The 57,671-nt window shown below is 43.5% G+C and carries 48 protein-coding genes and 1 tRNA gene (2 of these 49 cut by a window edge); 23 read left to right on the top strand and 26 right to left on the bottom strand.

Annotated features, from left to right (window positions below; translation table 11 throughout):
• Positions 1 to 1,082 carry the 3' portion of an MFS transporter gene (locus DDT91_RS00485; protein ID WP_255501982.1) on the top strand. The gene continues 244 nt to the left of window position 1, outside the view, so only the last 1,082 of its 1,326 coding nucleotides appear in the window; its start codon lies beyond the left edge, outside the window; it ends in the stop codon at positions 1,080 to 1,082.
• Between the two features lie 72 nt (positions 1,083 to 1,154).
• Complete coding sequence (locus DDT91_RS00480) at positions 1,155 to 2,027, top strand: ABC transporter substrate-binding protein (RefSeq protein WP_187174153.1); 873 nt, start codon at positions 1,155 to 1,157, stop codon at positions 2,025 to 2,027.
• Here the strand turns inward: DDT91_RS00480 and DDT91_RS00475 are convergent.
• The gene (locus DDT91_RS00475; protein WP_187174152.1) at positions 1,971 to 3,917 is read right to left on the bottom strand and encodes a tetratricopeptide repeat-containing sensor histidine kinase; all 1,947 of its coding nucleotides are present in this window, start codon (positions 3,915 to 3,917) and stop codon (positions 1,971 to 1,973) included. The two genes, DDT91_RS00480 and DDT91_RS00475, sit on opposite strands and share 57 nt — an antisense overlap.
• 322 nt (positions 3,918 to 4,239) lie before the next feature.
• Here DDT91_RS00475 and DDT91_RS00470 point away from each other — a divergent pair, with 322 nt between their 5' ends.
• On the top strand, positions 4,240 to 5,871 hold the full coding sequence (locus DDT91_RS00470) for a peroxiredoxin (RefSeq protein ID WP_187174151.1): 1,632 nt from the start codon (positions 4,240 to 4,242) through the stop codon (positions 5,869 to 5,871).
• Positions 5,872 to 5,943: 72 nt separating this feature from the next.
• On the opposite strand, the gene surE is transcribed toward DDT91_RS00470, so the two are convergent.
• The 4 genes from surE to dnaG all read right to left on the bottom strand — a co-directional run bounded on the left by surE (position 5,944) and on the right by dnaG (position 10,699).
• On the bottom strand, positions 5,944 to 6,729 hold the full coding sequence (gene surE / locus DDT91_RS00465) for a 5'/3'-nucleotidase SurE (RefSeq protein WP_187174150.1): 786 nt from the start codon (positions 6,727 to 6,729) through the stop codon (positions 5,944 to 5,946).
• A 5-nt stretch (positions 6,730 to 6,734) separates the two neighbouring features.
• Positions 6,735 to 7,370: a hypothetical protein gene (locus DDT91_RS00460; RefSeq protein ID WP_187174149.1), complete on the bottom strand. Its 636-nt coding sequence runs from the start codon at positions 7,368 to 7,370 to the stop codon at positions 6,735 to 6,737.
• A gap of 89 nt (positions 7,371 to 7,459) precedes the next feature.
• On the bottom strand, positions 7,460 to 8,677 hold the full coding sequence (locus DDT91_RS00455) for a bifunctional 3,4-dihydroxy-2-butanone-4-phosphate synthase/GTP cyclohydrolase II (RefSeq protein ID WP_187174266.1): 1,218 nt from the start codon (positions 8,675 to 8,677) through the stop codon (positions 7,460 to 7,462).
• Between the two features lie 81 nt (positions 8,678 to 8,758).
• Positions 8,759 to 10,699, bottom strand: a complete 1,941-nt coding sequence (gene dnaG, locus DDT91_RS00450) for a DNA primase (RefSeq protein WP_187174148.1) — start codon at positions 10,697 to 10,699, stop codon at positions 8,759 to 8,761.
• Positions 10,700 to 10,856: 157 nt separating this feature from the next.
• Here dnaG and DDT91_RS00445 point away from each other — a divergent pair, with 157 nt between their 5' ends.
• From DDT91_RS00445 to DDT91_RS00420, 6 genes are all read left to right on the top strand, one after another.
• Positions 10,857 to 11,951: an Mrp/NBP35 family ATP-binding protein gene (locus DDT91_RS00445; protein ID WP_187174147.1), complete on the top strand. Its 1,095-nt coding sequence runs from the start codon at positions 10,857 to 10,859 to the stop codon at positions 11,949 to 11,951.
• An 8-nt stretch (positions 11,952 to 11,959) separates the two neighbouring features.
• The gene (locus tag DDT91_RS00440) at positions 11,960 to 12,208 is read left to right on the top strand and encodes a NifU family protein (protein ID WP_187174146.1); all 249 of its coding nucleotides are present in this window, start codon (positions 11,960 to 11,962) and stop codon (positions 12,206 to 12,208) included.
• A gap of 13 nt (positions 12,209 to 12,221) precedes the next feature.
• The gene (locus DDT91_RS00435) at positions 12,222 to 15,293 is read left to right on the top strand and encodes a M43 family zinc metalloprotease (RefSeq protein WP_187174145.1); all 3,072 of its coding nucleotides are present in this window, start codon (positions 12,222 to 12,224) and stop codon (positions 15,291 to 15,293) included.
• Positions 15,294 to 15,419: 126 nt separating this feature from the next.
• Complete coding sequence (locus tag DDT91_RS00430) at positions 15,420 to 16,178, top strand: PASTA domain-containing protein (protein ID WP_187174144.1); 759 nt, start codon at positions 15,420 to 15,422, stop codon at positions 16,176 to 16,178.
• Between the two features lies 1 nt (position 16,179).
• Positions 16,180 to 18,015 (top strand): T9SS type A sorting domain-containing protein, encoded by a 1,836-nt coding sequence (locus DDT91_RS00425; RefSeq protein WP_187174143.1) that lies wholly within the window; start codon positions 16,180 to 16,182, stop codon positions 18,013 to 18,015.
• Position 18,016: 1 nt separating this feature from the next.
• The gene (locus DDT91_RS00420) at positions 18,017 to 18,313 is read left to right on the top strand and encodes a rhodanese-like domain-containing protein (protein ID WP_187174142.1); all 297 of its coding nucleotides are present in this window, start codon (positions 18,017 to 18,019) and stop codon (positions 18,311 to 18,313) included.
• A 41-nt stretch (positions 18,314 to 18,354) separates the two neighbouring features.
• On the opposite strand, the gene DDT91_RS00415 is transcribed toward DDT91_RS00420, so the two are convergent.
• Positions 18,355 to 19,464, bottom strand: coding sequence for a site-2 protease family protein (locus tag DDT91_RS00415; protein WP_187174141.1), 1,110 nt, complete (start codon positions 19,462 to 19,464; stop codon positions 18,355 to 18,357).
• Entirely contained in the window at positions 19,457 to 20,086 is a 630-nt protein-coding gene (locus DDT91_RS00410) for an HAD family phosphatase (RefSeq protein WP_187174140.1), read from the bottom strand. Before DDT91_RS00410 ends, DDT91_RS00415 begins: the two co-directional genes overlap by 8 nt.
• Positions 20,087 to 20,184: 98 nt before the next feature.
• On the opposite strand from DDT91_RS00410, the gene DDT91_RS00405 reads away from it, so the two are divergent.
• Positions 20,185 to 20,261, top strand: a tRNA-Ile gene (locus DDT91_RS00405).
• A gap of 124 nt (positions 20,262 to 20,385) precedes the next feature.
• Here DDT91_RS00405 and DDT91_RS00400 read toward each other — a convergent pair.
• Positions 20,386 to 21,534, bottom strand: coding sequence for a class I SAM-dependent methyltransferase (locus DDT91_RS00400; protein WP_187174139.1), 1,149 nt, complete (start codon positions 21,532 to 21,534; stop codon positions 20,386 to 20,388).
• Positions 21,535 to 21,828: 294 nt separating this feature from the next.
• On the opposite strand from DDT91_RS00400, the gene DDT91_RS00395 reads away from it, so the two are divergent.
• Positions 21,829 to 23,211 (top strand): serine hydrolase, encoded by a 1,383-nt coding sequence (locus DDT91_RS00395; protein WP_187174138.1) that lies wholly within the window; start codon positions 21,829 to 21,831, stop codon positions 23,209 to 23,211.
• Positions 23,212 to 23,518: 307 nt separating this feature from the next.
• Here DDT91_RS00395 and DDT91_RS00390 read toward each other — a convergent pair whose 3' ends face one another.
• Entirely contained in the window at positions 23,519 to 24,613 is a 1,095-nt protein-coding gene (locus tag DDT91_RS00390; protein WP_187174137.1) for a GAF domain-containing protein, read from the bottom strand.
• A gap of 1,709 nt (positions 24,614 to 26,322) precedes the next feature.
• On the opposite strand from DDT91_RS00390, the gene DDT91_RS00385 reads away from it, so the two are divergent.
• The 3 genes from DDT91_RS00385 to DDT91_RS00380 all read left to right on the top strand — a co-directional run bounded on the left by DDT91_RS00385 (position 26,323) and on the right by DDT91_RS00380 (position 28,859).
• Positions 26,323 to 27,126: an outer membrane protein gene (locus DDT91_RS00385; protein ID WP_187174136.1), complete on the top strand. Its 804-nt coding sequence runs from the start codon at positions 26,323 to 26,325 to the stop codon at positions 27,124 to 27,126.
• Positions 27,127 to 27,792: 666 nt separating this feature from the next.
• Positions 27,793 to 27,915 carry a hypothetical protein gene (locus DDT91_RS20540; protein ID WP_255501981.1) on the top strand — a complete coding sequence of 41 codons (123 nt, stop codon included), beginning with the start codon at positions 27,793 to 27,795 and terminating at the stop codon, positions 27,913 to 27,915.
• A gap of 716 nt (positions 27,916 to 28,631) precedes the next feature.
• Positions 28,632 to 28,859 carry a hypothetical protein gene (locus DDT91_RS00380; RefSeq protein ID WP_187174135.1) on the top strand — a complete coding sequence of 76 codons (228 nt, stop codon included), beginning with the start codon at positions 28,632 to 28,634 and terminating at the stop codon, positions 28,857 to 28,859.
• A 140-nt stretch (positions 28,860 to 28,999) separates the two neighbouring features.
• On the opposite strand, the gene DDT91_RS00375 is transcribed toward DDT91_RS00380, so the two are convergent.
• From DDT91_RS00375 to DDT91_RS00325, 11 genes are all read right to left on the bottom strand, one after another.
• Positions 29,000 to 30,097, bottom strand: coding sequence for a VIT1/CCC1 transporter family protein (locus DDT91_RS00375; RefSeq protein ID WP_187174134.1), 1,098 nt, complete (start codon positions 30,095 to 30,097; stop codon positions 29,000 to 29,002).
• A gap of 89 nt (positions 30,098 to 30,186) precedes the next feature.
• Positions 30,187 to 30,735, bottom strand: a complete 549-nt coding sequence (locus DDT91_RS00370) for a YceI family protein (RefSeq protein ID WP_187174133.1) — start codon at positions 30,733 to 30,735, stop codon at positions 30,187 to 30,189.
• Positions 30,735 to 31,691, bottom strand: coding sequence for a DUF5777 family beta-barrel protein (locus DDT91_RS00365; RefSeq protein ID WP_222718566.1), 957 nt, complete (start codon positions 31,689 to 31,691; stop codon positions 30,735 to 30,737). Before DDT91_RS00365 ends, DDT91_RS00370 begins: the two co-directional genes overlap by 1 nt.
• Before the next feature lie 2 nt (positions 31,692 to 31,693).
• Positions 31,694 to 32,164, bottom strand: coding sequence for a Rieske 2Fe-2S domain-containing protein (locus DDT91_RS00360; RefSeq protein ID WP_255501980.1), 471 nt, complete (start codon positions 32,162 to 32,164; stop codon positions 31,694 to 31,696).
• A 561-nt stretch (positions 32,165 to 32,725) separates the two neighbouring features.
• Complete coding sequence (locus DDT91_RS00355) at positions 32,726 to 34,072, bottom strand: hypothetical protein (RefSeq protein WP_187174132.1); 1,347 nt, start codon at positions 34,070 to 34,072, stop codon at positions 32,726 to 32,728.
• A 76-nt stretch (positions 34,073 to 34,148) separates the two neighbouring features.
• Positions 34,149 to 35,744, bottom strand: a complete 1,596-nt coding sequence (locus DDT91_RS00350) for a SulP family inorganic anion transporter (protein WP_187174131.1) — start codon at positions 35,742 to 35,744, stop codon at positions 34,149 to 34,151.
• A gap of 42 nt (positions 35,745 to 35,786) precedes the next feature.
• Complete coding sequence (locus DDT91_RS00345) at positions 35,787 to 37,709, bottom strand: proton-conducting transporter membrane subunit (RefSeq protein ID WP_187174130.1); 1,923 nt, start codon at positions 37,707 to 37,709, stop codon at positions 35,787 to 35,789.
• Positions 37,709 to 40,204 (bottom strand): YbcC family protein, encoded by a 2,496-nt coding sequence (locus tag DDT91_RS00340; RefSeq protein WP_187174129.1) that lies wholly within the window; start codon positions 40,202 to 40,204, stop codon positions 37,709 to 37,711. The genes DDT91_RS00345 and DDT91_RS00340 overlap by 1 nt, the downstream gene beginning before the upstream one ends.
• Positions 40,205 to 40,295: 91 nt before the next feature.
• The gene (locus DDT91_RS00335; RefSeq protein WP_187174128.1) at positions 40,296 to 40,673 is read right to left on the bottom strand and encodes a hypothetical protein; all 378 of its coding nucleotides are present in this window, start codon (positions 40,671 to 40,673) and stop codon (positions 40,296 to 40,298) included.
• Positions 40,674 to 40,816: 143 nt separating this feature from the next.
• Positions 40,817 to 41,755: a DUF4097 family beta strand repeat-containing protein gene (locus DDT91_RS00330; RefSeq protein WP_187174127.1), complete on the bottom strand. Its 939-nt coding sequence runs from the start codon at positions 41,753 to 41,755 to the stop codon at positions 40,817 to 40,819.
• A gap of 238 nt (positions 41,756 to 41,993) precedes the next feature.
• Positions 41,994 to 42,941 carry a DUF4097 family beta strand repeat-containing protein gene (locus DDT91_RS00325; RefSeq protein WP_187174126.1) on the bottom strand — a complete coding sequence of 316 codons (948 nt, stop codon included), beginning with the start codon at positions 42,939 to 42,941 and terminating at the stop codon, positions 41,994 to 41,996.
• A gap of 159 nt (positions 42,942 to 43,100) precedes the next feature.
• Between DDT91_RS00325 and DDT91_RS00320 the strand changes: the two genes are divergently transcribed.
• Together DDT91_RS00320 and DDT91_RS00315 are read left to right on the top strand one after the other, a co-directional pair.
• Positions 43,101 to 43,694 (top strand): DJ-1/PfpI family protein, encoded by a 594-nt coding sequence (locus tag DDT91_RS00320; protein WP_187174125.1) that lies wholly within the window; start codon positions 43,101 to 43,103, stop codon positions 43,692 to 43,694.
• The gene (locus DDT91_RS00315; RefSeq protein WP_187174124.1) at positions 43,691 to 44,011 is read left to right on the top strand and encodes an antibiotic biosynthesis monooxygenase; all 321 of its coding nucleotides are present in this window, start codon (positions 43,691 to 43,693) and stop codon (positions 44,009 to 44,011) included. Before DDT91_RS00320 ends, DDT91_RS00315 begins: the two co-directional genes overlap by 4 nt.
• Positions 44,012 to 44,258: 247 nt before the next feature.
• Here DDT91_RS00315 and DDT91_RS00310 read toward each other — a convergent pair whose 3' ends face one another.
• The 3 genes from DDT91_RS00310 to DDT91_RS00300 are packed head-to-tail and all read right to left on the bottom strand — an operon-like array spanning position 44,259 to position 46,877.
• Positions 44,259 to 44,771 (bottom strand): thioesterase family protein, encoded by a 513-nt coding sequence (locus DDT91_RS00310; RefSeq protein WP_187174123.1) that lies wholly within the window; start codon positions 44,769 to 44,771, stop codon positions 44,259 to 44,261.
• Between the two features lie 2 nt (positions 44,772 to 44,773).
• A complete protein-coding gene (gene pncA / locus DDT91_RS00305; RefSeq protein ID WP_187174122.1) occupies positions 44,774 to 45,403 on the bottom strand; it encodes a bifunctional nicotinamidase/pyrazinamidase in 630 nt (209 codons plus the stop codon).
• The gene (locus DDT91_RS00300) at positions 45,384 to 46,877 is read right to left on the bottom strand and encodes a nicotinate phosphoribosyltransferase (protein WP_187174121.1); all 1,494 of its coding nucleotides are present in this window, start codon (positions 46,875 to 46,877) and stop codon (positions 45,384 to 45,386) included. The genes pncA and DDT91_RS00300 overlap by 20 nt, the downstream gene beginning before the upstream one ends.
• A 140-nt stretch (positions 46,878 to 47,017) precedes the next feature.
• Here DDT91_RS00300 and DDT91_RS00295 point away from each other — a divergent pair, with 140 nt between their 5' ends.
• The 7 genes from DDT91_RS00295 (at position 47,018) to DDT91_RS00265 (ending at position 53,547) form a co-directional block, all read left to right on the top strand.
• Complete coding sequence (locus tag DDT91_RS00295; protein WP_187174120.1) at positions 47,018 to 47,626, top strand: RNA polymerase sigma factor; 609 nt, start codon at positions 47,018 to 47,020, stop codon at positions 47,624 to 47,626.
• On the top strand, positions 47,619 to 48,389 hold the full coding sequence (locus tag DDT91_RS00290; RefSeq protein ID WP_187174119.1) for an anti-sigma factor: 771 nt from the start codon (positions 47,619 to 47,621) through the stop codon (positions 48,387 to 48,389). Before DDT91_RS00295 ends, DDT91_RS00290 begins: the two co-directional genes overlap by 8 nt.
• 121 nt (positions 48,390 to 48,510) lie before the next feature.
• On the top strand, positions 48,511 to 49,254 hold the full coding sequence (locus DDT91_RS00285; protein ID WP_187174118.1) for a hypothetical protein: 744 nt from the start codon (positions 48,511 to 48,513) through the stop codon (positions 49,252 to 49,254).
• A gap of 129 nt (positions 49,255 to 49,383) precedes the next feature.
• Positions 49,384 to 50,325 carry a hypothetical protein gene (locus DDT91_RS00280; RefSeq protein WP_187174117.1) on the top strand — a complete coding sequence of 314 codons (942 nt, stop codon included), beginning with the start codon at positions 49,384 to 49,386 and terminating at the stop codon, positions 50,323 to 50,325.
• Between the two features lie 217 nt (positions 50,326 to 50,542).
• Positions 50,543 to 51,352 (top strand): DUF2490 domain-containing protein, encoded by an 810-nt coding sequence (locus tag DDT91_RS00275; protein ID WP_187174116.1) that lies wholly within the window; start codon positions 50,543 to 50,545, stop codon positions 51,350 to 51,352.
• Between the two features lie 31 nt (positions 51,353 to 51,383).
• Complete coding sequence (locus tag DDT91_RS00270) at positions 51,384 to 52,451, top strand: DUF1611 domain-containing protein (protein WP_187174115.1); 1,068 nt, start codon at positions 51,384 to 51,386, stop codon at positions 52,449 to 52,451.
• Positions 52,452 to 52,482: 31 nt separating this feature from the next.
• Positions 52,483 to 53,547 carry an ABC transporter ATP-binding protein gene (locus tag DDT91_RS00265; RefSeq protein ID WP_187174114.1) on the top strand — a complete coding sequence of 355 codons (1,065 nt, stop codon included), beginning with the start codon at positions 52,483 to 52,485 and terminating at the stop codon, positions 53,545 to 53,547.
• Here DDT91_RS00265 and DDT91_RS00260 read toward each other — a convergent pair.
• The 3 genes in view from DDT91_RS00260 to DDT91_RS00250 are tightly spaced (at most 58 nt apart) and all read right to left on the bottom strand, a layout consistent with a single transcriptional unit that may run on beyond the window.
• Positions 53,492 to 56,242: a CHAT domain-containing protein gene (locus DDT91_RS00260; RefSeq protein ID WP_187174113.1), complete on the bottom strand. Its 2,751-nt coding sequence runs from the start codon at positions 56,240 to 56,242 to the stop codon at positions 53,492 to 53,494. The genes DDT91_RS00265 and DDT91_RS00260 overlap by 56 nt on opposite strands.
• A gap of 31 nt (positions 56,243 to 56,273) precedes the next feature.
• A complete protein-coding gene (locus tag DDT91_RS00255) occupies positions 56,274 to 57,149 on the bottom strand; it encodes a hypothetical protein (RefSeq protein WP_187174112.1) in 876 nt (291 codons plus the stop codon).
• A 58-nt stretch (positions 57,150 to 57,207) separates the two neighbouring features.
• Positions 57,208 to 57,671, bottom strand: the 3' portion of a protein-coding gene (locus tag DDT91_RS00250; RefSeq protein WP_187174263.1) for a DMT family transporter. It continues 340 nt past the right edge of the window; only the last 464 of its 804 coding nucleotides appear in the window; its start codon lies beyond the right edge, outside the window — the gene reads right to left on this strand; its stop codon occupies positions 57,208 to 57,210.

Below are 57,671 nucleotides of genomic sequence, written 5' to 3'. Positions count from 1 at the left end.
AGCCATTTTTCTTCATCGGGGCGGTATTGAGCACCATTGCCCTGTTTTTTGCACCTTACTCTTCCGCACTTTGGATGGCTGCCGGCGCACTCTGGATTTTGGATGCTTCGATCAACATTTCCATGGAACCCTTCCGGGCTTTGGTAGCAGACAAACTTCCGGATTCCCAACGGTCCTATGGATTTGTAGTGCAGACACTCATCATCGGAATCGGTACCTGGGTCGCTTCCAACCTTCCTTGGCTGATGACACAGCTCGGGGTGCCCAATACCGCACCTGAGGGAGTTGTGCCAGACTCCGTCAAATATGCTTTTGGAATAGGTGCTTTGGTTTTGTTTACTTCCATCCTCTACACGATCCTGACCACGGATGAATATCCTCCGGAAGACATGGAAGAATTTGAGCGGGAAAAAGCTGCCAAAAAAGGCTTTTTCAGTGGATTTGAAGAAATCGTAAAAAACATCTCCTCCATGCCCAAGGTGATGATGCAGCTGGGTTTGGTGCAGTTTTTTTCCTGGTTTGCCTTTTTCACCATGTGGAGCTTTGCCACGCCTGCCATCACAGAGCATATCTTTGGAGCAACAGACACTACCTCGGAAGCATACAATAATGCAGCGGACAGTGTGGGCAGTTACCTAGGTACCTACGGTTTGATTTCGATGTTTTATGCTTTGATTTTAGCTTTTGTAGCTTCCAAAATCAAAATCAACCGAAGGCTGGTGCACCTGGTCAGCCTCATCGCAGGAGGACTGGGATTTATCTTGATCTACTTTATTTCTGAGCCATGGATGCTCCACCTGTGTTTTGCCCTGGTAGGAATCGCTTGGGCCAGTATCCTTTCCATGCCTTATGCCATGCTTTCCAGCTCTGTGGAGCCAAAGAAAATGGGCGTTTACATGGGGATTTTCAATATGTTTATTGTCATTCCCCAAATCGTAGCCTCTCTAGGCGGGGTAAATTTCCTTTACAAATTGCTTTTCGGAGAAGCCGTGATCAATACCATGCTCTTGGCCGGTACCCTGTTGATCTTGGCAGGTTTCTCCAACCTGCTGGTGACAGACCGGAAAGCCACTCACGATTGATTTTATCCACTTCCTACCAAAAGCCGGGGCAATTCAGCTTCGGCTTTTTACTTTTACCCGAAATCTCTAACCATGAAAACTCTTCGAATCACCGGAGTACCCGAGCATTTCAATTATCCATTCCGCCTACTGAGTCAACAGCAGCCTTTTCTGGACCAAGGAATCCAAATCGAATGGAAAGAGGAATCCAGAGGCTCCGGACAGATGAATCTGGATCTTAGAAATGGGGATACAGATATGGCGTTATTGCTCACAGAGAGTTTTCTGAAAGATGCAGAGGCAGGAAATCCTTCCAAAATGATCGGGTACCATGTGATTTCACCCTTAGTCTGGGGAATCCATGTGGGCTCCAATACCAGCATTCAATCCCTTTCGGATCTGAAGGAGAAAAAAATCTTGGTAAGCCGCATGGGTTCAGGTTCTCATTTGATGGCTTTGGTATTGGCTAAAAGAGAAAATTGGAATCCGGCTGACTTAAGTTTTGACCTGGTGGGAAATATGGAGGGGGCCGAAAAAGCGATGGCTGAAGGAAGTAAGGGGATTTTTCTATGGGAAAAATACACTACCGCACCGATGGTGAAAAAAGGAAGGATGAGACGAATAGGAGAAATTCCAAGTCCTTGGCCATGTTTCGTGATGGTTGCCTCAGACAAAGCGATTGCAGATTTTGGGCAGGTGATTTTTGACCTGAGAGATTACCTCTATTCACTTTCAAAAAAAATGGTGACTCAAAAAAACCTTTCCGAACTGATTGGAAAAGAATACGATCTTCCGCCTGCTGAAATAGAAAAATGGCTTAGCCAAACCGAGTGGTGTACAGAACCTGAAGTTTCAAAAAGTCAACTGATAGACTCCATGAAAAAAATGATGGAATTGGGTATTCTAAATTCAGGACTTGACCTTCAACAGTTCATTGCTTTGGACAGAGTCGCTCTGAAAGACTGAAGCAGTCCTGGGAAGTTGAATACAGAATTTGGTGCCATGTCCGGGATTGCTTTCAATACTGATATCGCCTTTGTTTTTTCGAATAAATTCTTTGGACAACTGCAGTCCTAATCCCGAACCCTTTTCTTTTTGGGTACCGGGCCTCGACTTAGTTAAAGAATAAGAGCTGGAGAGGATCGCATCAATTTGTTCCTTTGCCATTCCTACTCCTTGGTCAAGGATACACAGTCGCACCCAATCTTCCCCTGTTTCTGAATAAATCGTAACGGCGTCCCCGAAATTGGAAAATTTAGTGGCATTGTTCAGTACATTTCTGATGACCACTTCGATCAAATTTGGATCTGCAAATACCTCCACTTTAGATTCCATCTGATTAAAAATGGTCAGATTTTTTTCCTTGAAGGAGGAATCTAACAAGGATAGCGAATGCTCTACGACCATCCTCAGATCAAAAATTGATGGATTGATGGTGAAGCCCTCCATTTGGGACATGGACCACTGTAGGGTATTATTCAGCGTGAAATTGACCGAATCGATATCTTTCTTGAGTGCAAAAAGAAGTTCGTCAAAATCGCTTTGATCCAATTGACCTGCCAACAGCATATCAATTACCGATTTGACCTGGCCCACTGGCCCTCTCAAATCGTGGCCAAGAATTGAAAACAACTTATTCTTGGTTTCATTGATCAGCAACAGCTCTTTGGACTGCTTCTCCAACACCTGGTTTTGTTCCTCTATTCTTTTCTGATGATCCAGGAGATCTTGATTGGTCTTTCGAACACTTCTGTTTAGAAAATACAATCTAACGCCCAAAATGGTGATCAAGGCAAAACCCAGCGCAAAAAGCAGCATGTATCTCCTTGATGTAGTCAGCCGATAAGCTTGATTCTCATTTTGGGTTTTCAAAAGTTCCAATTCGGACATCTGTAGATTCTCTTCAAACATCCCTTGAAGCAGACTTAGTCTGTCCCGACTTGTTTTATTTACCAGGGAGTCATTCAGAAACTGATAATTCTTCAAGTGAAAAAAAGCCTGATTGATATTGCCTTCTTGCTCATACACCTGACTCAGGTATTTATGGCTTTTTGACAATTCATCCAGAAAGCTATTCTCCTCACAAAAATCAACCGAATATTGAAGGATTTCCTTCGCCTCCTTGAGCTTGCCTCCCAGGAGATAGGCATGCCCCAGCCTGTGCAATACACCTGCTTCAAAGGATTTGACACCCTGTGCCCTTGACATTTCAAGGGATTGGTTAAAAATATATTGTGCAGTATCATAGCTACCCTTTGCCAAAAACACATCACCGATGACCCGATGTGCAAAGGAAGTAAGGTAAGGCGATCCTGCTTCCTCATTAAGCCTCAGTGAAATCTTGGCATAGTACAGCGCTGAATCCTGCTGACCGGATTGGGTAAAGTTTAGCGCCACATTATTCAAACTTCGGATTCTCGTGGCTAAATCATTCACTTCAGTGGCCAATTCATACCCTTTCTTGAATTGCTCAATGGCTTTTGGAAAGTTGGTTTGCTCGTAATACAGCGCCCCCATATTATTCATCAAGCGAGCAGCCTGCAATTTATCCCCTATTTCAAAAGCTAAGCGGTAGGCTTCGCTGGAATATTCAAAGGATTTCTGCCATTGACCCTGTCGGTAAAAAATCCAGCCGATATTTTCCAAGGCCCGGCTTCTTGCAGAAGTATCCTTAAGAAGAATCGCCAATGAATCAGCCTCTTTGGAATATTGAAATGCCGCCTTTTGATCACTCTCACGCAAGGCGGTAGCCAATTGGTTCAATACCTCAATTCGCTGCTTCCCTTTTTGCTCAGGCAATAAAGTCCGCAGACTATCGACAGCTGTTCCCTGTGGATACGCAGGAAACAAACTCATTAGAAAACAAAAAGCAAAAAGAAAGTTGAAAATCGGGCGATCCACTGAAATGCTTTTTTTGGCAGACTATCTGCAAAATAAAAAGAATAAAATTACTGAACACCTTTTCCTAAAATCATTTTCCCTAACAAATCAGTATGGTGAAATGATGGGAAACTATTGATCAATTTTTACAAAATAGAATCAAAGTCAGAAAAAGATTAAAAAGCTCTAATTGAAGGGAAAAATCAAGCAGATGCCAAAAAGAAAGGTTTTTTTGAGGGGTGAATTTTATAAAAAGAAAAAATAGGCTTATTTAGTTTAGAAATATTATTTAAGTACCATGAAACATTATCTAGCTGTTTTTGGATTTCAACTTTTGATTTCTCATTCGCTTTTTGCCCAAAACCCACTACCCGAACAACTGACCATTGAACTTTCAATGGAAAAAGGAATTGGTCCATTTCGAGAAACAGGGGCCACTCTCCAACCCCTAACCAATAATCAAAGCAGCTTACTTACGGAGGCATTCCCGGATTCTATCCCTTTACCAGAGGGATTTAAGCAATTCATTGATATTCCCAATCGTTTTGCATTCACTAAGAAAGGTATCTTGGAAGAGAAGCTGGAGGAGCAGATTTTGGAACGAATGGGATCCTCCCCCTCACTTATAAATATTGATATCCAGAAGTTTATCCCAAATGAAAATATCACCGAGTACAATTGGTATGTACGATTTGCCACCAAGAAAAATGCCGACGGATCCATCGCCATTTGGGCTGATCAAAATGGAAATGAGATTTTTGAAGATGCTGAAGTTTTCACCATCAGTGCAGAAGCAACAAAAAATCCTGCCCAACTTGACCAATTCATCAGCCCGATTGCGGTGAGCTACCCCGAGGTCATTGAAGGAAAAATTCAGCCCTCCACCCTCTATTACATTCTTGATCCTATCCGATACCCGTTAGGGACTATTTACCGATACGACCAGCACATGTCCGGACAATTTGAAGCAAACGGCAAATCGTATCGGATTTATTTGGGCAATGGGTTTAACAACGTCTATTTCTCTGATTTAACAACCGATGCTTACCTTCTCCCAGAAGGCGAATTCATGGATTCCATCCCATTGTTCAGTCGGGTGTATCAACAAATCGGAGAAGTAGTTTTTATTGGAGACACGAAGTATACTTTAGCCAAGGTTGACCCTTGGGGAAGATCCATCACCTTGGAAAAATTTCCCGAAGGCCAAGAGTGGATCAGTACACAGATCGGTTCCAAGGCTATTCCGATAGAAAGTAAAACCCTTTCCGGAGAACCCTTTTCGCTCTACAACGGGAAAGTCACAATGCTTGATTTCTGGGGAACTTGGTGTGGCCCTTGTATCGGTGAAATCCCCTTCCTGAGAGATGTGGTTGATTTCTTCGGACCAGACCAGTTTGAAATGGTCGGATTGGCTTATGATGATCCTGAAAAACTTAAAAAATTCATCGAAGAAAACGAGATCAAGTGGAAGCAAGTGATGCATCATTACCCTGATTCGGACCAGGAAGATGTCACCAAATCTTATCGGATCAATGCCTATCCAACCACTTTTCTTTTGGATAGAGACAGTAAAATCATCTACAAAAACGATGGATTGAGAGGCTTCGAGCTTTATCGAACTATATCCAAGGTCCTTGGAAAAGATGAACGTGAGTTTTTGGAATTCATTTCAAAAGGAGATGTTTTACTCAAATTCCGATCTTCCACTGAAATCGGTATTTCATCCGTTTCCCTGAAAAATCACCAGGGACATAAAGTGTATGCTTATACCAAGGAGAAAGAAATGGTCAGGGGAATCGTATGGGAGGATGGAAAAGAGCAAATGGAATTGGAAATCACGGTTTCCAAAAGAGGAATGCAAGCAGAGAAAAAGATGGTTACTCTGAATAAATCAGATATCAAAGACGGAGCGCTAATCCTCGAACTGTAAAATAGTTTTCTCCAAAATCAGCTTTAGCTTTAAGAAAAGAGGCTGTCCCTATATAAGAGACAGCCTCCTGCTTTATTGGCTCAGCTTTTCCCAATCCCAGTCCTTGTTGATCTGAGAAATGGCGTGATAGGCTGTTAGATCATACTGGCAAGGCACGATGGAGATGTAATTGTTTGCTATAGCCCATTCGTCATTGTCTTCTCCTTTGTCGAAGTTGACAAAGTTGCCAGCCATCCAGAAGTATTTCCTGCCAGTAGGATCATAGCGCTCTGCAAACTCCTCCTGCCACTTGGCATCGGCCTGACGGCAAATTTTGATTCCCTTGATGGGTTCATTTCGCTTGGGAGGAAAGTTGACATTCAGAGCCACTCCCTTGGCTATGCCGTTCTCCAATACTTGGCGAGCGATCTTTTCCACCCATTCTTCCACATGGGAAAAATCTGCTTTGGAAGAAAAGTCGCAAAGGCTAAAACCAATTGAAGGATACCCTTCCAAAGCTCCTTCAATCGCAGCCGACATAGTACCTGAGTATAATACTGAGATGGATGTATTGGAACCATGGTTGATCCCACTGACGACTAAATCAGGAGTGCGATCTTTCAGGACATAATGCTTGGCTAGCTTGACACAATCCGCCGGAGTTCCACTGGATTTGTAGGCCAATACATCCTCAAAAATATCCTCCTCATAGAGGCGTAAAGTTTCCCCGATCGTGATGGCATGCCCCATACCGGACTGAGGACTATCTGGCGCGACGACGACTACATCGCCTAGCTTTTTCATAACGGAAACCAGTACACGGATTCCCTTGGAAGTAATTCCATCGTCGTTAGAGACGAGGATCAATGGTTTGGACATGGAGTTTAATTCTGCAATTCGTTGTAATAGGCAGTAATTCTAAGTAAATCCCCCCGCTTATCGTGCTCGAGGCGATTCTTTCTCATAAAAAGTTCGATTTCGTCATCATGCCCTGGAAGCATGGCAAAAAGGTCTTTTTTCTTCAGGCTGTATTTTTCCAATCTGCCGTTTTTCAGGAAATAATAGTTAAAAGCCAATCTGTAGCCCGTGAAATTCGGTGGACCCCAAAATGGATTCATTCCCATGGTTCCCCAATTATTCATTCCCCGGGTATCTGTTGCGATATATTCTCTGCAAAGCAAAGCGATATTATCTCCCTGGGTCAAAACCTCGAAAAAGATAGGAGTCTCATAGTTGCCGTTTAAGGCGTAAGGCAGACTGTAAAACTTCCGAATGCCACCATAGGTTTCGTCGTAGATTTCAAAGCTGCTCACATTGGAAGCGGTAAAGGTAATTACGGTTTCTGCCTGAAGCTGGACCAAATTATTATCCATATCATACTTGACTTGACCGCTGACAGCTGACCCATCCACCATAAAAATATTTCCCTTATGCCAAACTTGGGAGGGAAATTGATTTTGGGCCAAAACGGTCATCATGCTCAAAAAAACGAGGCTGATTAGTAGTGAGGCTTTTTTCATGGGTGTCAAACTTTGCTTTGGTATACGAACCTAACGCCGTAGAGTTGGCTTATGCTACGCTTCGGAACAGATAATTTACCATTTATTCCTTATTTGAGAATGTTATGGCCCATTTTATCACGTTTCGTTTTTAGATACTTTTCATTGTGTGGGTTGGGCTGAATTTCGATAGGAACTTGTTCCACGATTTCCAATCCATAGCCCAACAAACCAACCCTCTTTTGCGGATTGTTGGAAATCAGACGGATTTTAGATACTCCTAAGTCTCTCAGAATTTGTGCACCTACTCCATAATCTCTACCGTCCATCGGAAGGCCTAACGCGAGATTCGCCTGAACGGTATCCATTCCTTCTTCCTGAAGCTTGTATGCTTTCAGTTTATTGATCAGACCGATTCCTCTTCCTTCCTGATTCATATAAAGGACTATTCCTTTTCCTTCCTTTTCCACCATTTCCATGGCAGCATGCAGCTGAGGACCGCAGTCACAGCGACACGAACCGAAAATGTCTCCCGTGGCACAGGAGGAATGCACTCTTACCAGCACAGGTTCGTCCTTTTCCCAGGCACCCTTGATCAGGGCCATATGAATTTCCTGGGTATTGGTCTGCCTGAAAGCGATTAGGCCAAAATCACCCCAAGTGGTGGGCATTTCCACTCCGATTTCCCTTTTGATCAGGGATTCATTTTTCAGACGATAAGCAATTAAATCCTTGATGGATACCAACTTGAGATTGAACCGTTCTCTTACTTTGAACAGATCATCCAATCGTGCCATGGTGCCGTCTTCATTCATGATTTCCACCAAAACACCGGCTGGCTGAAGACCCGCCAAGCGGGCAAAATCAATGGCAGCCTCGGTATGACCGGCTCTCCGGATCACTCCTCCCCTTTTTGCTTTTAGCGGAAAAATATGTCCCGGCTTACCCAATTCACTTGGGTGAATCGAATCATCGATAAGGGCTTTGATGGTCTTGGCCCGGTCTGATGCAGAGATCCCGGTGGTACAACCATGACCGATCAAATCAACGGAAACGGTGAAGGGAGTCTCAAATGCGGCGGTATTATTTCCCACCATCAGTTCCAATCCTAGCTGATCACATCGGTCCTCGATCAATGGGGCACAAATCAATCCCCTACCATGTGTGGCCATGAAATTGATGATTTCGGGTGTCACCTTTTCAGCAGCACAAATAAAATCACCCTCATTCTCTCGGTCTTCATCATCGACCACGATGATTACTTCTCCGTTTTTGATGGCTTCAATAGCGTCTTCTATTGGATCTAGCTGAAAGTTTTCCACTGGAATTGAATTTGAAAGGATAATTGCGAAAACAAAGGTAGCTTCTTTCCCTCTTAAAACAGGGACTGACCAAAGAAAGTTTGGTTTTTATCCGATGACTATGCCCAGTTCTTTATCTATATCCACCTGAACTTTTTTCAGTTCAAAATAAATCTGCTGAAGCTCAAGGACTTTCTCCACCTCCAATTTATCGAGTTCGGCTGATTTGATCTTCTGCTTGGCTTCCTCCATCATTTTTTGAACCAATCTCCGTTTCAGTCTGAGAATTGATTTGTAAGCTGTCTGGGCAAGATCATCCGACTCAGTATTGATAAATATCTGATGGCGTTCATGCCAATGGGTGGATATTTCATGCCTGGGTGTGATCAGATCTATGACCTCCTGCTTTACTTCCGCATCCCTTTGGGAAACAAAATAGTCATGTGTGGGAATCTCTCCCTGATTAAGCCGGGTACGATAGAGTTCCAAAATTTTGCGGTATATCGGAGTCTGGAACTCGATTCCCTCCGTTTCTGACAATAAATATTGACAGAGATGTAAATTCTCGTGATCCAATTTTTGCCAACCGTAATTGATCAACAACCGAACCGTCTCTTTCTCTTGAAGCTTTAAGGTTTCGGCAGCAGAAATCTCCACCTGCTGCGTCGGAATCAATTCCTCCAGCTGATCTTCTGCTTCTTTTTCCTCTTTCGCTTTTTGAAACTGGTCTTTTTGGGTCTTAATCAGGGTTTTGTTGAGCTCAGAGAGCAGAATTCCTTCCTCGATTTCAAGTAGCCCGGAAGCTTCTTTCGTGTAGACTGAGCGAATGATCGGATCGGGAATTTTACCGATACTTTGAACCACCTCCCGAATCACTTCTGCTTTTCGGATGGGATCTTTGGCTATTTCCTCCTGGTACAGACCAATCTTGAATCCTATGAAATCCCTACTGTTTTCTTTGAGATAATCCTGAAAGGCCTGAGAACCAACTTTTCTGGAAAAACTATCCGGATCCTCCCCATCGGGAAAAACCACTGCTTTCACATTCAAACCGCCTTCCAACAGTAGGTCAATCCCTCTCAGCGAAGCTTTGATTCCTGCATTATCTCCATCGTACAGGACCGTCACCTGATTGGTAAAGCGCTTGATCAGCTTGATCTGTCCGTCCGTGAGCGAGGTACCAGAGGAAGCAACCACATTCTCGATCCCGGAAAGATGCATAGAGATCACATCGGTATACCCTTCCACCAAAAAGCAATTGTCCAAGTCCCTGATGGCCTTTTTGGCTTGGAACATGCCATACAAGACATCACTTTTATGATAGATCGGCGTTTCGGGCGAATTGATGTACTTGGGTTGATTTTTGTCCTTGGTCAGGATACGGGCGCCAAATCCGATGGGCTTTCCGCTGATGTTGTGAATGGTAAACGTCACCCGATTTCGGAATCGGTCATACATTCTTTCCGGATCTCCCTCTTTTTGAAGGATCAATCCTGCTTTGAGTAAAATTTCCTCTTTGTATCCAGCCGCTTTGGCCGCTTTTAGCAAATAGTCCCAACCATCAAGCGCATATCCCAAATCAAACTTTTGAATGATCTGTGGAGTAAAGCCCCTTTCTCTGAAATAGCTTAATCCAATCGATTTGCCTTCTTCACTTTCCAGATTTTTGACAAAAAAATCCTTTGCAAAATTGAGTGCGATAAAAAGGCTCTCCCTTTCACTTTGCTCCAGGTTTTGTTCCGGAGTACGGGATTCCTCCTCCTCTACTTCGATTCCATACTTACCTGCCAAATGTCGGATAGCTTCCTGAAAGCCAATTCCCTCAATATCCATGACAAACTGGATCGGGTCACCAGCTTTGCCACATCCAAAGCACTTGTAAATCTGCTTTGCAGGAGAGATGGAAAAGGAAGGCGTTTTTTCTCCGTGAAATGGACAGCAAGCCCACATGTTCTGCCCCTTTTTTTTCAGCTGAACATAATCGCCCACTACCTCCACGATATCCGCGCGTTCTTTTACTTTATCACTGGTCAGCTTACTTATACTCATAGGAAAAGGAAAGAAACAAAGTTAATCGCTCAGTTGGGAAAAGGAAGTGAATGAGTTTTCAGAACCATTTCCATTGTTGGGAAGTTTACATTTGACTGAAGTGCGAACTTTCCAAAGCGGTATTCTTGACCTAACTTGCGAAAAATTTAATCTATCCATGCAACTGACTGTTGAATCCATAAAAAAATCACTCTCCAGAGTTCAAGATCCTGATATAAAAAGGGATTTGGTCTCCTTGGGAATGATTCAAGGAATACATATTGAAGGAAAAAAAGTAAGCTTTAAAGTGGTTTTGACCACACCTGCCTGTCCGCTTAAGGAAGTAATCAAAAACAATTGCATCGAAGCATTGGAAGAAGATTATGGGACAGATTGGGAATGGGATATTTTTATGACTTCCCAAGTGACTACAGTCCGGGATGCCGCTCCTATTTTGCCTGAGGTAAAAAATATCGTCGCCATTGCTTCCGGAAAAGGCGGAGTAGGAAAATCAACCACCTCCGTCAATCTAGCCGTCGCTTTGGCACAGCTTGGCGCAAAAGTGGGACTGATCGATGCAGATATTTCAGGTCCTTCTATTCCGACGATGTTCAATGTAGAGGGTGAGCAACCCGCCGTGAAAAAAATCGGAGAAAAGAATGTCATTATCCCGATTACGCAGTATGGGGTGAAGATGATGTCAATTGGTTTTTTGACTCCAACAGACAGCGCTGTGGTGTGGAGAGGACCTATGGCAAGTTCTGCACTCCGACAATTTATTTCCGACGTGGAATGGGGTGAGCTTGATTATTTATTGATCGATCTGCCTCCTGGCACCTCTGACATTCACCTCACCATGGTTCAGACCGTACCCGTCACCGGTGCAGTGATCGTGACCACTCCTCAAAAAGTGGCTCTGGCAGATGCAAATAAAGGTTTGTCCATGTTTAGACAACCTCAAATTAATGTTCCTGTCTTAGGTGTTGTAGAAAATATGGCTTATTTTACGCCGGAGGAATTGCCTGAGAATAAATATTATTTGTTTGGCAAGGAAGGCGGAAGAAAGTTGGCCGAAAAGTATCAAGTTCCGTTTTTGGGAGAAATACCGATTGTCCAGAGTATTCGCGAAAGCGGTGACACCGGGTATCCGGCAGTTCTTAAAAACGGATTGACCAAAGATGCCTACATGCAGCTTGCAGAAGAGGTAGCCAGACAGATCGCGATCAGAAACGCCTCTGTGGCAAAAACAGAAGTAGTAGAAATAAAAGCATAATTGAACTAATGGAACCAGGATTAAGAGAGAAAATAGAATTTGCGCTAGACACCATCAGACCTTATTTGGAAGCTGATGGGGGAAATGTGAGAATTGTAGAGCTTACCGATGACTTTGTTCTGAAAATAGAAATGATGGGCAATTGTGGTTCTTGTCCCATGTCTTCCATGACACTGAAAGCCGGAGTCGAGGAAGCCATAAAAAGAGCCATACCCGAAATCACCCGGGTTGAAGCCGTGAACCTTACCATGGCCTGATTAAGTCGACTAAATGAAAATAACTTCCTTGCTTTTTAGAATTTTCCCCCTGCTCATAGGGGGACTGTTTGTTTTAAATACCAATGTTGTTGGGCAAAAGATAGAGCTCAAGGACTTTGGTTCGTCTTTTACCTCTTCAAATGGTCATGCACATTCTGAAAAATGTGCCCATACCGTTTTGGAAGCGCAGCTTGAAAAAGAACTTGGGGTCTTTGGATCGAAAGATTTTTTTGAAGATTGGATGAACAGGAAAATAGAGGCTCAAAAAAGCCGGCCTCAAATAGCAAGAATCCTGGAAGGACCTCGGAAAATCCCGGTTGTAGTGCATGTAATTCACAATGGCTCGGCAGTGGGTGTAGGACCAAATATTCCGGATTCACAGATTTTCGAACAGATTCGCATCCTCAATGAGGATTTTAGACGATTAAATGCGGACGCAGATCGGACGCCTGCCGAATTTTTGCCCGTAGCCGCAGATGCCAATATTGAATTTGTACTTGCCAAGCAGGATCCCAACGGTCTACCCACTACAGGGATTGTCAGACTTCAGGGCACAAAGACCACCTACACCCCTGATGATGCAACCCTGATAGGTCAGCTTTCCCAATGGAATCCAGAAGAGTATCTCAACTTATGGGTAGTCCCTTTGGTATCCCCATTCATTGGATATGCCTCTTTTCCCATTTCAGATCTTCCCGGACTTAATTTTTCTCCGTTTCCTGCGATCGCAGACGGAGTGACCATCGATTATCGCTTTCTAGGTATTGGAGGGAGCGCTACCTCAGCCTCAAGAGGACGTACAGCCACACACGAGGTCGGCCATTACCTTGGTCTTCGACACATTTGGGGAGATGGAGGATGCGGTGTGGATGATTTTGTGACTGACACACCTGACCAAGACAACTCCAACAACATCTGTAATGCAAACCCCAGTAGGTTTTCCTGTGGCACCAACAACATGATCCAAAACTACATGGATTACACGCCGGACCCATGTATGAACCTATTCACAAAAGGTCAAGTCGAACGATTTGACGTGGTCTTGGCCAACAGCCCCAGAAGAGTGACCCTAGTCAACAACAGAGCGACCAAAGAACCCGTGCTTCCTGACAGAGACCTTTCTCTTACCAGAATCCTTCAACCAGCAGATGCGATTTGTGATCTTACCATCACGCCTGAAGTTGAAATTCTCAATTCAGGAAACATCACCATTACTTCGGCAAGAATCGAATTCAGGAGAAACGGACAATTGGTAGAAAGCAGAAGGTTTAATCTCAACCTTCAAACCGGACAAAGTCAAAACGTGGCTTTTTCTACCATCACAACTTCAGGTGAGGCTAATCAATTTCAATTTACCGTGGTTGAGGTCAATGATGACACCGACCTAAAACCTGAAAACAATACCAGAACCTCCACCCCAGTTTTACAGGGACAGATTGCTCTGCCCTATAATCTGAATCTCTCGAATTTCCCGGCCCAGTGGGTGATCAGCAATCCAGATCAATCGCTCACCTGGGAAAGAACTAATATTACGGTGGATGGAGTCTCCCAGCCTGCTGTATATATCCGACATTACGAATACGAAGCACCAGGCCAATTGGACTATTTCATTTCGCCTCAAATTGATTTGACCCAAAATCCAAATGCGCAGTTAGTATTTGAATTGGCACATGGCCCTTACAATCAAAATGGTTTCCAGGACGAGGTCATCGTTACGGTTGCTCCGGATTGTTCCTTTGATTTCGACTTAATCAATGCCGCCTACCAAAAAAGTGGTACCAGACTTCAAACTTCGGAACCTACCTTAGACGAGTTTATCCCGACTAGTTCTTCTCAATTCAGGACAGAACTCGTCAACCTTAGTAAATACAAAGACCTTGGAAAAGTAAGGGTGGCCATCATTTCCAAAAACTCGTACGGGAACAATATCTACCTGAGAAATATCCGAATTCTTCCCACTGAAGAATTTAAATATGAATTGAAAGTAGACCGAATCATTACCCCATCGCCTATTAGCAGTGGGAACCATCAGGAGGAAGTAGTGAGGGTTTCCAATACAGGAAATTTAACTGTTTCCAGATTCTTGTTTACCCGAAACACCAACAATTCAGGAAACAGAGTATTTGTTGCCTCGGGTGCTAACATCCGACCGGGAGAAACGGTGGATTTGAGTATTAACAATTCCACATCTGATGGAAAAAACAATTTGAGCTTTGGAGTTTCTGAGCCCAACTTTGATCAAAATTTCCCTGCTGCACCACTGTTCAGGAGATTCAATATTGAAAATCCAAGCGTGACAGAGGTGCCTTGGAGGCAAAATTTCAACTCCAGCTCTGATCTCAATCCTTGGCTTACGATCAACCCTGAGGCGGACCAAACGGCCTGGCAAGTAATTCCCGTAACCTCAGGAACAGGAACCAATAACGTAGCAAGACTACAAAGCGGTGTAAACGGAAACTCGTATTGGTTAGGCACACCAGTTTTTGACCTTTCTGTGAGTAGACAGGCCAGTGTTTTCTTCGATGTAGCGGCTGGAGCAGTAAATCCTTCCACTACTCTCAGACTGTTGGCTAGTGTTAATGGTGGGGAAGAATATAGCGTAATATGGTCTGCAACCGGCAGCGAATTATCCACTGTGAATACGGGAGAAGCCAATCCTAACTCAGCGGGAGATTACGAAAGAAAGTATGTAAACCTTACCGAGTTTGCAGGGCAAGGTAAAAACTTGGTCAGATTAGCGTTTGAATTAAATGTCGTAGGAACTCAAAATTCTCCGGTTTACCTGGATAATCTCGAACTCTTCCTCAGCGCAAATCCAGACCCAGTCATCCCTGCCGAAGGAAACACGATTCTCTTCCCCAATCCGGCAGTTGACTACTTCAACATCGCATTTAACCTTCCTCGAAGAGAATCTGTAACCCTGCAGATCATTTCTTCCACAGGTGCCTTGGTTCAGGAATTGGTTTTCCCTAATACCTTGAACCAAACCTATACCTTCACCCGGGAAATGTTCAGTCCGGGCTTGTACATCATAAAAATAACCAGCCCTACCCTTCAGGAAATCAAGCGCTTGGTCATTAATTAACCTTAAAAATAGCCGAAGCCTTCAGCTTCGGCTTATTTTTTGCCAAGGCAATTAGTCTGTTTTTGCCAAATTTGTACGTTGATAGATAAAATTTACGGCTTATCTTAGTCAGAATCATTTCACTCGATGAATCCATTTAGCTATAGTCTGAAAAAAGTCCTGATCAATCTTGCCATCATCTTCGGCATTTCGGTTTTTTTGGGTTTTTTGTTTTTGAAAGTCTACCTACCACTCTATACCAACCATGGAGAAACCGTTTCGGTACCTGATATGGCTGGATATACTTTCGAGGAAGCCTCAGATCTACTGGAATCTTCCGGGCTTCAATATGAAGTGTCCCCGGATTCAGGATTCAGCACCGAACAGCCTGCCTTAGCTATTCTCAAGCAGATTCCTACCGCCAATTCACAGGTGAAAAGTGGAAGAAAAATTTACCTTACCCTCAATGCACGCAACGCTCCAATAATTAAAATGCCTAATCTGGAGAATATGCCGCTGAAAAATGCCCAAGAAATGCTAAGTAATCTGGGGCTAGAGCGTGGGGACATCATCTATGTGCCAGATATCGGTATCAACGTTGTCTTGGAACAGCGATATAGAGGTGTCACCATAAGAGAAGGGTTTGAAGTACCCAAAGGATCCAAGATAGACTTGGTAGTAGGTGACGGAATGGGGAATCAGATTTTGATGGTTCCAAGTCTTATCGGCATGGAAGAAGAAGATGCTGAGTTTCTGATTTTAGGCTCAGGATTACGAGTGGGAAGAAAAACGTTCAATGCCACGGATTCAGTAGCTCCAGGAAAAGTTTATCTCCAATCTCCTCCTTCGGGAACAGAAGTACGTACTGGCGAAATGATAGACCTTTGGATATCTAAAAACCAATAAGTTGAAAACCAATTTCCCTTTCAAAACCATCCTTTTTTTCACTTTGCTGTTGCAAAGCAGTTTTGGTTTTGCCCAATTTGTGGAATTTGGACCCGTACATCGGACAAAAAATGTAGCAAGGGGAAATTCAACCGAAAATTCAAGAACAGTTGAATCCAATGTACTTCCCTTTTGGGATGATTTTTCCAGAGGCATCGACACGCTCAAATGGAAAGTGGAAGGAGTGTCTTACACCGAGACTATTGGAATCAACGCGCCTTCTGTAGGAATGGCCCTATTCAATGGAGTTAACGAATCAGGTGTTCCGTATTCCTTACAGATCAGAGATCAAGGAGAAAGCGACTACCTTACCAGTCGACCCTTTGATTTATCCGGAATTGATCCCAGCCAAAGACAAAGCCTGTATTTAAGTTTTTTTTGGCAAGCCGGAGGTAAAGCAGAAGCACCGGATGAAAGCGATCGACTTTCGCTTCAAATACTCAATCCAGAAGGCTCTTGGCAAACCGTCTGGTTCCAACGAGGAGGAGAGGAAGTAAACAGAACCCGCTTTTTTCAGGAAATCATTCAGATTAGACCTGAATGGCAGCATAGCGCTTTTCAGTTTAGATTCTTTTCCAATGGAAGACAAAGCGGCCCTTTCGATTCCTGGTTGCTGGATTATATCTACCTGAATGTTAAGCGGTCACCCTCGAATTTGACTTACCCCGACCGCGCGTTAACGCAATCCAATCAGGTACGATTGGATGGATTTGGGGCTTACCCTTGGGAATTGATGGAAAAACACCAAGGCAAAAAGTGGACTGCCGTCAAAAATGAATTTCTGAACCTTGACTCCAGATTCAGGGCTATGGAATATTCCATCCTTGCCGCAGATACGACAGGAAGAATCCTTTCTAGCATCAACGCAAATACTCCATTCAACCCGGTACCAAACAGTCTGGAGAGAAGATCTTTTTTAAGCAGGACTTTTGATGAAATACCCCTTCTTAGTCAGCCCGGAGATCTCATTTTCAAAACCTATCTCACTACCGGAGATGGATTTCTATTTGAAATCAATCAAGGAGACACCATCCGATATCCAGGCCTGGACTACCGAGTGAATGATACCATTCAAACCCGGTTTCCGGTACGGGATTATTTTGCTTATGACCATGGGGATGCCGATTATGCTGCAGGAATCAACCAACGGTCCGGGCAATTGGCAGTGCAATATGAAAGTCCTGAACCTGTTTTTATAAAAGGTATTTCGATCTATTTTACCGATCCTACCCAAGCCAATCAAGCAATTGATTTAGTGATCTGGGAGGACCTGAGCCTTAAGCCGATATACTCCAAAGAATTTGTCATACCGGTGAGAGAGCCCGGACAAAAATTGGTTTACTTCCCCATTGAGGAAAGGATAGAAGTATCCAGTGAATTTTTTGTGGGATTCACTCAGTTTACCAACAGTTTCATCCAGGTGGGACTTGATAAATTGAATGACCAAGGGGATAAGATTTTCTATAACGTCGGAGGAGGTTGGGCTCAGAATACAGAAGTTCTGGGTTCTTTGATGATTCGTCCCCATGTCAGCAAATTTTCGGAGGACGGGGGTAATAATCTTCCTGATGCAGGATTCCGAATATTCCCCAATCCGGTAGTCGATGAACTGATGATCGAAGGCGAATTCATCGATCTGAAAATCGTAGATTCCTTTGGAAGAGAGATTTTATTACCAAGAGAACAATTGGTTCAAGGGGAAATGATTAATTTTAGAGGACAAAGACCCGGGATATATGTCCTAAACCTTATCACCACCACCGGGCCCAAATCATTTCGAATCCTAGTGAAAAAATAACATGGAAGATATCACCGTCAGTGAACTTAAAGAAAGACTCGAGAAGGGAGAAAAATTCCACTTCCTCGATGTCCGCGAAGAATGGGAATATGAAGAGGATAACCTAGGGGCAGACAATATTCCTTTGGGAGAACTTCCCCACCGTCTTGCTGAATTGGAGCAGTTCAAAGATGAAGAAATCATCATCCACTGCAGATCAGGAGCGAGAAGCGGCAATGCTAAAAAGTTTATGGAGACCAAGGGATTCTCCAAAGTGAGAAATGTCCTCGGCGGAATTTTAGCCTACCGGGCTCTCTAAAAAAAAGTAGAACCGGGCTTCTGTGATCAGAGCCCGGTTTTTTATTTGAAAATGAACGGTTGTGGAGAAAAACAAAGGATAAAAATCACAATGGCGATCCATCCCAAAATTTTCCGTTTACCATCCAGTTCATTCCCCTCACTTACTTCAGGATGTCTTAGTCCCATTACTCTTCCGAGCAAAAATCCGAAAAACAACCACCCTTGATAACCTTCCCATTCAGGTTTGAGGAAGGCCAATGCATACTGGGCGGCTGCCAAGGTAAGGGCCAAGGTGATTTTGTTTTGACTGGACAGGCCAGACTTGGTGTAGCAGATAAACAGAAAACCCACGTAAAGAGGAATCCGGATGATTAATTCTTCTACCGGTTGATTTGGACTGATCACTCCTAATCCTGCATAAGCCAAAAACGCGGTAAATGCCACTAGAGAAATCCATTGATTACCCTTGGGAAACAACCCAAAAATCACATGACCACCGTCCAGCTGCCCTATAGGCAACAGGTTGAGTGCGGTAAAAAACAAGGCTAAATACCCGGCAAAAAGAAAGGGATAATGAATCACTTCCGACATCACCGGTAATCTTTCCGGATCAGCCAGGAGTTCTCCCAAACCCCAAAACAGAAGATTTCCTCCCAGCTCAAAATCCAACACATCCTCGCCATATCCTTGAAAATTGGGGTCAGCGTATTCGGGATGGACTTGATAGATGTAATCTGCCTCGGGCAAATGGGTAAATCCATAAATCAATACCCCCAAAGCCACGACAAAACCTGCCAAGGGTCCTGCAATGCCAATGTCAAAAAATTTAACCCGACTGTTGACAAAGCCCCTCATCTGGATAATCGCTCCAAATGTACCAATGGACGGGGCCCCAATAAAACCCAACCAAGCAGGGATGAAGAAAGGCAGCGTGCACCTGACTTTATGATAAAGGGAAGTAAAAAAATGACCAAGCTCATGAATCAGAAGAATCCCAATAAATGGGATGGAAAAAGCCATGGACTTGAAAAAATACTCCCAAGTCAATGCAGAGTCACCGGAAACCATGATCGACTTTCCATAGACCCACTCTCCTCCTGCCAAAGTGGTCGTAACCAGCGTGAGTACAAAAAGGATACTATGTCTTAAATACTCCTTGAAACTAAACATCTCCAAAAAAATCAAATAACACCCTAGGCCCTGTAACATGAATTGCCTGAATTCCTACAGCGGCAGCCCCCTCCACATTCGCCTTTAAATCATCAAAAAATAGAACTCGATTGGCAGTCGTTCCCAAATCCCCCAGCATCTGTTCATAGATCTCGGCAGAAGGTTTGGCAAGCCCCATCTCGTGACTATAAAATATCCTGTCAAACAAAGAATCAAAATTTTCTAATTGATGATCCTCTTTGAGCATTTTATAAACTCCCTCAATATGGATCTCATTGGTATTGCTCAGGACACCGACCTGATAGTTTTCTTTCAGTTTTCGGACTAAATCCAATCTTTCTGAAGGAATTTTTCCCAGAAGACTGTTCCAGAGATCATCAACTTCATCATCAGTCCAAAGCTGCTCAAAATAGTTTCGGACCTCATCTCGGAACCTAGGCGAATCAATCAATCCTTTCTCATAAGCTTTATGAAAATCAGTCAGATAAAACTGACCTACCCGGTCATGGAGGGCTTCGGGAACCATGGATTTGATCAGGCGAAAAGTCCTGTCGTAGTCAATATCAATAATCACATTGCCCAGATCAAAGATTAAAAAGTCAACATCAGGAGTATTTTTCATTCGAAATACGAGTTGTGTAATTGGACTCAAATATGTAACATTGCACACCCAAAACCAAGGTTTGAGGCTTTCAGAAGCTGAAAATTGAGGCTAAAAAAGGGCCCATAGCTCAGCAGGTTAGAGCATTTGACTCATAATCAAAGGGTCGCTGGTTCGAGCCCAGCTGGGCCCACCATTTCACTCTATACAGCCAGTGAAGAGGCATTATATAGTATTTTTGAAGATTTCGAGTCAAGGTCCCTTCTTGATCCAGTTTACCGGCTTATTTCCCTCGATTAACTCAGTTACCTCGATTGATTTCAGTGCAGCTGTAGGACTACCCGGTAAGCCTGCAACTTTCCTGTATAAAATCCTTCTGCACTTCCCCAGAGGTACAGTTGAAAGGTTCGATGAAGCGCCCTTCCCCATCGCTGCTCGATTTTTTCCCGATTTTCATCCAGGCGTTTTGCCCATTCCCTACAGGTGAGGTAATAATTATGACGGTCATCCCACACTCCCTTGAGCAAAAAAGAGGTTTTAGCCACTTCTGCAAGGTACTCATGCAAAACCATCAGATGCCCATTTCCCTCAAAAACATACTTGTTCATAAAAGTCCCGTGGGAATGACGTGTCCGGTCTGCACTGGCATCCAAGTAAAGAACTCCTCCTTTCTTCAGTAATCTTTGGTAGTGAATCAAAGAACCGGCATAATCCGGCAAGTGCTCCGTTACACCGCAATTGACAATGGCATCGTATTGAAATCCGGGCTGATGTTGAAAAAAATGCTCCAACAATACCTGACAGGGTAGATGTTGAGAATCGATGATTCCTTGAACAAATTTTCTGGAGGCTTCCGAAATAGTCAAAGAGGTGACTTTAATCCCTCTTTGCCCGGCAAATTCTACAAATGAACCCCAACCTGCCCCAATTTCCAGAATATGATCACCTGGCTTAGCCTTAATGGCCTCCAGTACAAACTCAAACTTCCTGGTTTCAGCATCTTCCAAAGATTCCTCATCTGAGGCAAATACCGCTTGTGAATAAGCTCTATGCCTGGAATCCAAGAAAAGCTTAAAAAACTCCGCATCCAGATCATAATGCTGTGCGATCCACTTCTTGTCACTTTTGACCTGACCAAAAAGAACCGGCTGGATTAATCTCCAGGCAAAATTGATCCACTTATTGTCTGTGAACAAGTCTCTAAGCGAAAGCACATCCAGGATCGCTCCCTCTATCTCCAAATCTCCATCGAGGTAGGCTTTGGCAATTTTCTCCTGATCCAAGGTGCTCAAGGCAGCGACTGCCTGATTATTGGTAAGGTGGATGGAGAATTGGGGAGTACCGATTCCAAAAATCCGCTCTAATCCTTGCTCATTTTTTAATGAAAATGGAAACTTTCTCGAGGAATCCGGGATCTGATTCCATTTGGACTCCAAAAGGTCTGCCAATCGGTCGAATTTGTTTTTCATAGCGTTGGAAAAAGTAAAAGGGTTTAAAAATAGAATTGAGAAAAAACCACTGATTCTCAACAGAATAAGTTATGGATTTTTTGACTGCCGACAAAAGGTCGGAATGGGCTAAAGTGATTTCCCTGTCCAAGGGGTTTATACCCAAAAAATCGTCTTCCAATTACTTGGAATTACAAACGATTAAAGCCTTTCATTTCCGGGAGATAGCCTATTTCTTGAAAATAATTATCACCTCACTTTTTCCTATCTTTCCATAGAAGGACTCCTTCTTTCACCCCTGAATTCAATCACTTTATGAAACAAAAGTTCCGCTTAGTTGCCTTGATTATTTTATCCATCGGATTGATGTATGGAATTTCTTACGTCTGGAAATCTTTCCCTTTGATCAGTTCCTATGGGGCAAAAATCATGTGCAGCTGCGTATTTGTGGCAGGTAGAACCGAAAATTCGGTAAACGATCAAGAATTGAGATCCTTCCCCATTAGTATGGGGGATTTTGAAGTGGATCGGGAAGGGCAAAAAGTAACCGGGAGTGTGTTTCATTTGGCAAAACGGGTTGCCATTTATCGAGAAGGACAAGGATGCACTTTACTATCCGGAGAAAGTGAATCAGATGTTAGAAATCAAACCTATTATCCAGCCTCAAAACCAACTTGGTCACAGGATACAGTCAGATGGCCAAATGGCAACGTACTCAATGATTCCATTCTCCAGCTCGCTCCCTACAGGAAAATTCAGGAGATGATCCACTATGAATTAGAAAGCGAGGAACAAAAGGCCAAACTTACTCACATGATTTTGGTGGTGCACAAGGGGGAATTGGTAGCCGAAGGATATGGAAATGATCACGACATCACTACTAAACACACGTTTTGGTCAATGGGAAAGAGTGTCATCAGTTCATTAGTAGGGCTGCAAGTCGATAAAGGAATCATGACTTTGGATCAGCAAAACCTCCTCCCCGACTGGACAGACGAAAGACGCAAAATCACCCTGACAAATATGCTGCAAGCCACCAATGGCCTGGATTGGGTGGAAGATTATAGCGGTGTATCTGATGCTACCAACATGCTCTTTTTAAAGCCGGATGCAGCGGCCATAGCGGCTTCCAAACCTTTGAAATATGAACCTGGCTCCTACTTTTATTACTCCTCCGGGACCACCAATATTCTTTCCAAGATTTTGAGAAACCAACTCGGTGAGGAAAAATACCAACGCCTTCCTTACGAGGACTTTTTCTACAAAATCGGTATGCACAACACCATCATGGAGAAAGACGCCTCAGGTACTTTCGTCGGATCATCCTTTGCCTTTGCCCCGGGAAGAGATTTTGCCAGGTTTGGCTTGTTGATGTTGAACAGGGGAAATTGGGAAGGAACACAGGTCCTATCCGAGGATTGGGTTGAGTTTGCTACCCGGCCAACTCCCGCAGCACCCCTTGGTCAATATGGCGCCCAATGGTGGCTGAATGCAGGAAAAAAAGAAAAACCATCCGATAAGCTGTTACCCGATTTACCCAACGATGCATTTTACGCAGGGGGATTTGAAGGGCAGTGGATTTTGGTGATACCTTCCGAGGATCTGGTAATCGTGAGACTTGGATACACACCCAAAAAGGATTTCAGCATCAATGATTTTGCAAAAGGAGTAATTCAAGTGCTCAAGGATGAAGTTTAAGCTTTGAAAACAGCCTCAACATTGGTAAAATCTTGGCTTTCGCTACCTCACTTCTAATCGGGATTTTTGGAAAAGCACTATTCAATCCCAGCTCTTTAGGAATGGGATAAAGCCAAATTTCTATTCAATTGAATCCAAACCTACCTAGCATGGGTGTGATGTTTAAAAAAATATATGACGATTTGAAAGGTAGGACCCCTATAAAGGGGTCGAATGGATTTTTATCATCATTTAATCCCTTTGGGATTAAGAAAGGAATACCCTAGCCAATCCAGCTTAAAAAATCGGATTCTATTGACTTCATTTTTCAATTATCATCTTCAACAAAGTTGATCAATTCGGAATACTCGTGATTCAATTGATGTAAAATTTGATCCAATTCATCTATGCTCCGGTATAGAATTGGAGTCATTTCCATGGTAGTTTCAGGGCTATTTTCATCTTGGATAAGATGTATTACACCTTTGACTTTAGCTACGGGGGCGCGTAGCTTATGAGAGATATCAAATAGGAATTTTTTTAGTGAATTGATATGAGCAATTTTTTGACTTATGTCCTGTAAGGTGCCGTAATAATTGATTTCACCGTCTTCAAACTCAGGTCGAGCTTTAATCCATAGCCAAATTTTACTCTTACCATCCAGACTGACTGGGATGTCCATTTCAAAAGAGCTGTTGCATTTTGCAGAATGGATAAATTGACGCAAAAATGAAAATCTTAAATTTGGACTAATCCAATCTAAAAAGACCGTAGGATGAGTAAGAATTGCTTCTCGATCGGCCTCCGGAATTAATCTGGAAATTCCAGAACTTAAAAAATCCAACTTTATATTCTTAGCCGATGGGTCAGTTTTTAACTTAAACAAAGCACCAGGCGACAGTTCAGTTAGCTTTTGAAGTTTATGGCCAAAAAGCTCGATTTTTTGATTTTGATCTTTAAGGATTTTTCTCGTTTCCAGAGAAATAGCTACTCGTTTAGCTAATAACTTTAACGCCTCTAATTGGGCGTCCTTTACCTCATGCTTCTTGTGGTCCCATGCACAAACTGTTCCCAGCACATTGCCCTGAAAAGAAACAATAGGAGCACTCACATAAAATCGAATACCATCAGCTGCAGTCACAAAAGGATTTTCATGTACTCTTTTGTCGGATAAAGGGTCAAGAATTACAAGTGTTTCATCGGGTGTGCCCAGAGTAAAACGACAAAATGTATCCTCCAAAGGTACCTCTGACCATTTGACTCCAATCTTGGCTTTATACCACTGTCTATGGTCATCCATGAATGAAACCACAGAAATGGGAGTGTTAAAAATTGCTTTTGCCATTTCTGCAATCTCATCCATTTCAATTTCCGGATCGGTATCTAAAATATCGAAAGAGCGAAGTTCTGCTAGCCGATTCATTCTATTTATAAAAGATCTGTAATTCAAATTAAAAAATTCAGAAGTAAAATGAAACCTTAAGATGTTATAAACTTCAATCAAAGGCTATTTTTTGCATATAGGTAGTGTTCAAAAAACTGATTGAATGTAATTCCTAACTAATTCTCAGGACCTCTGAACTTGGTTTTAATGCCACCTTTTGAACAGAGCTAATACTCTTTTTTAGCTAAAAAAAACACCAAATGGAGGACAAGACTGGTTAAGATCGCTTTCCAGAAAAAATCGGGAAAGGCAGTCGCAGCTTGCCTTAAAAAATGTCAAAATACCCATTTGCTTCTTGCGATAAAGGCCTCCTAAAGGGCCTGCCTACCGGAAGGCAGGGTCGAATAGATCTTTATCATTATTTATAAATCCCTTCGGGATTAGGATGGAAATGTAATGGAAAGCTTTTCAGAGGACCAGAAAATTGAAAGATTGACCCGGAACGGGTCTGATATTGGTAGGAAACAATGTTAGGTATACAGGTACGACCCCCGAAGGGAGATCCAAAACAGACTCAGAACGCGTTCAATGCTTATAGAAATTGGTCACAAAAAAATATACGACCCCTATGGAGGTCGAGCGGAGGACGCTGAGAATTTAGTGCTACCAATATATCATCCCTAAGGGATGAAGGATCGAACGGTCAAGGGTAAAAGGAATTAAAAATTCCAGAAAATACAAAACCAGGATAAGGCGAAATAAAAATGACCCTAAACGGGTCATTTTAGCCTTGGTCCGGGATGCAGGGGAAGTTGGTGGGCAAATAGAGAAAAAATCTAATAAAGGATAGTTATTAGATTTTTTCAAAAAGATCGACCGTCCCTACGGGACTCTAGAAATAGCTGTCAGCAATTTTTTCCAGCCGTTAAAACGGCTGGCAAGACAATCAGTCGTCCCTATGGGACTTTAAAGTGAAGAAATACGGTAAAACCGATTATTAATTAATGCCGTAGGCATGACCGATTCTTTTGCCAGCCAATTCATTGGCTGGATTAGATGGTTAAATTTGGATTGGAAAATGCCGTAGGCATGGACGACATGGAAATAAAAAAGTTCGACCCTTACAGGGTCGGGAAAACCATTACAAATTGATCGTTATTTCCACGGGTTGGGGGTTCGACTTCGCTCACCCACCAACCCACTGCTATTCAGAGGTTTGACCCTCCCGATATCCTTTCAGTCATCGGGACAGGCTCTATCAGGGGTCGGAAAACTAATTTTAGATGATTTGGAATGATGACCACGTAGTGGTCAAACTTTTGAATAGCCCTAGGTGAAACCTAGGAAAAAAAGAACATTGTTTTTTGGTTTTGGCAACCCTGTAAGGGTTGAACCCCTCTAGGCGTAGTATCTTCTAGGCATCTCTGAAGTTCAATTGGGTTCTGGGTGAAGTTTACCCGCCCTGCATGCTGGCCCAAGGTTAAAATCTTCCAAAGGGAAGATCTCTTAATACCTTGTCCTACCCTCATATTCTTTCCATCCCGATAATTACCGGGATGAAATTGGTTCACTTTGATTTTATCTTGAATCCTAAGCAAATTACAAATTTGTAGTTATATAAAGGTGTAGATGCTCCCGTACAGTTGTCGGGACTACACCTAGTCCCTACCATGATTCTACTCCTAGACGGGAGTCAGATTATTCGGGTCTATGCTATATTTGAGCAATAGTTTCAAAAACAATCCTCGATGAAAAAATATTTATTTCCTCTGTTTTTGATTTCGGCAACAGCCTTCGGTCAAATAAACCCCATACCAACCGTAAAGCCAAAAATTGAAAACGATCAAGCACTAAACTTTAAACCCATTAAAGGATTTTACTTAACTGCTAGTGTTGGAGATTCCTGGGAGTCTCCAATTACAAATAATCGTAAGGATGAGACTGTGAGCCCAACCTTGGGCCCCATTACCTATGAAAGAGTTTCAGAAAAGCGAGTGTCCGGGGCTGGCTCAATAGAGGCAGGTTTAGGATACAACTTTGAGAAAAATCTACGCGTAGAATTGACCTACCTTTACAAGGCTAAATCAGCTAACTCAGAAATCTCAAGTGGTACAGTATTTTATTCTGGAGGAGAAATAACTTTCAACGGAACAACTGAAATTACTGGAAAATTAAATAAACATTCTGTCCTAGCTAATTTGTATTATGATATACCTACCAAGTCACGCTGGGTTCCGTTCATTGGAGCAGGCCTTGGATTGGCAAGAATTAACTCCACTGACATGCTTTACGATTATGATATAGTATATAGCAATGGGAATCGTGTGGTTGGGAGCAGGACTGAGCCAGGCGGCATCGGCAATGCCTTAGCTTATCAGACAAAACTTGGGATAAATTATATGATAAGTAAAAAGACATCTGTATTGCTCACGGGAAATTATTTTCACATAAATCGTATCAACTTGGGTGGTGGAACAGTTTATGAAGGTTTTAATGTATTTGGAGCTAAAGTAGGTTTTATTTATCGGTTTTCGAAAAACACCCCCATCTAGGCGTAGTATCTTCTAGGCATCGCCTAAGTTCAATTGGGTGCTGGGTGAAGTTTACCCTCCCTGCATACTGGCCCAAGGTTAAAATCTTCCTAAGGGAAGATTTCTTAACCCCTTGTCCTACCCTCCTATCCTTACCATCCCGATAATTATCGGAATGAAATTGGTTCACTTTGATTTAATCTTGAATCATAAGCAAATCGCAAATTTGTAGTTATATAAAGGTGTATAGGCTCCTGTACAGTTGTCGGGACTACACCTAGTCCCAACTATGATTCTACTCCTAGACAGGGGGGACTACACCTAGTCCCAGCCATGATTCTACTCCTAGAGGAGAAAATAATTGAGGCCCAACAAAATACGATCAAATCCCAACAGGAGACCATCAAGGCTTTGAAAATGCTACTCGATCGGAAATAGGCATTTGGTAAATAAAAATCATCAGTAGGCACAATTCAAAAAGTAATCGCTACTGGAAGAAAATATGCCCCGTCCCGATGGGACTCACAAAATAGGTTTTATCCTTTTTTTCCAGCCGTTAAAACGGCTGGCAAGACAATCAGTCGTCCCTATGGGACTTTAAAGTGAAGAAATACGGTAAAACCGATTATTAATTAATTCCGGAGGCATGACCGATCCTTTTGCCAGCCAATTCATTGGCTGGAATAGATGGCTAGATTTGGATTGGAAAATGCCGTAGGCATGGCCGATAATAAAGGTTGGACCATGCCTACCGGACAAGCTAACCTGAAGCGACAGTCCCGATTAGCGCTGCGATTTCGAGAGGATTGAACTTTTTGGAAACGGAATTAAAAATTCCAGAAAATACAAAAGCAGAATAAAGCGAAATAAAAATGACCCTAAACGGGTCATTTTAGCCATAGGCCGGGATGCAGGGGAAGTTGGTGGGCAAATAGAGAAAAATTCTAATAAAGGATAGTTATTAGATTTTTTCAAAAAGATCGACCGTCCATACGGGACTCTAGAAATAGCTGTAAGCAATTTTTTCCAGCCGTTAAAACGGCTGGCAAGACAATCAGTCGTCCCTATGGGACTTTAAAGTGAAGAAATACGGTAAAACCGATTATTAATTAATGCCGTAGGCATGACCGATCCTTTTGCCAGCCAATTCATTGGCTGGATTAGATGGCTAGATTTGGATTGGAAAATGCCGTAGGCATGGCCGATAGGAAAAAAAGTTCAACCCGCTTCGGGGAATTGTTATTTCGATCAAATTTCTAGGGACAAATAAAAATCAGGTAAAATAATAGACCCCTGTTTTGGAAATACCAAAAACTCTCCTTTGCTGTTTCACCAACCAACTTAATTTTTGTCTACTGAATATAAGTCGCTTACTACTATTTAATCTACTTCACAAAACCTCTAACCCAAGCTTCCGTCTCTAGAATTAAAAACTAAAGATGAGACGCATTTACCTTTTCCTTTTTATAGCCCTTTTAGTCTCGTCTTGCTCGCTCGGCATTTTTCCTGGATTCAATAACAGAAATATGAATCGTCTCGAACTTGGGATATCCAAGGAAGAATTGATCCGTAATTTGGGTAGAAACTTTACCATAGCCGAAAAACGCATGGAAGCCGGGGAACTGATTGAAGTTCTTTCCTATCGAAATTATCCTTATGAAAATGAATTGTACAAATTTGTCTTCATCAATGGACGCTTAGAGGAATGGTACCAAGAATTAGTCCCGATCTATCGAGTCGAAGAAAAACAATAAATTCCCGGCGCATCAAAAAATTCCAGCCGATTTCTAGTCATTTCAAATCCCGAGGTGCTTCCCCAAGAATCTTAAAATCCTGAATCAAATCAAATCCTAAAAATATTACCTGAAATTACCCATTATTTCATTTTTTCGATTTACCCTGCTATCGACACCCCAATCCATTTCCCTATCCCGAAGGTGATAGCCGCAGCCATTAGTCCAAACAAAACCTGACGAAAACCGGAATACCAAACCGATTTGCCTGTAAATAAGGTGATAGCCGAACCAATGCCAAAAAGCCCGATGGCACTAAGCAAGGCGCTGAACAATACCGCTTTCAATCCTCCCAAAAAGAAGAAGGGTATCACCGGTATAATGGCTCCTATCGCAAAGAGGATAAATGAAGTGATGGCTGCCTCCATGGCTGAGCCTTTGAGGTCTTCGCTGTTGATGCCGAGTTCTTCCTTGACCAGGATTTCATGGGCATGCCCCTTGTTTTCAATTACTTCCTTGGCCATTTGTGCGGCTTGGGCCTCCGGAATTCCTTTCGATAGGTAAATCAACGCCAGTTCCTTCTCCTCTCCTGCCGGACTGGCTTCCAATTCTTCCATTTCGAGGTTCATTTGGTTTTCGTAGAGCTCCTGGGAACTCCTGACGGAAATCCATTCGCCCAAGGCCATGGACAAGGCTCCTGCCAAAAGTCCCGCGAGTCCGGTCAAAAGCACTTCATCCTGACCACTTGTGGCCCCTGCTATCCCCATGACCAAGCTGAAGTTGGAAACTAAGCCATCATTGCCTCCAAGCACTGCAGCACGCAGGGCATTGCCTCCTACAGAACGGTGACGCTTTTCGAATCTGGCCAGATTAGAGCCTGAGACCTTTTTGGAGCTATTCAGGATGTTTTTGAGAATGGTGACATGGGCCGTGTCCGAGATGGAAGAAGAAGATTTTGTCCTATGACGGGCTCCTGCGATGGCAGTGGAGATGCTCTTTTCTGTATCCAACAACACGCCCAAGACATAATCGTATCCTAGGATTCTTCCGATCAAGGCCAAGGTTTTCGCTCTTCCCGACGGCTTGGGAAGATTCCCTGGGTCCAGATTGAATTTTTTGGCAAAAGCCAGGGCATGGCCCTGCTCGATTTCACTCATCTCACGAAAGACGGCTGCGACATTTTTGTCCTCTTCATGATCAGCCAAAATTCCATACAGGAAAGATGCGTCGATTTCAGTCTGGATAGTTTTCAGGTTCATGATTTTGAGATCTAAGTATCTGATGGCTTATCATAAAAAAAGGGAAGTTAAAAGCTTTCCCTTTTATTCAAAATCAACCCAATCCATCTTTACTTCTTGACCAAAGTCATCTTTCCGGACACATCGATCAACTCGGCAATCTTGGTAATGACAAGCGAGGGCACTTCGATCTTGTATTCCTCCGGCTTGACCTGGAATTTGAAATCCAATTTGAGGTCATTTCCGCTAGAAATGATCGTTCCCTTTACAGTCACCGGTTTGGTGACACCATGGATGGACAGGCTACCCTCAGCCGTTACGGGATAAGTTCCCGCTTTGCTGAGATCTACCTGCTCCTTGATCTTGCCTTTGAAACTGGCAGTCGGGTACTTTTCGCTTTCCATGTAGTTCTCATTAAAATGCTCCTGCATGAGTTTGTTGGGAAACACGAAATCAGTGATCTTCATCTGGACTGCGATTTCTTGGGAAGTGGTATTGATAATGGCCCCACTTTTCTTATTCACTGCCTCTATGGTCTCCAAGGGAGTGTCCGAAAAGAAAGAAACCTCCCCGGAAGAGGTACCATAAAGCGTCTGTGCTCCTGCTTCTCCCACATGAAGGAAGAAGAGTAAGGCGGATAGAGTTAGGATGCTTTTCATTAGTCTTTGTGTTTTCCGCCTTTGTCAAAGCTGAATGTCCGTGCAATATTGAATCCGTAGTAAATGTCTCCGTCCTCCCAAGAACCGACCGTTTGCCCGATGAAATGCTTTTCAATCATTCCTCGAGAGTTGGTAAAGTGAAGTTGAAAGACGTGCCCGCCTGTCTCGATATCTACCCCGATGGAAATTGCATCGTGGTAAGGATAGGCTTTGCCAGTACTTGCCTGATAACCATCGGGATCCGAGAAGGCGTGGTAATACTCTCCGGAAAGGGTAAAACGTTTGGTCAGCTTGTACCTACCGCCAAACCCGAGAGCCCATAGGTCATTGGGGATGGAAGGATCCTCGACCTTGTTGTAATGCAGGAAAGTAGGCATGACTTGTAGGGAAAGCTTCTCATTGAATTTCCTGGCAATCAAAGCCTGGCCCCAGTAGGAATAGCGCTCCAGATTGTCATTGAAGCGCATTTCGGCTCTGGACTCCATGACATATCCTGTCTCCATCGTATTGATCCCCCATCCTGCCAAGCCGGTGACTGTGACCGGAAACCTGTTGGATTGCCTCAGTACCTTGTACTTGGTGTAAAGGTCATAGGTCTTTTCCAGCGAACTCCTCCCCGCTCCGATGAGCCAATTGTCTGTTAGACCATACTCCAAACCCAGTCGGATTTTGGCTTCATCCAAGCCAAAGAAATTGGCAATGAAGCCACTATTGACTGCCCCAAAACGGTGGGAAATCCAGAAGTTGAGGTGATTTTTGGAGACTGTTTCAATTGTCTGTCCGTTGATCAATCGGGAAGCTTTAAAGGTAGCTATGGTGTAGGTGGGCTCTTTGGATTGCTCCTCTTCCAGCATTTTTAGCAAATCATCCTGGGCTTTTGCTTCGGGTAATCCAATCATTCCCATTACGAATGCCACAAGTAATGCCAGACACCTCAAATGAAGGTTAGAGTTCATGATTATAAGAAAAGGGTAAGGCTAGTTCCTTTGAGTTCAGTTCGGTAAGTTTTCAATCCTTTCGAACCATTGGCATTCAGTCCTTTTCCGGATGTATCAAACCTTGCTCCATGTTCAGGACAGTAGAATTCGTTGGTCCGGTAATACACTTTCTTTTTCCCTTCATGAGAGCATACTTGAGTCACTGCTGCAAAAGCCGTGTTGGATACTCTGGCGACCACAATACTGTTTACGATCACATAATTCCCCACAGTATTCAATTTGGAATAGGTCGAACTCGTCAGGTCAAGAACCAGCTCATTGGTGTTCGCTGGAGGGTTTGTTCCTCCTGAGGAAGGAGGAGGCAAAGTAGGATCCATACTCTCGTTGACACAGCTGCTTAATCCAGAGGCTGCGCAATACACGGCAAATAGGGATGCACCTCTCAAACCCAAGGATTTGAGAAACTCCATCCGGTTCATTTTTTCTTCCATGATTTTAGTAATTAGGGTGATAAGTAAATTTGGATCCGGATCCCTTCAATTTTCCTTAGTCCCGCCTTAAGATTGGCTTAAAAGAAAACTGAAGAGATTCGGATTATTATTTGGTACCATCAAATGGTATTTTTGTAATCAGCAAATCAAAATTCATTTACATTTTTTTTAGAAAGCAGAAGGCAATTTCTGAATAATAGCATCCACATCCTTAGGGAGACTATCCCTGCTTTTCAGACAAGCATGAAGCTATTTTTTGAGGTTAGAGGTTAGCTCTGGGCTAAAGCCCCGAGGCATTTGGGATTCTTTTTTTGAATGGGCTAAAGCCACATTCCTATTCAAGCGTGGATTTTGCCAAATTCCAAATTGCCTCCAGCTTTAGCTGGAGGATTTAAAACCTATTTGAGCGGCTGGCCTTTCACCCAACCCATTGGAGCGATTTTTACTAAAGGGAATTTCAAAAGCGAGCCAATCTTTCCTCCCATTTTCATCCTTTTTCTCCCCTTTAAATACCCCCGAAGGAATCCTCCGGGGTTATCATTAACACTAAGAAAACCTCAATCAAAAGGAAAATTGGTATTGCATGACAAGCATTCCCTTTCTTGGATCTGCTTCATTCTTGATCAGCCGCTCTCCTTGTCCTTTGGCTAAGATGGGGCGACTTTGATAATCCAAGGAAAGCTTTGACCGATGTCCCGCTTGAAGCCAATTGATACCGATATCGTAGGTAGTGATGGGTGTTTCTACTCGTTGATAATCCGAGACCGTGAATTGCCCATAAGGCTGAAGGGTGCCCAATTTGCCTAAGAGGTCTTTTTTCATCAGGTATCCCACTTGGGTATAATACACTTGCCCGGTCCCTATCAGCGGGATATTGTTGCCCGGTCCATTAAAGGTGCCTTGCCCATTGACTCCATTGGCTGGGTTCATGGCTCCGGCATTTCTTAGGTAATTGGGACCAAAGTCATATTCAATCAGGGCTACATAGGCGGTCAGGGCAGTTCCCATTTCCTGATTAATGGGCGCATCATAGAATACATCCAAGCCAAGCTGTCGGGAAGCCTTTTGTCGCACCTGACTTCCTGTGGTTTCCCGGTATTCAACCGCATGATCCTGAGTAGAAAATCCAGCCCCGATATTCAGGACATTCTTTTTTCCCAAATAGGTACCAGTCATGTAGGGAATCTGATTGGCTTCTTTGTCCCGAAACTGCCAGAAGAAATAGCCTTGGTAGTTCATCGCCGGGGCTGATGTGCTGTAATAAGCAATGTTGGTCACATTCTCCGGCAATGTAGGTACCGGATTCAGAGCAGTCTGGATCGGAAAAGGATTGGAGACCGAAACCCGATAATCCAAGCCTCCCAGTTGGCCTTTGGCAAAGATTCCGAGTTTGCGGACAAACTGGTCCGTCACATCATTGGTAGACTCCTCGATGTAAGGCAAATCCAAGCCAAGAATCGAACCTACCGAGGAGGAAGAATACCTTACGGTACCATTCCAACCATGCAATCCTGCGCCTAAGCTGAGTTTGGACTTGACCACTGCATATTCAGCAGTTACATCATGAAGAAACATACTAGGTTTTCTTCCCGAAAGCGAACCGAAACTATTGATCCCAAACTGGGTATAGACAAATACCTGATCGGTAAGTTGTCCCATGATTTGGTAGCGAACCCTACGAAGTCCGACATCAAATACTTGGTCTTTTGGAGTGCCATAGATGGTCGATCCCGGATTCAAATCCGTGTACCTGACCCAGATTTGACCGAGTCCTGTTCCTTTGACCCAATGCGTCTGTGAATCATTGAGAAACAGCTTGACTTCCTTAGCTCCTTGGCCATAGACCGACAGGATGATGGCAAAAAAGAGAAGGAAGGCCATGAGCAATATTAATACTACTTTTTTCATGGTTAGGGAAATAAAACTCCAGGGTACCACACTTATGGCACCCTAGGTTTAGTCTAACAGGTAGTTGTAAATTGGATTAGCTCTGTACCAGCTTTCTGGCAGCCAAATGGTGATCCGATACCGGCTTGTGATTATCCAGCCCGACGATCTTCACATAACCTCCGTGCTCTTCGTACTCATGCTGGAATCGGTGGAGATTTTCCATGACCGAGTGATCTACCAGTTTGGTGTTTTTAAGATCAATAGTGAGGTTAAATCCTGCAGGGATTTCTTCCAGTTTCTTTTTGATCGTCAGAAAATTGGAAAACACCGCCGCTTGTTCGATTTCGATTAGGTAGTCATTTCCATTGGATGATACCAAAACCGGCGCTTTAAACAGCGTTTTCAACGAAGCTCCATTGATCAGGTGCAAAATCACTTTGAGTAAAATACCGGCAGCGATACCGATCAGCAAGTCCTCCACCAGAGTAAAGACTATAGTGACCAGGAAAATAGCCAACTGATCTTTACCGATTTTGAAGGTATTGACAAACTCCTTGGGATGCGCCAGCTTGATCCCTACCGTGATCAGCATCGCAGCAAGGGCAGCATTTGGAATCATTTCGATCACTGGAGTAGCGACCAACACGAAAACCAAGATGAAGAACCCGTGGAAAAAGTTAGCCCAACGGGTTTTGGCACCTTGGTTGACATTGGCCGAGCTACGGGCCACTTCGGAGATCATCGGCAAGCCACCCAAGAAAGCACTCAGTGTATTTCCGATACCCACTGCGATCAGATCTTTATTGTTGTCGGATTTCCTGCGAAAAGGATCCGCGAGGTCAATGGCTTTGACTGTAAGCAGAGATTCCAAGGACCCCACCAAGGCAAACATGATCACATATTTGATGAATACAGCCGGTAGAGAAATTCCGGAGAAATCCGCATTGAAATTCAGATTATCGGTCAGACTGCCAATATGAAGCAAGGCATATGGAGGCTCCGTATGTGCAAAGTCCATGGCCAATTCGGAAGGAATAGCCACGATCAGGACCATCAAGGGAGCCGGGATTTTACCGAGTTTGAAATCCTTCAGGTAAGGCCACCCCATCATAATCGCCAAGCTGTAGACCCCGATAAGGGTCGCGCGGGGATCAAAATTGGCAAAAAACGTGGGGATAGACGTAATCATGGAAACGATGCTCATTCCCCGGTACATTTCCGGATTGACATCCAAAAGCACAGGGATCTGCTTGACAATGATGATGATCCCGATTGCCGCAAGCATGCCGTGAATGGCAGAAAGGGGAAAGATATCCGCCAGTTTGCCCAGTTTGAGAAAACCAAAACCGATCTGAACTATCCCTGCCACCACCATGGCACCAAGGGCTAGCTTCCAGCCGATTTCTCCACCGCCAAAGTCTGCAACCGAACCTGCTACTACCACAATCAGACCTGCCGCAGGTCCTTTGATCGTCAACTTGGAACCGGAAAACAAACTCACGACCATACCGCCTATGATGGCAGTGATCAAGCCCATGATAGGTGGAAAATCAGATGCCTTGGCTATACCCAAACTCAGAGGCATGGCAAGCAAAAACACCACAAAGCCTGCCGTAGCATCAGCAGAGAAGTTTTCTTTTAGGCCGGCCCAACCGTCTTTGGGCAACTGGATTTTTGAAATTGTTTTCATTGGATGAATATTTTTAGGGCACAGGGTGCCCATCAGATCTAATTAGGGTTGAAAGGAGGAACTTTTTACAGAAAGCAAAGAGGAAGAAGTTTCAGGAAGTCCTGACTGATTTTTACCGTCTAATTTGGGTTTGGCGCCCAAAAAGAGCCTGGCAAAAATCCGGACAGCTGCTATTCCCTCCATGACGAAAGCCAAGGCAGCAAACAAAGCCAACAAAACCTGATCTTCGTGAATGTGGCTGAAGAGCAAATCCACCCCAATGAAGGTCGGCGAGATCGGAAACCCCATTAATCCCAACACACTCAGAAGGAACAGGACGGCCAATACTGGATAGCTTTTGACATATCCCTGGTACTCAAAAAGACCGGACTGACCGAGGTGACTTTTCATCCAGGAAATGATCAACAGTCCAGAAAGGCCAAACACCACCACTCCGCTGAGGTAAGTGCCGATCTCGAGACCGGAGAAATTCTCATTTTCGGCTATGGCCAAGACCATCCAGAAGTGATTCATCAGCAGCATCGTCCACGCCAAGCGGGCAGATCTTCGCTCCGTAAACGACTTCAGCACCATCAGAAGGGCTATGAAGGCAAAGACAGTTGGCAAAATTTCCTGAACTCTTGTTGGAAGTTGGTACCCCGTCACCAATAAATAGAATCCCAACAAATAGCTGGGTATGAAATAGAATAACACGGTTCGGTAACTGAGAAAATCCAGCTTATGCCCAAGTTTCTTCAGCGGATTGAAAACCACTTTATTGATCACCCGGTCCAGATTCCATTCTTTCAGACTCCACACATAAAAGGAAATCCTTAGGCGATTCATCCAGCTGCTTTCTGTCTTTCTTGCCTTTGGCTCAAAGCCATAAAACTGCTCCCGAATCAGGTAAGCGACTACAGAAGGCGAAACCAACAGCTGATACGTTCGAAGGAAGGCATTCCCCATAAAATGAATCAGAGCCAGCACTTCCAATCCTGCTGCTACCTCGATAAACATGATCCCGATCTGGGTAAGAGAAGCGTAACCGATTTGGGTTTTCACCGAGGTCTGTACCCTAGCGATCATCGTGGACACGATGGCCGTCATCAATCCCATCATGCCGATTAGGATCCGGACGGTGAGTTGGTTTTCCCAGAAAGGAAAAGTCCTTAAGAGCAAGAATACACCCAAGTGCACGGAAAGCGAGCCATAGAAAATCGCCGAAGAGGGAGTCGGACCTTCCATCGCTCTGGGAAGCCAAGAGGAGAACGGAAACTGCGCCGACTTGGCAGCTGCAGCGAGCAAAAGCATCAGGGCGATAAACATTCCGATTCCTGTATGCCCTGCCAAATGCTCAGAGACCAACTCTGCGTTGCTCAGCTTGAGAAAGGTGATGTTTTCATGCCAGAGGTGATGACTGGCCCACATCGCCAAGATCAAGCCCACATCCCCGATTCGATAGATCGAAAAGACTTTGATCGAATTCCGGGTAGGGAGCAGATTTTGCCGGTAAAAGGCCACCAACAGGAAAGATGACAATCCCAATATTTCCCATCCTACAAAGAGCGTTTCAAAATTTCCCGCCAAAACGGTGATATTGAAGCCCAAGTAGAAAAAGAGAACTGTATTGAAAAAGCGCTTGTAACCACTTTCCCTGTGCAAATAATAGCGGCTGTAAAAGGTAATCAGGAAGGTCAAAACCGCTCCGACTACCACATATACAGCCCCTACCCGATCAAAGAAAAAGTCCACCAAAAACTCGAAATGATCGGTTTTGAACAGGACAAATTCCTTGAGATTGAGCGCTTGAAAACCTATCCCAGCCCAAAAGACCAAGAAGACCAGCACACTGCCCAAGTTGATGCCCGCAGTGTAAAAAGCCACTCGGGAAAGCAGCTTTTCTTCTCGCTCCGGAATAATCAAGCTGATCAAAAAGCCCATGAGAGGTATCCCTATCATGAACTGAATCCAAATTGCCAATTCCATCAGAGTGAGTCGATTACGAAAACGGGAAGATTTTCTTTCGTACTCAAGAGTTTATCCTGAAGATGATCCAAGTGCTCGGTCTTGGCTTTGGGGGAATAAGGAACAAAGCCCTCATCCTTGAATCGCAAAAATTCCCGACTGACCGGATCGATCACCACGAAATGCACCCAATGATTCTTCACCCACTCGTAAGTGGCCGGATTGGATTGCAAGACCTCCAGCACCAACTCAGGATGCTGCTCCACAATCATCATCAGACGAATGGGATCATGTATTTCGACCATTTGGTAAGGAAGACCGGTTCTTAGGTCCCCGTCTGCACCATTGGCCACGCCGATGAGCCCCATCACATTGTGGGGAAGTTTGGTACCTGCTCCTAGTTTGTCAGGATCCATTCGGGAGAAGTAATATTCCAGATTGATCCCTCCACAGACAGGTGCAGCGGCTCCCAGGATTTTGGCAAGTGCTTTTCCTTGGGGATCCTTGCGGTAATCGTAGGAATTCAGGAAAGCACGACGATCGAAAAACAGGCCTTTGATGGTGGATTTGCGGGAAACAATGCAAAGCGCATTGGTCGCATGGTTGTACTCCGGTCTGGGCTCAAATAGCGAAAAAGCACGTTTTTTCACCGCTTCGTGCAAACCTGAAAGCGGTCTGTTTTTCTTGAGGGTGTCAAATCTCCTAGACCTTTCCAATGAGTTGATATCCAGAGTTTTGCTGAATTTATATTGGTTCTCTTGGTGAAGTCGAAGGTTTTCAGGGCTTAACACCTCTACATCATAGAATTCGATCTCATCCTTGGTGGTATCATGCAATCCTCCCAAAAATTGGGTCGTTTCCGGAATGACGATTCCTCTAGACTCCAGCACTTTTCTGACCTCCGGGTGATTGCCCATATGTGCAGCCACTCGCGCATTGACTGAACCAGGTCGACCACAGCAAGCTCCGCAGTCATAGCCGGCATAGTGGGTATTATTGATACTGGAAGCCCCATGACCGATCAAATAAACCAAAGGAGAAAATTTTTCCAAGAGACCGATGCTTCGGAGCAAACCCTCCACACGATCAGCCATTTCTTCTATTTTAAAACCTACCTGCAGTCCAGCTTCCTCCAGTCCTTGGTACTCGATGGTCAGAGTTCCTTTTGGATCCATGTGCTTGAAACTGGACACTTCCAAAGCAGAAGAACTGGGACGAAGGACATTGCCCACCAGCTTCAGGGCCGACCAGAAACCCAAGGTTTGTGCGCTTAGCCAGCCTCTTAAGAGCGAGTGACTGTTCTGATGAAAATGTGCATCCTTGGCCAGCTTTTTATGATCTGCTTTTTCTTTGATCAGGTATTTGGGCGTGACCGGTGCGGGACAGGATTTGGTATGAAACTTTCCAAACTCAGGCTGGAAGTAAAATTCCACATTGAAGAAGCCGGGAGTACCATAGGTAGCACAATTGGGATCGATAAACTCCAAATGCCGACGAGTACTACACTCCCGGTCATCGATGCAAAACAAGGCCTGAAAACTTGGCACTTCAGGAGTAGCTACCGGAGGATTGACCGCTGAGATTCCTGCCAAAACCTCATCATAATAGCTCCATTCAAAGGCTTCCTGCCAGCACTGAAGTACCAGATCTAGTTCATCAAATAGGGCAGTTTCAAAGAGTTCTTTGGTATGGTAAGGAACTCGGACTCCCAGAGGGCTCCAGGATTCTCCAAATTTCTGATCCAAAGCATCGATCTCTAGGAGACATTCAAACATGATGACATCTTTCAGACAGATGACCTTGGAATCTAGAAGAGAACCCGGCTGTGATTCCAAGACAGACACCATTCCAGACCAGCCTGGATGGGCAAATTGCTGATCAAACAGGTACCAACCATAAGCCTCCGGCCTTCCGACAAGGATATCCAGAAGCTCTTCCAGGGTTAGGTCTTTTTTAGCCAAAAGTCCCCTGGCCCTTTCTGTCCTCAGCAAAGAAGAAAAACTCTCTTGCTGAATGAACCGAACGGCCTCCAGAAAGCCCTTGGAGTCAGCAGGAAATGACCAAATGGAAATCCCCTGATCCAAATAGGCAGAAAGCAAACGGAACAGAAAAGGATGGGTGATTTTGTCGAGATTGAAGTGGTAATCATTTCTCCAATGGGCTCGAAACTGACCGATTTTAGGAGAAAGGGTATTTTCTGTGGCCTGATCGAGCATCTTCACCAGCCAATGATTGGCTTGAGATCCGAAATGCTCCTCCAGGACATGCTGAAGAATTTCGCCCTTGATTTTACCATCTCTGTAAAGTTGACGGTATTCTTCAAGTGCCAAATATCCCTTGTATCCAAATTGGGAATTGGCCTGCTTCAGTGCCTGGAAAAAGGGCAAGTGCTGAAAAGCATGCAGGGTATTGTGATGGACAAAGTCCTTGAGCGGGGCTTGAGCAGGAAGAAAATGCTTAAGTTCATGCACGATCTCCTCCACTCCAAAAGCCTGACGCTCTGAGTGATGTTTCATTTGATGAATTCTGAGTGAGTGATTTTGAATTGGCCAAAAAGCCAAAAACATCAGCGAAATGCCGATCAATCATTGCCTTATAGGCAAAAAATCAACTCAGATGGATTTTCCAAGAATGGTAAAAATCATACAATGGAGGTAGACTTCCTCGAATAGCCTTGTTTCCATAAGCAGGGTGCCCCGCCAAGCCGGACCCTAATTCTAAGAATCCGGGAGAACATGAACATGAAACCCCAAAAGAAACTTCACCTTCTACTTCTACCCGCTCCTCTTTTTCAAGTTTACGCGTTAGGGTAACATTTCCAGAAAACCAGTCCGAATCTGCATAAAGCACTTCTTCATGACTAGTCTTATTGGCACAATGAAGAGTATCTTCCGAACCTACAAAATCCGATACAACACCAGCCTGACCTTGGATGACCAAGGAGAGCTTTAAGAAGAGGGTGATCAGATTAAGAATGGAAACCATTTGCCGAGAAAAACTTCGAAATATAAAAGTATTTTTTTGATTCCATAAGTGACTTTTATCTCTTTTAACAAAAATTCAATAAAACAGCCACTTCTTCATCAATGCTGTAATTCCAGCTTCAATCAAAAAACAAAATCACTGATTTAAAATGAGCTTTTCACCGAAACTGAACCGCTGTAAATGCTCCCGAAAAGTAAAGGTTGCCCATCCGTAAAATCAGAAACGGATGAATTGAAAGTCTTCTCCCCAATGCTTACGGAACCTGGACTTAAATTGAAAAGGTAGCCATATCCGGAAATATCAGTAGAAGTACTTAGGTCTACTTTTCCTCCCGCAGCATTCAACTCCACCCTATTTGCCAAACCCACATTTTCTCCTCTTACCTCTCCCCTTCCTGCAGAAGCGGCTCTTAGTAGTTCCACATTTTGAAGGGAAACCAATCCTCCGGGACTGTTGGCAGCTGCCAAACTCATGGTGCCGACATTCTGAACAGTGATTCTTCCTCCCTCTGTAAATACTCCTGTAGTGCCTATGCAATTTTGAATCGTTCCGGAACCACCCAGCAGATTGAGGAAAAAATTTGCGCTTTCCAGCTTGCTTCCAGTAAAGATCCCTGCATCCTGCCTGATCAAAAGTTCTTCAGCCTTGATATTCTCCAAGGCAATCTCACCGGATTTTTGCTCTACCTGAATTCGCTTTGCATCCAAGTTTAGAATAGAAATCTTATTGCTGCCTCCCACAACTTTCCACTCAAAATTTTCCGAGCTTCTGATCTCGATATAGCCCGAGGTGGGATTGACATTGTTTCTGATATTATCCAAATCAAGTACGATTCGTCCAAACTGCCTGTTTACTCGTAGCAAAGGACTGAATTCATTATCTCTACTGATCATGGATTCGATCACTGTCCCGTTCAGAGACTGATCTCCAATGATTCTCACTTCCAATCCCCCGGGGTTGATTTCCAAATAGGTTAGGTAATCCACTTCCAGATACACTTGCTGATCTCTGACCTGGTCAAGATTACAGGAGAAAATGAAAAGGGGAACGAAAAGTAAAAGCCAAACAATCCTAATTTTCATTTGGGAAAATAGCGAATTAACTAGAGAATTAAAATAAAATTCCCGATATCGCTACCGGGAATTTTGATTTGATCGAATTTAGTAATGCATATTCGGAACTTTGCCAGTAACATATCTTAAAGGCCAGAAGACCAAGTTAACGCAAAGTTTTTGGCATCTTCGGTCTTTGGTCATCTTTCTTCCGGCCCAAAATCAGAGTAAAATTCGTCGACTGGCAGAATAGCGTATAATCAGAATTTTAGTTTCTTATCTCTATGCTTCCGCTAGATACTGATCCTCTGACGGTATGTGGAGCGCCATTGTTGATCTGAATGGATCCAGTGGACGAACTTTGTCCCACCACAATTCTTCCACTTCCTGCCTGAAAATCAAAGTTGAAAGCTCGTAGATTAGAAAAGGTCTGAATCGAAATTTTACCGGAAGAACTTACCAGATTGGTTTTTGGTCCAAGTCCTACGACTGTTCCCGTAATATTCCCTGAACTTACTTTTAGCGATTCGATTTCGGTGACATTTGCCATTTCCAGATTACCTGAACTTAGCTCTGCATTCAGCTTTCCGGTTAATCTTTTCACCCCAACATTCCCACTGGAGGCAAAAATTTTCAAATTACCGGCCATTTGATCAATTTCCACTCGGCCCGAAGAAACTTCGATATCGACATTTCCCACCAAATTATACCCCTCAACAGTACCCGAGCCTGCCTTAAGCTGAATAGATGGTGCTTTTACATTAGTAACCAGAATACCTCCAGAACCGGAAGTGATATCGAGATTGGGGAATTCGATCCCGAAAACCTGGGTTTTGCCTGATCCTGAATTAACATTCAAATCAAGATTTCTAGGTCCGCTGATGTTGATAGTACCTCGGTGATTTCCTCCACTGAAGCGGCTTTTTTTATCCAATTTGATCAGAAGGGTATTCCCGGTCACAGAATAGTCGATTTGGTAAGCACCTGATTTGGAAGATTCTAATATACCATCCAAGGAAACGAGAGTCTGACCCGTTTTAGCTTCATAGTTCACCTCGAGAAATCCGGATTCAATATCGATTCGTTGGATTCCGGAAAAGTCTTCATCGATGGTCTGTACCAATTCCATCTCTCGCTCACAGGAGCTAAACAGCAATGCGGATGAAACCAATAGGCTTAAAACGCCTGTTGAATTTGGAAATCGTAATTTTTTCATAGTTGGATGAGTTTTGACGGCACACATATTTGCAATTTTCAGGCCTTCCTTATTTCCCTCCTTTTGTTTTCTGATTTTGATTTAAAAATCAAGGACTTATTTTTCACAGTAAGAGAGTCTGTCCAGAAAAACTAACTTTAAACTCCAAATTGATCAATCATGAAGCATGTAGACATCTTTCTTTTTGAAGAAGTAGAAGTATTGGACTTTGCAGGACCATTTGAGGTCTTCTCGGTGGCCTCTCAGTTGTCCGACTATCAACTGCTTAAGGTGTCCACTTTTGGAGCAACATCTTCCCCAATTCGGACAAAAAACGGGCTTCAAGTGATTCCTGACTTTAGTTTGGATCAGGCGGGGGAGGTTGATTTTATGGTAATTCCCGGCGGAGATGGCACCAAGAAAGTCATCCAAAACCCACTCCTTTTGGAAAGACTAACCTCCAAAATCAAGCAATCCGACTGGACCATGAGTGTATGCTCGGGTTCAAGAATTCTTGGAAAAACAGGGTTTTTGGCTCATAAACCCTATTGTACACACCACGAGGTTTTTGAAAGCATGCAGGAAATCGAACCCTCCGGAATACCTCAACCCGAACTTCGGTTTGTGCAAAGTGATCTGAAAATCTGGACTGCGGCGGGAATTTCTGCTGGGATCGACTTGGCGTTGCATCTGACCGAACTCACTTTTGGAAAGGAATTGGCTACGCTCACTGCCAACTACATGGAATACTATCCTTATCTCGACAAAAAATGATCGCGAACACCCCAGAACCGCCATACTATGCGGTGATTTTTTCCAATCTCAGAACTGAAGTGGACGAAGGCTATGGTGAAATGGCAGAAGAAATGGTAAGACTTGCCGAGCAGCAGCCTGGCTATCTGGGACACGAAAGTGTAAGAAATGGCTTGGGAATAACCATTTCCTATTGGGAAAGCCTGGAATCCATCAAAAACTGGAAAGCCAATACCGAGCACCTCCTCGCGCAGAAGTATGGGAAAGAAAAATGGTATTCCGCTTATAAAACCCGGATTGCTTTGGTCGAACGGGATTATGGATTTGAGAAAAAATAGGAATCCAATTTTGGTGGCTTTGATTGGGATTTAAAGAAATTTGGATATAGAGAAATTTGCCAGTGGCCAAGTTATAAGTTCAAATGAACTAGTAAATGCCAATTCTTGGACTTCTTGGGTCTTCTGTTTACGGTCTCCCAGCCCCAAATCAAAGAATATTCGTCTACTGGCCGAATAGCGTATAGATTAAGAAAAAGACCTGTCCGATTTTCAAAAACCTGAAAGGTCTTGCTTTCCAAACCAAATCTTACTTTTCCAGCTCTTCTTTCAGCTGCTTTACACGCTGACGAATATCCAAAGTGGCCAAATCCAAATCCAACGAAGTGGCCTTTAGAAAGTCCTGAACCGCTCCGGAGTGATCCGTGGACTTGCCTTCGGCTAGAGTCACATAGCGCATGGTAGACCAAAGAACTGTTTTTAACTGAGTTTTGGAATCATCGGTCATGAAGTATTCTACCAGGATGGTGTTGTGATTGTACCAAAGAATTCGGCTCATGATACGAACCCACTCTCCTACCATGGCAGGCTTTACATAACTGATGTTGTGATTATATACTACCCATGCCGCCTTGTAAACTCGAATCAGATCGATGATTTCCAAGCCATACAGTTTGGGAACCTGATCTTCACGGGCGTTGAAGAAGTAATCGAAATACTTCGCATTGTTAAGATGGCGAAGTGGATCGCAATCCTGAAAGCGGATGACCACTCGGCTTTCGGTCTCTTTGGGGTAGTGTTTCTCCGGATCGTATTGAAACATGCTTAAAGATCTTTACTGGTTATACTATGAATTCCTGCTTGGTTCATTTCCTGGATGGCTTGATTCCCATCTTCGGGCTTCAGGTTGACGGCACGGGTAGCATCTGTGATCAAATAAGTCTCAAAACCCAAACTTTTGGCGTCCATGGCTGTAAATTTCACACAATAATCCAAGGCTAAACCGCAGACAAACACCCGCTCGATTCCTTTTGATTTTAAGTAATCGCCCAATCCTGTATCTCCACGTCTGGCATTGTCAAAAAAGCCTGAGTAAGAATCCACCTCTGGATTTTTCCCCTTTTGGAAAATCGCTTCCCAGTTTTCACGATGCAAATCAGCGTGAAAATCAGCGCCGCTTGTCCCCTGTACACAATGGATCGGCCATAAAATCTGATTCAATCCCGCCAAATCAATCCATTCCCCAGGCACTTTTCCAGGATGATTGGCCGCAAAACTTCCATGATCGGCAGGGTGAAAATCCTGGGTAGCGACAATGTGATCGAATTTTTCCTGGATCGCATTGATGACCGGTACTACCCTATCTCCTTCGCTTACCGCCAGGGCACCACCGGGAATAAAATCATTCTGAACATCCACGATGATCAGTGCCGAATTAGCTTTTTTCCACTCCATTGTCCAATTCTTTTGCTTTCAAAACCAAATCCATCCTCAAATGGTGCAAGTGTTCTTCCAATCCTACCGGATAAATATGAGGGTTGATCAATCGCTTGTGGGTTTTGTCAAAAGCCTCGAGTTGCTTGATCCCCCGATCCCTGATCTGATCCAGAGTCGGCAGTGAATAGATTAACTCTCCTTTTTTGAAAATAGGTTTGAGAAGAATTTCCTCTTTGTAAAAAATCGGCATCAGGCGCTTTCGATGCGTCGGGTCAGTGGGATCAATAATCATGGCACTTTTAGGATCGATGACTTGATCCTCCAAATAAATCATATCTGCCACTGCCTTTCCATTGGAATAATACCGCTTCACATTATGAATACCGGGGATATTGATTTTGATGGATTGCTGAGAAAGTTTGATTTTGGGTTCCCAGGTTCCTGACTCGGATTGGATGGCAGAAAGCTTATACACTGCACCCAAGGCCGGTTGGTCAAAAGCTGTAACCAGCTTAGTCCCCACTCCCCATACGTTGATGGAAGCTTCCTGAGATTTAAGGGAGCTGATGATATGCTCGTCCAGATCGTTGGAACCGACAATTTTTGCATTGGGAAAACCGGCCTCATCCAACATTTCCCGAGCCTTATTGCTGAAATAGGCCAAGTCGCCCGAATCGATTCTTACTCCTAGCAATTCTTTTCCCTTGCTTCTGAGAATCTGCCCCACTTTGATGGCGTTTTTCACTCCGTTAAGCGTGTCATAGGTATCCACCAAAAAGATGCAGTTATCCGGAAAAGCTTCTGCATAAGCTTCAAAAGCCTCCAATTCGGTCTCGAAAGACATGATCCAACTGTGAGCATGGGTTCCTGAAACAGGGATGCCAAATAGCTTTCCTGCCAGGACATTACTGGTAGAAGTACAGCCCCCGATATAGGCTGCTCTAGACGCAGCAAGGGCACCGTCAATTCCCTGGGCCCTCCTCAATCCAAACTCCATGATGGGTTCACCCAAAGTGGCCAGATTGATTCGGGCTGCTTTGGTAGCGATGAGCGTTTGAAAATTGATGATGTTCAAAAGTGGAGTTTCCAAAAGCTGGCACTGAAGCAAAGGCCCCCTCACTCTCACCAGTGGGGTGTTAGGAAATACCACGGTCCCCTCCTCGACAGCATCGATGTCGCAGGTAAACTTCATCTTGCCCAAGTACCTCAAAAATTCAGGCTCAAACATGGGACTTCCATCCTTTTGTTTCATTTCGCCCAGGTATGCCAGATCTTCTTTTTTGAAGGTGAAATTTTGGCAAAAATCAATGAGGTATTCGAGACCCGCAGCCATGGTGAATCCGCCCTGAAAGGGGTGCTTTCTGAAAAAAAGATTGAACACTGCCTCCTGATCCGCCTTTCCGGACTTCCAATAGCCATAAGCCATGGTAAGTTGATAGAAATCAGTCAATAAAGCCAGTGAGCTTTGGTAAAGGTCTTTGGTGATTTTCATAAATCTCGGAAAAACTAAACTAAAGGTAAGCCTTACGGCTTATCTGACCAAGAAAACCTCATTTTGGAAAGGCATGGTAAATTTTCTGATATTGAGGTTACATTTTGAACAGCAACTACGACAAAGAACCGAGGAAGCAGATGAAGCTTAGCCGAAACCTAACTGATCAGGAGATTTTGAACCAAATCAAGTCCAAAACCAACCCGAATCAGGCCATCAGTCAACTGTACAGTCAGCACTATGGGATGCTTGAGCATTACATCCTGCAAAACTCAGGCTCAGAAGATGACGCGGCAGATTGGATCCAAGAAGTGATGCTCGTATTTGTAAAAATGGTCAGAGAAGAAAAGTTCAGAGGTGAATCCTCCATCAAATCCTTCCTTTACAGCATTTGCAAAAATGTCTGGATCACCGAATTAAGAAGAAGAAAAAGTACCCTGGCAAGACATGAGCGATATGAAGGAGAGAAAGATCAGATTGACCTCGGCATCACTGAGCAAATCAGCCGTAACGAGAATCTGAAATTTGTAATGGGACTTTTCGAAAAGCTTGGTGAAAAGTGTAAGCAGGTGCTGACCCTCTTTTACTTTGAAGAATTGCCCATGAAAGAAATCTGTGAACGGCTGGATTTCAGTTCCGAACAAGTGCTCAGAAATAAAAAATACAAATGCCTACAATCTCTGACCGAACAGGTAAAATCATCCGAAACCCTATCCCAAAACCTCTTAAAAGCCTTGCGTCATGAATGAGAACTATACTTTGGAAGAATTGGAAGCCTTTCTATACGGCGAGCTTCCAGCGGATAAGGCCAAGAAACTGGAGGAGGATATCAAAACAGATCTCGCACTCCGTTCTGAATTGGAAGCACTAAAAATCAGTAGAGAAGCCATAGATATGGCCGGATGGAAGGAAATGATCCAACAGTCGCAGGCGGAATTTCTGCTAAACAGAACTGAGGACAAAAAAGTAAAACCTCTGAATAGTGGATCAGCCGACTTTTTCTTATGGAGCAAAAGAATTGCTGCCTCCATGGCTTTTGTGCTAGTGGCCATGGCAGGGTATTTACTCTTTTCAGTTTCCCCAGAAAGTATCACTTCCGGTCAGGTAGATTACAGGATACCGGTGATGAGATCCTCCGAAAATCTGCAAACAGAACTTCAGGAAGCTTTTGCTGAAAAAGAATTTCAAAAAGTGATTGACTTGGGTTCTCAACTGGATGCTCCATCCATAGAGGCATCATTTCTCGTGGGAATGGCGCACTTGCAATTGAATCAGTTTGCTGCAGCCGAAGAAGCTTTTCTGGCTATCGAACAGACCAATCAACAAAATCAATCTCTGGAATTTGCAGACCAGGTGGACTATTACTTGGTCAAAGCTTACCTCTCCACGGGTCAGCTTGAGGAGGCCGAGGTCAGAATGAGGAAAATAATAGATGATCCAAAGCATACCTATCATCAAAATTTCGGGAAGAGCGATCTTTTCAAGATTTTTATTCTAAAGCTAAAAAATTGATTTTAAAGCATTTACTTATACAAAACCTTCTTTACAGAAGGTTTTTTTATTTTTTTTCAAACAGGTGGTTACATTTTTGACGTTGGTTTCTACAAAGGGAAAACAAATCCAAACAACACTAATGAAAACTACTCACCGATTTTATGCTCTTGCATTCGCTGCTTTAGGAATGGCTTTTTCTTCCTGTACTGATGAAAACAATCCCGATGTTTTGGGTTCGGGAGAAGTCAAAATTGGCATGGGGGTAAAGCTCAAATCCTCTGGAAATGCCGGCGCAAGACTTGCCAACACCGGCTTGAATATCAATACCGGTTTCCTTCAGGTAAAAAAGATCGAATTGGAAACCGAGGGTGTAGATGAGGCTGGAAGAGAATTTGAAAAGGAAATGGAATTCAAATTTCCGGAAATCAAAAAAATCAATTTTGATGAGTTGAACTCGAATGCAGACTTTTTCATCGCCATCCCTGCGGGAAATTATGAAGAAATCGAAGTAGAAATCGACTTGATTGATAACAAAAACCAACCCTCCATTCAGTTGGAAGGTACGTTCACTTACACCGATGGCCGTTCAGTTCCTTTCCGTTTTGAAGTATTTGGAGATGATGACGATGACATTGACTTCGAAGTAGAACTGGAAGGAGAAGATGACGATGATCTGTTCTTCTTGGACAATGTAAATAATCCACTTGCCCTGCTTCAGATCGATGCTCAGAGATGGTTTTCCACCATTAGTACCTCAGCCTTAGAATCTGCTGAACTTACCAGTGGAGTACTTCTGATCAACCGAAATACCAATAGAACCATTTACAGAACTGTGGAGGATCGCATAAAAGCATCCAGTGACATTGAACTGAAAATGAGATAAATAAACTCATTCACTTCACCGTAAAAAGACGCCCAATTGGCGTCTTTTTTTATTTATCCTAATCTCTCGAGTTGAGCTTTAAATTATTTAACCGAACTTAAATTCCGGATTCAGCACTGTTTTTTGGTCATGACAAATTGGGAAGGTTCTACATTAGGAAAATGGATGTACCAAGTGATCTTTCTGATGATCATCGGCTGTGCACCAGAGGAGAACGCAAAAATTCCCGATTACTCATCACGGCAAACCATTTCTAAAATTGAATCCTTGGAAGCTGTCTTGGAGTTGGGTAAATCAGAATCTACTTCCTCATCCTTTGACTATTTCGTATTCAAGTCAAGGACTGAGGTCGGTCAGGAAGTCAAACTTTTTCCTTTTGACAGCACCTTACTCAAGGCATTTATTATTGAAAACAGTCGGGCAAACGATGGCCAACCTCAAGGGCACTCTGCTCTGAAAATCCTGAGCCTTTATTCATCCAATCAGAAGGAGTGGAAGGTAAAAATCAGCGGACAACTCAAAAAAAACTATCCTAATGACACTATTTCTGAAATACCTTTTCTTCTGGAAAAAATAGAACCCCTTGAATCCTGCCCTTTGGTAAATCAAGTGAAAGATGAAAAAATCCCCATCCAAGAAATCCTATGGAAATGGAAAGGATTTTTAAATGAAAAGGGAGAAATCTATTCTTTCCCTTCCTGTGAAAATCCTGAAGCAACTTTAAAACTGACTACCAAAAGAATGCCTGAAGGTGGGCCTGGCTATTACAACCCCCAACACCCTGAAGCATTTTACTTAGAACTTTTCCCCGGATATTTTTTCAAATCAAAGCCATTCCTGCTTTATGAATTGGGTACTTCTTTAGTCGATATTTATTCTTCCACTTGGCTGGGCCCCAATCAGCAAGATGTAGTACCCAAAATGTACACCTCCAAACAAACTGCAGAGAAGGCAGACAGTTTGTTTACCCTACTATCCCCCAACTCAAAAATCAACTTCGATCTAGCGGGTAATCAATTGATTCTCGAGAATAAAGAGAAAAAAATCAAGGCACTTTTTACCCACGATTGACTTTAATTTTCTTCCAAATCTTCAGGATTGAGATCAATCTTCGAAGTCTTTTTTTTCAGTGTTCTACCTCTGGATAATTCAAAAACACCATGATTCTCGGGGCGCTTTTTGGGAAATCAACCTAGAATCGAAGGATTGAGATCACAGAAAGAATTTTTTCAAAAACCGATTACATCCGAGCGGTTGGCTTCGACCTAGAAGTACAAAAGCCACCGATATGAAAAACACAAGTAGCAGGATTTTTCTCCTTTTCTTCTTTCTGACCCTATTTCCTCTTTTCGCAGTCGCCCAATACAAAACCAGACTTTGGAACAGCTACAGCTTGGGAATGCCTCTCACCAAAGAGCTAAGTCTAAGAGGAAGTTACATGAAGTCTTTGGGAATGGACGATTCTCAGGTGGAAACTGCCTTCAATTGGTATTCTTTGCGACTGAACTATAAGTATAACAAGGATTGGAATTTTGGGATGGGCACAGCGTGGATGCATGTGCCAAGCCTCGATCGGACCACATTCCGATTTATTCTGGAAGGAACACACCGGATTGTTTTGGACAGAAGGTATGTGCTGAGAAACAGCCTGCAATTTGAAGCTCACAACGACCAGGAATACCGCTTTGACCAAAGAGTCATCCTTTCCTCCAGAATTGGGCTGAGAAAAAGACTGGATTTCCTAAAAGTGGCGCCTTCGCTCAGCTATTTCCTTTTTTACAATATCGGTGGGGCACCTATCCGATATTTCAATGAACAAGGAGAAGAGATCGCCAGGAAGCCATCCAACGGACTTCACAGAGGAAGGATCATGGCCAATTTCAACTTTAAAATTTCTGATCCCCTCCGTCTTTCCATTTACTACATGAATCAGCATGAATTCAATCTGGTCCTTTCGGAGACCAATAAAATCAATGTCTTAAACCCAAATACCGGTCGAATTCAACGGCCTTTTAACAACCAACACATCATCGGAATCTCGCTTTCCTATCAGCTCAAAGGTCTCAACACCGATGGCGTATTACCCTTCAACTTCTAAATCAACTTCCCCCACTCAATCTTTTATAGCCATGAAAAACAGAATCAAGAAAGGAATGACATGTGCACAGGTATCCATGGATTACTTCATTCCAACCCATGAACTTCCTGAGGATCTTCGTCTTAGCGCAGGTGATGTAGCCTTGTTTGAAGTGACTCATCTTGGAAAGCATACACAAATCCAAAGTGCAGGAAGAAACCTAACTCTTGCCTTAGGTGATCAAATTATGGCAGTATTTGGCGCCCGTTATGCGACAAATCAGTTTGAAGGATATGTACCGGAAACGCTTCAGGAACATTACCATATCCTCGGAGGAGGAGGTGTGGTAGGAATCTTGGAATCAAGCCACTCCAAATTTGAAACAGAAGGGCCTACCCAACTCAAAATGTTGGGAATGGTAACTGATTCATCCGGCCAAATCCTGAATACCATTCAAGTCGGTCAACCTCATCTTTCAAAATTTGACGGAACAGCCGCATCCAAAACGAAAGTGATCCTTTCCCTAGGATCATCCATGGATAGCGGAAAAACCACTACCGCTGCATTCCTTTGCCATGGATTTGCCCAGCAGGGAATCAATGCTGCCTATATCAAGCTGACCGGCACAGCCTATCCCAAAGACCGAAATCTTGCTTATGACCTTGGCGCAATCACGGCCGTTGACTTTACCAAATATGGCTACCCTTCCACTTATCTGATTTCAGAACAGGAGCTGTTGAATCTTTACGAATCTCTGCTTGCCGAGGTCCTTCCTTTTCAGCCAGAATATGTGGTGATTGAAATCGCTGACGGAATTTTCCAACGGGAAACCCGAATGCTCCTCAGAAATCCGGTGTTCATGAGTACTGTTCACCAGGTCGTTTTTTCAGCGGGTGATAGTCTTTCTGCCGTGCAGGGTGTCCAAACTCTCAACCAATGGGGAATCATGCCCTCTGCCCTATCCGGCCTGTTTACCGCAAGTCCTCTTTTGATCAAAGAGGTCAAAGAATTCCTCTATGAAAGACAGGAATTGCTTTTTCTTCCTATCCTCAATTTGGAAGATCTTTCCGCAGGAAAATGGCCCATGGTAAAAGAGAATTTTTCCCAGCTCCAAGCTTGAGCGATTAACTTCTCCCCTGAACTTTCTTGACATGAATAATCCGATAAAGAACAGAACCTTAAGAAAGTATTGGTTTGGGAAATTTCCCTTATCTGGACTTTACTTGGCGCTGGGATGGATAGCCAGCCTCAGCACCTTTTTCCTCAGCCTGATGACCGGATGGTTTTTTGAACTCCAGTTCCAAAATTCTCTGGCGAAAACCCAAATCCTGGAAGGATCAGGCTTAAAAATGGAAAGTTTGGAGGTCTTCTTTACCCTAATGGGATTGGTTACTCTGTTGAAATTCACGCTTCAGTACTTGGAGAGAAAAGGACTGAATCAAGATGTGGATCGGTTTATCCATTACCTAGTGGCAAAAATGTACCGAAGGCAACTCAGATGGATGCCTGAAAAATTTGAAAAAAAACCTTTCAGCAAATATTTGCTCAGGTACAGTGGAGATTTACTTCCGGTAAGAAATCTCCTCACGCATGGAATTCATCGGGGGCTAAGAGACCTCCTCTTCTTGATTTCAGGTGTATTGCTTCTGGGATGGATAAACCCCAACTTGACCCTACTGGTGTTACTTTCCGGAGTCCTGATTTTACCCTACTTCCTTTGGCTTGACAAAAGGCAACTTCAACTTGTCCCTGAGAAAAGAAGTCAAAAAAATGAACTGCTGCATTATGTGACTCAATCTTTTGGCACTCACTCCAGCTTACATGAAGGCAATCGAATCAATAAATCCATCCGCGAATTCAATAGCCGAAATGACCACTTACTTTCTACTCAGTTGAATTACCAACGATTGGAGTCCCTTCGCCATGCAAGCATCAATGCCTTAGGTCCTATCCTGGTGGGCTTACTCTTATTCAGCTCATGGATGGATTGGTCTTCTATTGGTCCTGGAGACTTATTGGCCTTTTTGCTTGTTTTGGGAGCTTTGATTCCTGCAATCCGAAATGTCATCAAAGCACCAGAAATCATTGAAAAAGGACTGCTTTCCCTGAAAAAAATCGACAAACTGTCCAAAAAAGCCAACCTTAATCCAAGGATTTCTGCTAAGCCTGGAGATCTTTCCGAGTCCAAGCCCATACTCCGACGGCTAAAAAGCTGAAGATTCCGAGTATCCAAAGAATGGCATCAAATCTCCAAGTCCCAACTTCTGGCTGACCTATGATCCGGTAGTTGGTCCAATAGAATGGGTGGTGAAATTGGGCCATGGTTGGATCCTCCAACAAGTCGAGTTTTGCTTTGCGAAGAGCGTTGGAATAAGAATCTCCCATGCCTGCATACTTATAAAATCGCGAGGATAAATAAGCCGAAACCTGATCCTCACTCACCCATTGGGAAATTACCAACTGGTCCACACCGGCAATGGCCAAGCTCCTCGCTAAACTGATCAGCCCTTCGCTGTTACTTTCTTTTCCTGATCCTGTTTCGCAAGCACTCAAGTAGACTAATTCTACAGGATCCAAATTTTGGAATGCAAGCTCGGGCGCAAATATCCTGAACTCCTCCTCCCCGGGATAAAAGGCGATGAAAGCTTCATTGGGATCTTCGGAAGAAGCTACCGCATGGGTAGCCAGGTGAATGATTTTGGCTTTTGGAGACCTCTCCAGGAATACTTCTCTTGTAGCCTCCTTTCCCATTAATTTTTCTCCTTCTAGGGCGGAAATTTCAGCAACGGATTGTCTCAATGGTGCAAATCCCCTGAAATTTTCTGGACCTTCCAGGATAAAAGGTGCAACAGCAAGAATAGCTGGTTGAGGACTTTCTCTACTCACTTTCTTGATAAAACGGGCAGAAAACTGGTAGCTAAGTGGCAGCGTTTCGATTAGATAATTACCCGAACTGTCTGACAATAAATCAAAGGGGAACTTATTGAAAAGTTGATGTGGAACAAGAATCAACTCCTCCAATCCGACCAATCGGTCTTGGAATGAACCCAAAACCAACTTACTAAAATTCGTCCAATTCGGATTGGACGATAACCTTTGACCCGATTGGGGGGACTGGATTTCTGTCATCCAGTTTCTCAACCCTTCCAAAGGAATCTCCGATAAGGGAACCACTTTCCAATCCAGCACCTGATTTTCTACCCAAAAAAGAAACAAGTTGCTTTCGCTGATGAAAAATGTCAGTACTCCGTAGCCTTGAGGAAGATTTTGCTGAAGCTGTGCGAGGGTAAATTCACTATTCTCCTCGCCAATGAATCCGGGATATTGCCTGAACTTCTCCCGGATTCTTGACAAATTTACCCGGAGGTCAACCAAGTCTTTTTCCAGTTGAGCTCTCACTTGCCCATCCTGTGTATCCAATAATTTTTGGTAATTCTTTGATATCGAAAACAAGAGGTTTTTCTCCTCCTGAATCAGCCCTCCCGGAAGTCCGAAAGATCTCTTTCGGGCTTCTTCTTTAGCCCCGATATTCAAGCCCTCTGACTTGCTTTCCTCGGACCATACAAAAGCCAATTCCATCAAAAAACCATCCTTTTTTATTGCAAAAAACCGAAATAAAGAATCTATGGCTTTCTGGTAAGCAAGCTGAACTTTATCACCTAAAAAAACCCTTGCCTCATCATTGTCATAATTCACCGAAATAAATCTTGCCAGGGAAAAGGCCTTTTTCCAGGTATCCAAACCTAAGGCAAACCAGGTATCTTTTTTGGTTTTATCATACAAAGTCCAGGCTGTTTGAGCCTTTTTGGTCAGCACATCAAACAATGTCAGAGCAGACATCCCCAGAGCCAATTGATCCGGGTTGGAAAAAGGGTCAGGATTCTGAAATTCCGGATGCAACTGAGCAATCGATAGCTGAAAGAACTTTAAAGCCTCCTCTTCTTTTTGCCGAGCAATCCAAAAATCCCCCAAAAGGGAATAATAAATGCCCTTCTGGAGATTTTTTGAAGAAAGGGAATCCTTTTCAACCAATACCTTGGCAAGACTCAACTCTTTTTCAAGGTTTTGTAGATCTTGCTTTTGTAGAAAAACCTTGGAGCGAAGATTGCGAAAGGAAAGGGAATTGTTGGCAAAATCAGGCTGAATGGAATCCAGGACTTCTAAAGCCCTTTCGGGATTTCTCTCTTCAATGTAGGTATTGGCCAAGTTGATTCGGATTTGATCAGTATTGATCCCCAACTTCAATAAGCCTTTGTAAATCGTCTGTGCACTGTCAAACTTTTCCAATTTATACAAAGCCGAAGCCTTGTTACTGCTGAAACTATAGCGGGCATACCGTTCCATATCAGGATTTTCACCCAGCAGATAGGACTCGGCTTTTGAAAAGTAACTGACACTTTGGTTGAAATTTCCTGTTTCAAAAAAATAGACCCCCAAGGCATTATAAAGCCTTTCAGGCTCTGCATTCTCTTGAATCCGTGTCTGAAGCATTTCTGCTTTCTGCAAGTGATACAGGGAACTATCCAATTGATTAAGAGCAAAAAGAGCCTCCCCGAGATACAAATGATGCGCATAAACCAAGGTATCTGGAAGTTGAAAAGCTCTTGCCATTACAATGCCTTGGTTATAAGCGTTCTTTGCATCTTTCACCTTTCCATAAGTCAGAAAAAGATTTCCGAGTCTCTCACTCGCAAGAACAAAATCAGTTGCTTCGGATGGGTTGGGTACAGCTGCCAATACCTCCTGGTACAACGCTATGGCTTCCAAATCCTGAGATTCAGAAGGATTGTCCAGAAAATAAAGATGATTTGCCCGATCTAAGTTTGGATTCTGTTGCTGAAAAGTCCATGTGATCCCTGAATTGGAAACAAGGAGGAAAACTAAAAAACCAATCAGGATCTTTTTTGACATATAGGGGCTGATTGCCCAGCCCAACAGTCTTTTATTCAAAACTAGCCACGATTACCACATAAGGCGGTCTGGGCTTTCCTGCCGGACGGACAGTTTCTAACACTCTAAAATTAGGATTTTTGGGGTCAGTGACCTCGTTGATAAGTTTTCTTTTTTCTTCTATGTCATCCAGGATAGCCTTGGGTACGTCCGAAAACTTATTGTAGTAAAAAAACCGTAGAGGAATTTTATTCGGAGCCAAGGCACTTAGATCGGCTAATTGGTAGTTAAGTTCTACGTCAAGGATGGTCCCATTGACAGGGATTGACCCAAACGTGCCATTTTCCACCGTTTTTTTCAAGTCAAAGACGCCCTTACTGGAAATTTCAAAACCGAGATTTTTTAATAGATCCTCTCCATCAAACTTACAACTGGAATCATCATCGTCATCATCGTCGTCATCATCATCGTCGTCGTCATCGTCAGGACAAGGCAAAGCCAACCCTGGTACACCATTATAGACTGGTACTGCATTGATCTCATTTCTACTTAGTATATACACCCCATCCAAATAGTTGATACCTCCTACAGTGACAAAAAATTCACATACCTGTTCACTCCCCTCAGGGGAAAAGGAAACTTTATACTTCAAGCCCGTTTCGCTGGCATTCACATCTATTTCACCTGTCGCAGCATTTATGGCCAAACCTAAGGGTGAAGCCGAATAGGTTCCTTGGAGATTGTTGACTGGCCTTACCAAATTGCTTTGGCCAGGTTTGATGACAAAAAGGGTGTCTGGATAGGCAAACTGGCTACAATCTATCTCGTTATCTTGATCGGAATCCTCACTTTCGAATAAACAGGAGGATACGGAGATTGCCAAAATAAGCAAGCTGACAAAGGATAGAAAAGATGTCGGTAACCTCATGAAGATCAGTTTTAGTCTTAGTCGTAGCAGATAAAAAAGTTGTAATCACATAACAGAATTATTTTACTCTAAGGTTCAACAAAATCCCTACCAATACCAAGGCCATTCCAATATAAGAGGCAAATGGGAAAGTCTCTCCGAAAAGGAAAAATCCAAAAATCAAAGCATAAAGCACTCCCATGTAGCTCAAACTTGAAACTCGTGAAAGGTTGCCTGTTTGATAGGCTTTTGTCATAAAATATTGGGCATTCTGAGTACAGAAACCAATCCAAAGTAAGATCAGCCAATCCCAACCCTGAGGCGTCACCCAATCAAACATCATAATGATCGAAGCTATCGGCAGAGTCACCAATGGGAAATAAAAAACGATCACCAAAGGGTGCTCAGAGGTTTTGAGCTTTCGGATCATATTGTAAGCCACCCCAGAGGCTAAAGAAGAAATCAACCCCATTCCCGCACTAAGAGGGTCTACCCTTGGATCAAATCCCTGAATAACCAAGACTCCCGAAAAGGCCATGGCAA

It is taken from the genome of Algoriphagus sp. AK58 (assembly GCF_014324365.1).
Classification (GTDB): domain Bacteria; phylum Bacteroidota; class Bacteroidia; order Cytophagales; family Cyclobacteriaceae; genus Algoriphagus.
Note: the sequence above shows the minus strand (reverse complement) of the source record. Positions and strands in the feature narration are given on the sequence as shown.

What these genes read in the sequence shown, in the direction of transcription:
- DDT91_RS00275 (WP_187174116.1), top strand. Translation starts at nt 50,543, where the DNA reads ATGAAAAACACAAGTAGCAGGATTTTTCTCCTTTTCTTCTTTCTGACC.
- surE (WP_187174150.1), bottom strand. Translation starts at nt 6,729, where the DNA reads ATGTCCAAACCATTGATCCTCGTCTCTAACGACGATGGAATTACTTCC.
- DDT91_RS00270 (WP_187174115.1), top strand. Translation starts at nt 51,384, where the DNA reads ATGAAAAACAGAATCAAGAAAGGAATGACATGTGCACAGGTATCCATG.
- DDT91_RS00460 (WP_187174149.1), bottom strand. Translation starts at nt 7,370, where the DNA reads ATGAAAAAAGCCTCACTACTAATCAGCCTCGTTTTTTTGAGCATGATG.
- DDT91_RS00370 (WP_187174133.1), bottom strand. Translation starts at nt 30,735, where the DNA reads ATGAAAAGCATCCTAACTCTATCCGCCTTACTCTTCTTCCTTCATGTG.
- DDT91_RS00295 (WP_187174120.1), top strand. Translation starts at nt 47,018, where the DNA reads ATGAAGCTTAGCCGAAACCTAACTGATCAGGAGATTTTGAACCAAATC.
- DDT91_RS00310 (WP_187174123.1), bottom strand. Translation starts at nt 44,771, where the DNA reads ATGTTTCAATACGATCCGGAGAAACACTACCCCAAAGAGACCGAAAGC.
- DDT91_RS00375 (WP_187174134.1), bottom strand. Translation starts at nt 30,097, where the DNA reads ATGAACCTGAAAACTATCCAGACTGAAATCGACGCATCTTTCCTGTAT.
- DDT91_RS00440 (WP_187174146.1), top strand. Translation starts at nt 11,960, where the DNA reads ATGGAACCAGGATTAAGAGAGAAAATAGAATTTGCGCTAGACACCATC.
- DDT91_RS00350 (WP_187174131.1), bottom strand. Translation starts at nt 35,744, where the DNA reads ATGAAAACAATTTCAAAAATCCAGTTGCCCAAAGACGGTTGGGCCGGC.
- DDT91_RS00330 (WP_187174127.1), bottom strand. Translation starts at nt 41,755, where the DNA reads ATGAAAATTAGGATTGTTTGGCTTTTACTTTTCGTTCCCCTTTTCATT.
- DDT91_RS00400 (WP_187174139.1), bottom strand. Translation starts at nt 21,534, where the DNA reads ATGAAAAACAAATTCGACCGATTGGCAGACCTTTTGGAGTCCAAATGG.
- DDT91_RS00260 (WP_187174113.1), bottom strand. Translation starts at nt 56,242, where the DNA reads ATGTCAAAAAAGATCCTGATTGGTTTTTTAGTTTTCCTCCTTGTTTCC.
- DDT91_RS00385 (WP_187174136.1), top strand. Translation starts at nt 26,323, where the DNA reads ATGAAAAAATATTTATTTCCTCTGTTTTTGATTTCGGCAACAGCCTTC.
- DDT91_RS00415 (WP_187174141.1), bottom strand. Translation starts at nt 19,464, where the DNA reads ATGTTTAGTTTCAAGGAGTATTTAAGACATAGTATCCTTTTTGTACTC.
- DDT91_RS00340 (WP_187174129.1), bottom strand. Translation starts at nt 40,204, where the DNA reads ATGAAACATCACTCAGAGCGTCAGGCTTTTGGAGTGGAGGAGATCGTG.
- pncA (WP_187174122.1), bottom strand. Translation starts at nt 45,403, where the DNA reads ATGGAGTGGAAAAAAGCTAATTCGGCACTGATCATCGTGGATGTTCAG.
- DDT91_RS00360 (WP_255501980.1), bottom strand. Translation starts at nt 32,164, where the DNA reads ATGGAAGAAAAAATGAACCGGATGGAGTTTCTCAAATCCTTGGGTTTG.
- DDT91_RS00300 (WP_187174121.1), bottom strand. Translation starts at nt 46,877, where the DNA reads ATGAAAATCACCAAAGACCTTTACCAAAGCTCACTGGCTTTATTGACT.
- DDT91_RS00315 (WP_187174124.1), top strand. Translation starts at nt 43,691, where the DNA reads ATGATCGCGAACACCCCAGAACCGCCATACTATGCGGTGATTTTTTCC.
- DDT91_RS00395 (WP_187174138.1), top strand. Translation starts at nt 21,829, where the DNA reads ATGAAACAAAAGTTCCGCTTAGTTGCCTTGATTATTTTATCCATCGGA.
- DDT91_RS00345 (WP_187174130.1), bottom strand. Translation starts at nt 37,709, where the DNA reads ATGGAATTGGCAATTTGGATTCAGTTCATGATAGGGATACCTCTCATG.
- DDT91_RS00280 (WP_187174117.1), top strand. Translation starts at nt 49,384, where the DNA reads ATGACAAATTGGGAAGGTTCTACATTAGGAAAATGGATGTACCAAGTG.
- DDT91_RS00390 (WP_187174137.1), bottom strand. Translation starts at nt 24,613, where the DNA reads ATGAATCGGCTAGCAGAACTTCGCTCTTTCGATATTTTAGATACCGAT.
- DDT91_RS00470 (WP_187174151.1), top strand. Translation starts at nt 4,240, where the DNA reads ATGAAACATTATCTAGCTGTTTTTGGATTTCAACTTTTGATTTCTCAT.
- DDT91_RS00265 (WP_187174114.1), top strand. Translation starts at nt 52,483, where the DNA reads ATGAATAATCCGATAAAGAACAGAACCTTAAGAAAGTATTGGTTTGGG.
- DDT91_RS00380 (WP_187174135.1), top strand. Translation starts at nt 28,632, where the DNA reads ATGAATCGTCTCGAACTTGGGATATCCAAGGAAGAATTGATCCGTAAT.
- DDT91_RS00435 (WP_187174145.1), top strand. Translation starts at nt 12,222, where the DNA reads ATGAAAATAACTTCCTTGCTTTTTAGAATTTTCCCCCTGCTCATAGGG.
- DDT91_RS00410 (WP_187174140.1), bottom strand. Translation starts at nt 20,086, where the DNA reads ATGAAAAATACTCCTGATGTTGACTTTTTAATCTTTGATCTGGGCAAT.
- DDT91_RS00355 (WP_187174132.1), bottom strand. Translation starts at nt 34,072, where the DNA reads ATGAAAAAAGTAGTATTAATATTGCTCATGGCCTTCCTTCTCTTTTTT.
- DDT91_RS00255 (WP_187174112.1), bottom strand. Translation starts at nt 57,149, where the DNA reads ATGAGGTTACCGACATCTTTTCTATCCTTTGTCAGCTTGCTTATTTTG.
- DDT91_RS00475 (WP_187174152.1), bottom strand. Translation starts at nt 3,917, where the DNA reads ATGAGTTTGTTTCCTGCGTATCCACAGGGAACAGCTGTCGATAGTCTG.
- DDT91_RS00290 (WP_187174119.1), top strand. Translation starts at nt 47,619, where the DNA reads ATGAATGAGAACTATACTTTGGAAGAATTGGAAGCCTTTCTATACGGC.
- DDT91_RS00430 (WP_187174144.1), top strand. Translation starts at nt 15,420, where the DNA reads ATGAATCCATTTAGCTATAGTCTGAAAAAAGTCCTGATCAATCTTGCC.
- DDT91_RS00365 (WP_222718566.1), bottom strand. Translation starts at nt 31,691, where the DNA reads ATGAACTCTAACCTTCATTTGAGGTGTCTGGCATTACTTGTGGCATTC.
- DDT91_RS00325 (WP_187174126.1), bottom strand. Translation starts at nt 42,941, where the DNA reads ATGAAAAAATTACGATTTCCAAATTCAACAGGCGTTTTAAGCCTATTG.
- DDT91_RS00285 (WP_187174118.1), top strand. Translation starts at nt 48,511, where the DNA reads ATGAAAACTACTCACCGATTTTATGCTCTTGCATTCGCTGCTTTAGGA.
- dnaG (WP_187174148.1), bottom strand. Translation starts at nt 10,699, where the DNA reads ATGAGTATAAGTAAGCTGACCAGTGATAAAGTAAAAGAACGCGCGGAT.
- DDT91_RS00335 (WP_187174128.1), bottom strand. Translation starts at nt 40,673, where the DNA reads ATGGTTTCCATTCTTAATCTGATCACCCTCTTCTTAAAGCTCTCCTTG.
- DDT91_RS00445 (WP_187174147.1), top strand. Translation starts at nt 10,857, where the DNA reads ATGCAACTGACTGTTGAATCCATAAAAAAATCACTCTCCAGAGTTCAA.
- DDT91_RS20540 (WP_255501981.1), top strand. Translation starts at nt 27,793, where the DNA reads ATGGCTAGATTTGGATTGGAAAATGCCGTAGGCATGGCCGATAATAAA.
- DDT91_RS00480 (WP_187174153.1), top strand. Translation starts at nt 1,155, where the DNA reads ATGAAAACTCTTCGAATCACCGGAGTACCCGAGCATTTCAATTATCCA.
- DDT91_RS00320 (WP_187174125.1), top strand. Translation starts at nt 43,101, where the DNA reads ATGAAGCATGTAGACATCTTTCTTTTTGAAGAAGTAGAAGTATTGGAC.
- DDT91_RS00420 (WP_187174142.1), top strand. Translation starts at nt 18,017, where the DNA reads ATGGAAGATATCACCGTCAGTGAACTTAAAGAAAGACTCGAGAAGGGA.